The sequence below is a fragment of the Winogradskyella wichelsiae genome, from assembly GCF_013403925.1.
Taxonomy (GTDB): Bacteria; Bacteroidota; Bacteroidia; order Flavobacteriales; family Flavobacteriaceae; genus Winogradskyella; species Winogradskyella wichelsiae.
This window is the reverse complement of sequence record NZ_JABFDJ010000010.1, coordinates 1-57,671: the sequence shown is the minus strand read 5'-3', so window position 1 is coordinate 57,671 and position 57,671 is coordinate 1. Positions and strand designations below refer to the sequence as shown.

Below are 57,671 nucleotides of genomic sequence, written 5' to 3'. Positions count from 1 at the left end.
TCCCTATTCTTAGTGCTGTTCAATTTAATACGGTTCAAGGTTATACCGTAAATGCCAATGTATTCTATTCAAAAAATTACGATGATTATAATCGTTATTTTAGAGTTAATGGAGACATTCAATATGGATTTTCCGAAGATCGCATACGTGCACAAGGTTCATTGACCTATAAATTTAATAGTATTAGCAATTCATTTTTAATGCTATCTGGTGGTATTTCGGCAGAACAATTTAGCCCTTTTAAACCAATTAAACCGATCATTAACTCAGTTAGCACGTTATTTTTTGAGGACAATTACATAAAATTATACGATAAAAGTTTTGTTGCACTTAATTATTCTGAAGAGCTTTTTAATGGATTTAGATTGTATGCCGGTATGAGCTACGAAAGACGAAAAGCACTCTTTAACACTACAGATCAAACCTTTTTTAATGAAGAAAATGATGCTTACACAAGTAATAACCCACTAAATGAAACTGCTTTCGGTATTGCACCATTTCAAACCCATAATATTATTAAAGCAAATATTGATGCCCGCATTAATTTTGGACAAGAGTATTTAAGTTATCCTGATGCAAAATATAACGTAAGTAATGATGATTACCCAACGCTCTATTTAGGCTACGAAACAGGTTTTGGTGCTACCAATAACGATTATAATTTTGGTCAAATCAAAGCTAGTGTTACGCAATCTTTCAATATAAAAGACAAAGGCCGTTTGGTTTATAATTTAAAAGGAGGAACATTTTATAATGCGGAAAATATTGCATTTATGGATTATCAGCACTTTAACGGTAACCTTACTCATGTTAGTACAGAAGGTAACTACACCAATGTTTTTAATAATTTAGATTATTATTCTGCAAGTACAAACGACACTTATTTTGAAGGACATATAGAACATGATTTTAATGGCTTTTTACTTGGCAAATTACCATTACTTAACAAGTTGAATTTTAATTTAGTTCTAGGTGCTCACGTTTTGGCAAAACCAGATTTTAAACCTTATCAAGAATATTCTATTGGTTTAGATAATATTGGTTGGGGCAAATGGAAATTCTTAAGAGTTGATTATCTTCGTTCTTATCAAAACGGATTTCAAAGCGATGCCGTTGTATTTGGTTTAAAATTCTTTTAATTTTATAACATGAAAAAAACATTATTTATTTTATTCCTTTTTTCAATAGGATTAAATGCTCAAGAAGTAGACTACTCGCAAAAAGTAGCAACAATTGATAGTACCATTGCTACTTTATATTCTGTAATTTCAGGAGACAAGGGAAAAGAACGCAATTGGGATTTATTTAAGTATTTATTTAAAAAAGATGCCAAACTTATTGTTACTGGAAAAAATGAAAAAAAAGAAACCACTTTAAAATATATGTCTTCGGAAGAGTACATTGAATCTTCAGGAAGATGGATTGTTGAAAATGGTTTTTATGAACTAGAGCTGAAAAGAGAAACTCAAACTTTCGGAAATATTACTCATGTTCTTAGCACTTATGAAGGTTTTACAACAAAAAAAGACAAGAAATCTCTTTTAAGAGGAATTAACAGTATTCAGTTGTTTAATGATGGTAAACGTTGGTGGATTGTTAATCTACTTTGGAAACAAGAATCAAAGACAAATCCTATTCCTGAAGCTTATTTACCTGAAAAATAAGATTATCATTTTTTTAATTTTTAAATAACTAAATTTCATATTTATCTAGTGAAAATAACTTACCACATAAAACAAATAACCTCTGCCCTATCTGTTATAGGGTTAGTTGTTTTATTGGTGTTTTCACCTTGCAAGGTTAGAAATTCATTTCAAGATATTTTTGAATTCCCCACAACAGAAGTTTCCAATAAAAGTCTTTCATCTTTAAAAAATAGAGTTTGTGATGTTTCTGTAGATGCAGAAGCAATTATTTCAAAATCTTATAATAATCTTCAGGTTTCTCAGGCTGTATTATCAAAAATAACAATTTTTAATACTTCTACAATTGCAGTTTCACAAAAGCCAGTATTACAATCTTATAATGCAAGAGGCGAAATTCCGCCTTTAGCACCTTACTACATTCTCTATCAAAATAACAAAGCATATCTATAATTAATTTTCTTTCAGACTTAAATCTAGCCATTTCTGCTAGTAGAAAATTATTAATTACTTTTTTATAGATATACATAATGAATTTACATATTAAAAACGATTCGGGCTTTCTTGCCCTTGCACTTCGTATGGTTGTCGGTTGGACATACTTTTCAGCATTCTTTAGACGTACCATTTTAGCTGATAAACTAGACCCAGAAACTGCCGGCTATATTGGTGAAAAATTTAATCACTTTCTTCCAAATGCCTTAGGCATAAAACCAATTATTTTATATTTAGTTGAAAATCCTGATATCCTTTGGTACAATATGGTTGCTTTTACTATTATTGAAGGTATTGTTGGGCTCTTTATTATTTTCGGATTATTTACAAGATTAATGAGTATTGGCGTCTTTGGATTGGCAATGGGCATTCTTCTTGGTTCGGGATGGATTGGTACGACTTGTTTAGATGAATGGCAAATTGGAGTGCTTGGTATTGCCACAGGATTTGTCTTATTTTTAACAGGAAGTGGACGATTTTCATTAGATAATTATTTAATGACTAAAAATGTACCTATCACTAAAAAGAAAATATTTGCTTGGCTTGGTTCAGGATTACTGCCTATTAGAGATCGTATTTTTTCAAAAGTTGTTATTACTGGTTCGTTTTTCATATTAGGATTAACGCTGTATACCAATCAAGTATTTCATGGTGGTCTTTGGGGAACTTTACATAATAAATCTGTAAAACCTAAACTTGAAATTACTGAAGGAAAAATAGACAATAATACGCTATCATTTGATGTATTTAGAGTTGAAGGTGTAGATGTTTATGGCGCATGGATTATTGGTGTAGAACTTAAAGATTCAAACGGCAAAATTATTTTAAACTATACTCAAAATAAATTAGCAACCTTACCAAAACAGAACATTGCTAATTATTACATTGCGAAAATTAAACCTGGAAAACATAGTTTAATTGTTCCTTTAGGAGCAAAAGCCAAGATGAATTTTAATGATCCTGAAATTCAGAATTTACCAAGCGGTCAATACACCTTAAAAATGACTGATATTAGTGGTGTAAGTTGGGAGCATCAAATAACCAAAAACTAGCAAAAAAAAACTCCTAAAATTGTAATTATGAATTACATTTTTAGGAGTTTAATATAAAAATAAATTTAGTCTCTATCTCTTAATTTTTGTCTTCTAGCATAGGTACAAATCTAAAATCACCAAATTCGTGCTTTTCAAATTCTTTAGGCCCTTTTCTAATAAATAAAGTCATGACTTGTACTTTATCACCAACAGGAATAACTAAGCGTCCACCAATTGCTAGTTGACTTAATAATGGATTAGGTACATATGGCGCACCTGCTGTAACAATAATACTTTGAAACGGTGCTTCTTCTGGTAAACCTTTATAACCATCACCAAATATAAGTTGCTTAGCTCTATAACCAATTTTAGGTAGAAATGTAGACGTTTTTTTGTAAAGCTCTTTTTGGCGTTCTATACTATAAACTTTAGCTCCAAGTTCTAAAAGTACAGCAGTTTGATAACCGCTACCTGTTCCTATTTCTAAAACTTTATCTTCTGGTGTTATTTTTAATAATTCAGATTGAAATGCTACAGTATAAGGTTGAGAAATAGTTTGATCTGCTGCAATAGGAAACGCCTTATCTTGATATGCATGGTCTATAAACCCAGAGTCCATAAACAAATGTCTCGGAATTTTACCAATGGCTTTTAAAACGTTTTTATCTTTAATGTCTTTATTGATGAGAGTTTCAACAAGTTGTTGGCGCATACCCTGATGCTTAAATGTATCTTTCAAAGCGTAGTTTAGTTTCCGCTAAAATAAAGTAAAGAAAGGCAAAATACAACCTCTAAAAGTTCAAATTACAAAAACTAAACTCCTAAAATTGCTTCATAATTCCTATCAATATTAGGTATAACAACTTAGGCAGATGCTCTCCTATTGATGATTATCAATTTCACAGGAATTTATATTTTCTTATTTCAATTTCTGAGCGAAAACGCCTATTTTTGTTAAAAACAGAAAATATGCTCAAAGCTGGTGTTCTTGGTGCTGGTCACCTTGGTAAAATTCATTTGAGATTGCTCAACCAATCTAACAAATATGATCTTGTTGGTTTTTACGACGCAGATGCTGAAAATGCAAAACGTGTGGCTGAGGAATTTGGTTACAAATATTTCGATTCTATTGACAACTTAATAAATGCTGTTGATGTTGTAGATATTGTAACTCCTACTCTATCTCATTACGATTGTGCAAAACAAGCCATTAAACAAGGCAAACATATATTTATAGAAAAACCGATTACAAATACAGTTGAAGAAGCTGAAACCCTTAGAGCCTTAGTTGCAGAACATGGCGTTAAAGGACAAGTAGGACATGTAGAGCGTTTTAATCCGGCTTTTACGGGTGTAAAAGATCAGATTAAAAACCCGATGTTTATTGAATGCCATAGACTTGCCGAATTTAATCCTCGAGGTACTGATGTCCCAGTTGTTTTAGATTTAATGATTCATGATATAGATATTATACTTAGCGTGGTACAATCTACGGTTAAACATATTTCTGCAAGTGGAGTTTCTGTGGTAAGTGAAACGCCAGATATTGCTAATGCACGTATTGAGTTTAAAAATGGATGTGTTGCAAATTTAACAGCAAGCAGAATTTCATTAAAAAACATGCGTAAAACGCGTTTCTTTCAAAAAGATGCTTACATCTCTGTAGACTTTTTAGAAAAGAAATGCGAGGTTGTAAAAATGAAAGATGCACCAGATAATCCTGGTGATTTCGATATGATTCTTCAAAATGCTGAAGGTATTAAGAAGCAAATCTATTTTGACAATCCAGATATAGCAAACAACAACGCTATTTTAGACGAGTTAGAAACGTTTGCTGATGCCATTAATAATAACACAAAACCTATTGTTACACTTCACGATGGTACTGAAGCTTTACGTGTTGCAAACATGATTATTAATCAGTTTTAATTCAACTAATCTATACCAAACGAGATTCATTTTTAAATTTAAAAGCGAATCTCGTTTCAAACATAATTTCAACTAAATAAGCGCTCATCTTTATATAAATTGAGCATTAACGAAATTCTTATTTTGCCCATGTAAGAATTCCTTCACTCTAGGAAGGCTAATTTGGGCTTTTTTATTTATGAAAAATATAGCTGTAATAGGTGCAGGAACTATGGGTAATGGAATTGCTCATACATTTGCACAATCTGGATTTAAAGTTAACCTTATTGATATTAGCGATGCTTCATTAAAACGAGGTATGGATACCATTGCCCGCAATTTGGATCGTATGGTTGCTAAAGAAAAAATAAGTGAAGCTGAAAAGACTGAAACTTTAGGAAATATTTCAACATTTACAAGTACTGAAGAAGGTGTTAAAAATGCTGATTTAGTTGTTGAAGCCGCAACAGAAAATTTAGATTTAAAACTAAAAATATTTAAACAACTCGATGATATCTGTGGCGGTGATACCATTTTAGCTACTAATACCTCTTCAATCTCTATTACACAAATTGGAGCAGTCACTTCTAGACCAGAAAAAGTTATTGGAATGCATTTTATGAATCCTGTGCCAATTATGAAGTTAGTAGAAATCATTAGAGGCTACAGTACAAGCGATGCCGTTACAACAACGATTATGGAGTTATCTAAAACTCTAGGTAAAGTACCAACCGAAGTTAACGATTACCCTGGTTTTGTTGCCAATCGTATTTTAATGCCAATGATTAATGAATCTATTGAAACACTTTACAATGGTGTTGCTGGTGTTGAAGAAATTGACACGGTTATGAAATTAGGAATGGCACACCCAATGGGACCTTTGCAACTTGCAGATTTTATTGGTTTAGATGTTTGTTTGTCTATTTTAAATGTGATGTACGATGGTTTTAAAAACCCTAAATATGCACCATGTCCTTTATTAGTTAATATGGTTATGGCCGGAAAACTAGGTGTGAAATCTGGTGAAGGTTTTTATGATTATGCTGAAAGCAGAAAAGCTGAAGTGGTTTCTAAACAGTTTTCTAAATAAAAAATGGCAAAAATAATTCCATTTAAAGCTGTAAAACCAACAAGAGCTATTGTTGGCCTTGTTGCCGCACGCCCTTATCAGAGTTATACCTTAAACGAACGAAAAACGAGGATGGCGTATAACCCTTTTAGTTTTCTCCATATTGTAAATCCTGGTTATAAATACGACCAGGAAGTTACAGGGAAAGAGCGTTATCGTTTAGTGAAGAATCGCTATTCTGAATTTAAGGAAGATGGAATTTTTATTCAAGATGAAAAGCCTTCATTTTATATTTATAAAATAGTTAACAGACATGGCCATGAGTTTAACGGAATCATTGCAGCGACAAGTGCTGAGGATTACGAAAATGATGTCATAAAAAAACATGAAGATACGATCGCTAAACGCGAAGAAACTTTTAAAACTTATATCCAAACTGTTGGGTTTAATGCAGAACCTGTTTTGCTTACCTACCCTGATAATGCTGTTATTTCTGAAATTATAAAGGAAACACAAAAGGGTTATGCGGAGTTTGAATTTACAATGACCTACAGAGATACTCATTATTTATGGAAAGTAGATAATGAAAATACTATTGCTATTATTGAAGAGGAATTCAATAAAATGAAAACCATTTATATCGCCGATGGTCATCATAGATCTGCATCGTCTTACCTATTATATAAAGATGAAAAGGCAAAGAATCCCAATCATAATGGTAGTGAATCTTACAACTTCTTTATGTCGTATTTAATTCCGGAATCTGAATTGGTTATCCAAGAATTTAATCGATTAATTAAAGACTTGAACGGCTTAACCAAAGAAGCTTTTTTAATTCAGCTAGATGAAACATTTCGTATTGAAAACAGAGGCAATATTCCATATCACCCAAAAGATGCACATCAATTTAGTATGTATTTAGACGGTGAGTTTTATTCTTTATTTTTAAGAAAATCAGCTTATCAGTTTCATACCGCTTTAGATGAATTAGATGCTCAAATATTATTTAAAACCATTCTTCAGCCTATTTTAGGTATTGAAGATTTACGTAACGATAATAGAATTTCGTACGTTAATGGCCAACACGAAATGATCACCATTAAAAGTAGTGTAGATAGTGGTGAATTTAAAGTTGGTTTTGGGATGTGTCCTTCAAATGTAAACCAAATGAAGCAAATAGCAGACGAAGGTTTAACTATGCCACCTAAAAGCACCTATATTTTACCAAAATTGCGAAGTGGAATAACAATCTATGAATATTAAACAGTTTAATAATAAATTATTGAAATGAGTATAATAGACAACTTAAATCATATAAAATCTACCTTACCAGAACACGTTACTTTAGTGGCCGTTTCTAAAACAAAACCTGTAAGTGACTTAATGGAAGCTTATAATGCAGGACAGCGTATTTTTGGAGAAAATAAAATCCAAGAAATGGCTGAGAAACATGAAGAAATGCCAAAAGATATAGAGTGGCATATGATTGGTCATGTACAGCGAAATAAGGTAAAATACATGGCTGAATTTGTAGATTTAATTCATGGCGTAGATAGTTTTAAGCTACTCAATGAAATTAATAAACAAGCCGAAAAATACGACAGAACTATAAACTGTTTATTTCAAATTAAAATTGCTGAAGAGGATAGTAAATTTGGAATGTCTGCAAGTGATGCTTCTACCCTGCTACAATCTGAAGAATTTTTAAATTTAAAGAATATTCACATTGTTGGTCTCATGGGAATGGCTACATTTACAGATGATCTTAAGCAGGTTGAAAAAGAGTTTCAATTTTTAAAAAACACATTTACAGAACTTAGAGCTTCCCATCCCGATCTTAAAACAATAAGTATGGGAATGAGCGGAGATTATCAGTTAGCCATTAAAAATGGTAGTACTATGGTTCGTGTTGGAAGTAGTATCTTTGGAACTCGAAATTATAATAATTAACTCAATTAATAATACAACGTTATTTACGCAATAGTAGACATAGAAACCACAGGCGGAAAGTTTAATGAAGAGGGAATTACAGAAATTGCAATTTACCAATATGACGGTCACCAGGTTACGGATCAATTCATCTCTTTAGTTAATCCAGAGCGCGACATTCAACCTTTTGTAGTTAATTTAACAGGCATAAATTCGAAAATGCTTAAAAATGCTCCAAAATTTTATGAGATCGCTAAACGCATTGTTGAAATTACTGAAGATTGTATTATTGTAGCTCATAATTCTTCTTTTGATTATAGAATTTTAAAGACTGAATTTAAACGCTTAGGATTTCCTTTTAAGCGCAAAACGCTTTGTACTGTAGAGCTTTCTCAGCAGTTAATTCCTGATATGCCTTCGTACAGTTTAGGCAAATTAACACGTTCTTTAGGCATACCGATTAGTGACAGACACCGAGCAAACGGTGATGCTATGGCGACTGTAAAGTTATTTAAAATGTTACTTAATAAAGATTTAGACAAAGTTATTGTCAAGGATGCTATTAAAGTTGAACAGAAATCTAAAATAGCCCCCAATTTAAAAGATATCATTGATAAATTACCTGCGGATACTGGTGTATATTACATCTACAATGCAGATAGTGAGATTATTTATATTGGAAAAAGTAACAATATTAGAAAGCGAATTATTCAACATTTTACGGGTACAAATTCAAAATCTAAAAAAATTCAAAAGTTTGTACATACAGTTACTTATGAAAAAACAGGTAGTGAGTTAGCTGCCCTTTTAAAAGAAAGCGCAGAAATTAAAGCTAATAAGCCTATTTTTAATAGAGCTTTACGTAGAACAATTTTTACACACGCCTTATATCAATTCGTTGATAAAAATGGCTATATAAATCTACATATCGATAAATCTAACAGGGAAGAAACACCTATTACAACTTTTAGTACAAGAGGTAGTGCTAAAAGTTTTATGTTTAAAGCCGCTGATACTTATAACTTATGCCAGAAATTAACAGATTTGTATGCGACAAAAACAAGCTGTTTTAAATATGATGTAAAAGAATGTAAAGGTGCTTGTGTTAATGAAGAACCTGCTGATGTCTATAATCAACGTGTACATGAATTAATAGATAAATACAGTTATCAAAACAAGGATATGCTTATTATTGATAAAGGACGAACTATTGAAGAAAAAATTGTTTTTTTAATTGAAAATGGAATTTTTAAAGGCATGGGATTCTTTGATTTGAATCATCAAATTAATAATAGAGCCATTTTAGCATCGATTATAACTCCTATGGAAAACAATAGAGATACACAACATATTATTCAAAGTTATATGCGCCGTAATAAAAGACTAAAAATTGTTGAACTAAATAAATAATTTTAGTTATTGTATTTTAACATCTATGGAATCTCAGAAAAATAATAACTGGAAAAATAAAATTCACGAGGTAATCTACGAAGCAGATACTCCTTCCGGAAAACTTTTTGATATCTTACTTTTAGTATTCATTATTTTTAGTATCGTTTTAGTGATGCTTGAAAGTATTGTAAGTATTGATCGCGAATATCATGACCTTTTATATATAGGAGAATGGGTCGTTACAATTTTATTTTCAATAGAATATATTTTAAGAATTATTTCAGTCAAAAAACCATTAAAATATGTTACCAGTTTCTTTGGGATTATAGATTTACTGTCTACAATACCAATGTATTTATCCTTTGCTTTTGTAGGTTCTCAAGCATTGGTTACATTAAGAGCACTACGATTGCTTAGAGTTTTTAGAATTTTAAAATTAGCCCGTTATCTTGGGGCTTCAAACCACTTAAGAGCATCTTTAGTCGCTAGCCGTGTAAAAATTTTAGTTTTCTTGTTTGCTGTAGTGATTACATCTGTTATTTTCGGAACTATCATGTATTTAGTTGAAGGAGAAGCTAATGGTTTTGATAATATTCCTAAGAGTGTTTATTGGTGTATTGTTACATTAACTACCGTTGGCTTTGGAGACATAGCCCCACAAACAGCACTAGGTCAACTAATTACTTCTTTTATAATGATATTAGGATACGGTATTATTGCTGTACCTACAGGAATTGTATCTGCTGAGTATGTAAGAGCTGGTAAAAAATCTGATGAAGAAAATGAAGCTTTAATAGCTAATAACAATCAACAACAAAAAGCACCTACAAAGGATCTTATTGTACATTTAAATTCGCAACATTGTTCAAATTGTCATGTTTCTAATCACAGAGACAACGCTGATTTTTGTTATAATTGTGGAAATCAACTCCACCCTTAAATTGCAAATTTAAATATGGTTAAAACACCTTCAAACTTTACGATTGCTATTGTCGGTCCTACGGCAATCGGTAAAACAGCATTAAGTATTAAGCTTGCTCAACATTATAATGCAGAAATAATTTCAGCAGATTCACGTCAATTTTATAAAGAAATGACTATCGGGACTGCCGTGCCTTCAACTAAAGAATTAAGTGAAGCAAAGCATCATTTTATTCAAAATAAGTCAATTAAAGATACATTTACCGTTGGAGATTTTGAACGTGAAGCTATTTCTAAAATAAAAGAGTTGCATAAAGATCATACTTTTACTGTTATGGTTGGAGGTTCTGGATTGTATGTAAAAGCTGTTACTAATGGATTAGATTATTTCCCCGAAGTAGACCCAAATATTAGAACAGAACTTAATAACAGATTTGAAACAGAGGGTTTGCATTCCTTACAACAACAATTAGAATTATTGGATGTAGAAACTTATAATACTATAGCTATTGATAATCCTAAACGTGTTATTAGAGCTTTAGAAATTTGCATTGGCACAGATAAGACGTATTCTTCATTTTTAACCAGACCAGAAAAGCATCGTGATTTTAAAACAATAGCAATTGGTTTAAATGCTGAACGATCTATTATTTACGATAGAATTAATCAGCGTGTGGATATAATGGTCGCAAATGGTCTATTGGACGAAGCTAAACGTCTTTTGCCGTTTAAAGATCTTAATGCTTTAAATACTGTAGGTTATAAAGAGTTATTTCAATATTTAGAAGGCCACATAACTTTAGATTTTGCTATTTCAGAAATAAAAAAGAATACTAGACGTTTTGCTAAAAGACAACTTACATGGTTTAGAAAAGATGAATCTCTAAAGTGGTTTGATTATGAAACTGATTTATCTACTATTATAGCATATATTGATCAACAGATATAAAAAAAATCCAGCTCAATGAGCTGGATTTTAATTTATATAGGTAAAGTTTTAACTTACTTATTATTTATTACTAACCTAAACCCTTCTCCGTGAATGTTTAAAATTTCAACATTTGGATCTGGTTTTAAGTATTTACGCAATTTAGCGATATAAACATCCATACTACGAGATGTAAAGTAGTTATCATCTCTCCAAATTTTTGTTAATGCTAATTCTCTCGGCATTAAATCATTTTCATGCAAAGCTAATAAGCGTAACAATTCGTTTTCTTTTGGTGATAATTTAGAAGGCTCTTCACCATCTAATTTAAGGAAACGTAATTTAGAATTTAAATCGAACCGACCAATTTTAAATTCAAATTGTTTACTATCTGCAACCGTATCTTTAGCTTTACGTTGCATAATAGCTTTAATTTTCATCAATAAAACTTCACTATCAAAAGGCTTATTCAGATAATCATCTGCACCTACTTTATAACCTTTAAGAACATCTTCTTTCATGGCTTTTGCCGTTAAGAAAATAATTGGCACATCTTCGTTTTTCTCTCTAATTTCTTTAGCTAATGTAAACCCATCTTTATAAGGCATCATTACATCTAGAATACAAAGATCATAATCATCTTTTTTGAACTTTTCAAAGCCTTCCATTCCATTTTTGGCATGGACAACGTCGTAATCGTTCATCATTAAATAATCTTTTAAAACAGTTCCAAAATTTGGATCGTCTTCTACCAAAAGAATCTTTTTATTTTGCTCTTCCATAATTCATTTTTTATGATATTAACGGCATCTTTATAACAAAAGTACTGCCTTTTCCTTTTTCACTTTCTACTGATATATGACCTTGATGGTCCTCTATTATTTTCTTTACATAAGCTAAACCTAAGCCATGCCCTTTAACATTATGTACATTTCCAGTGTGTTCTCTATAAAACTTTTCAAATACACGTTTAGCAACAGCTTTAGACATTCCATTTCCTTGATCAACTACTTTTAAAATAACATTATTTCCTACATTTTCAGTGTAAACATCTATCTTAGGTGGATCATCAGAATATTTTATAGCATTATCTAATACATTGACGACCACATTCGTAAAGTGTGTATCATTTGCTAAAATTGATGCATGATCTGCATTTAAATGACTTTTAACATAACCTTGTCTATCTTCTACAATTAACTCTACGTGGGTAATAGCATCTTCAACTAAGTCGTGTAAGTCTATTCGTTCCTTACTTATATTAAGTTCATTTTTGTCTAACTTTGAAATACGTAATACATTCTCTACTTGAGCATGCATCCGTTTATTCTCTTCTTTTATCATTCCAAGATAACGTAAAACCTTTTCTTGGTCGCCTATAATTTTTGGGTTTTTAATGGAATCTAAAGCTAAATTAATTGTCGCAATCGGCGTTTTAAACTCATGCGTCATATTATTAATAAAATCTGTCTTAATCTGCGAAATTTGACGTTGTCTTATCAATTGATAAATAGCACTAGAATATGCCAATATTATAATACCAGTAAACACAATAGAAAGTACAATTAGCCATAATATAGAGGATAATAAATACTCTCGTTGTCCTGTAAAATCTACATAAAGTTTATAACTACTATCGTTGTTACTATCTAAAAACACTAAAACTCCGTAAGTGTTTCCTTCCATTAATTCGAAATTATCAGATTTTACTTTGGTCGCTAAATCATCATCGTAAATCGCAAATTCAAAATCAAGATCAATGCCTTCATCTCTAAATTCTCTTCTTAAAAAAGTTTCTACTTGCTGTGCTGTAATACGTTTATAAACAGGCTTATCTTTTAATAAGGTTTCAAAACTATCTTCATAAAACTGCTTATCTAAAGCACTTAAAGAAGAATACTCTCTTATTTTTGTTTCTGGATCTATTATTCTATTACCATCAATGGTTGTGTTATTATAAATTTCAGTAACACGCTCACTAGATAATTTACTAATATTAAAACTATCTGCATCAATTTCAAAGAACAATGAAGGGACTCTAAAACGTTCTTCTAAAACCGTATTTCTGTGAATAATAGTTTTATCATTAACATCATCTTCCGTAGCTATAAATAACTGTTTTATAATAGATGAATCAGCCTTATTATCCTGACTTAAATAAGGTTGAATTTTCATAAAAAAATCGCGATATTCATAATCCTCAATAGCCTGAGAAACTAAGCTCAACGATCGTTTTACACTAAACGTGAAGTTTTTATCTTCATTCTCTAAACTATTGTTTATAAAAAATGCTTGCACAAAAATAATTCCTATGAGAGATAAACTCATTAAAATTATCAATATCACGAATAGTTTTTTGTTCATTTCTCAAATTTAACATTTTAACATTTAGAGTAAATTAGGTTTAACCTAATGTTAACAAATGAAAACCTTTAATTAGGGATTTAACTTTTTCAGTAAAGAATTATGAATTTTAAGGGCTTGTTTTTTAGCTTCTTCTAAGTTATTATTAATAATTATAAAATCTGATGCTTTTATCTTATCGTCATCAGACCACTGATTATTTATAATTGTTTTAACCTTTTCTTTTGAAGATCCATCACGCTGCATTACACGCTCTATTCTAAGAGTCTCATCAGCAATAACTGTTATTATAAAATCGTATTGATCTTGATGATTATTTTCAAATATAATAGCAGCCTCCTTTATGACATAAATTGAGTCCTGATTTTTAAGCCACGCCTTAAAATGTGATGCTACTTTAGGGTGTACAATGGCATTCATTTTAGAGAGTAAACGTTTCTCATTAAATATTTTAGAAGATAAAAAAGCTCTGTTTAATATATCATCTTTATAAGCTTCCGTACCGAACAACGCTATAAGTTGACGTCTAATAACCTTAGAACGATTCATTAAAGCCTTAGCTTCATCATCAGCGATATAAACAGGAACACCTAATGATTGAAAATATTTTAAAATAGTCGTTTTACCACTACCGATACCACCTGTTAATCCTACCACCATATTATAATTCTATAAAATCTATTTGCTTTTGCTTAATCTTAACATGCTTAACAAATTCTGAAGATTTAACCACTTTGGGTATTAAGAATGTTTGATGGTCTTCAATTTCAGAATAATCACATTCTACTTTAAAATCTGAAGTCTTAATGGTGTTATACTGATCTAAATCTACATAATAAGATAATGTTACAGTTTTAGGAAAGTAATTTATACTAACATTATTTGGTTGATTTACTACCGTTATTGGCACTTCAATCACACCTTCTGTAAAGCGAGCCACACGCCCTGTAACATCAACTGATTTTGGAAATACTTCTACATCCTTAAAATTAGAAATATCTAAAACTACAGTATTCTCAATATTAGTTTTGACATCTTTTAAAACTAATTTTTCTGTTACAATTGCGTTTATTTCACTCACTTCTATCTGAGAACCAACAACTTTTACACTATCTGTAGCTAAGATAAACTTGCCTTTTAAATCATATCCTACTGAATAATTAATATCGTTTTGAAACTTAATAGGCACTATTTTAGAAGCTCTTTTGGCGTATGGAATTAAGAGTGTATCTGGTATTAATGAAATGACGTCAAATGAATTACCTAATTGACGCTCTATAAGATATTTGTGCTTAAAAACATCAAAAATAAAATATTTTGATGTTTGTGTTACATCGGTTCTTGCATTAATTGTTAACTCTACAGAATTATCGAACATAAAAGGCATTAATGAAAACCCTTTAGTTTCGACGTAAGCTTGAATATAATTTGTTGTATCTTTTTTAATTAAAATTTCATCATCTAGATCACTAAACCTTACATTTAACTTGATAGTTTGCTTGTAATCGTTAGATAATTTTGAAAAAATTAAAAAGACAAAAGCAACTATAAAAAAGAGACTAAACCTTTGAAAGCTTTTCTTTTTTATATAATCGAGTATGGTCGTTTTCTTTTTAGAACTCATTTTTAATTTAAAAAAAATAATTGAGGAAATGATTTTTTAGGATCTCTTTTTAAAATCAATATATAAAAAGTAGATTTTAAAAACCCAAAACCATAACCAAAAAATTGAATGCCTATTGCTAATAAAGACTGTATTGCCACACTAAAACTTCTATTTGAAATTAGGGCCAATATAAATGCAACTACAGAATAAAATCCATATAAATATAATGGTAAATTAAGTTGAAACAATGCTAAGATTGTAGCAATTATAAAACCAAGGCTAAATATTGTAGGAAACCAGTAAACAATACTTTTAGAACTTGGATGCCATTGATTAAGTATAGGTCTAACCATACCAAATTTATTTACTTGTTTATAAAATTTAGACCAAGATATACGTCTTTTATGATAAACAAATGCATTTTCTATCAATGTGGTTTTAAAGTTTAATTGATGTAAACGCAAAGATAAATCAGGATCTTCACCTGGGTGAATTTTACCGAATCCACCTGAAGCTAAAAATGCTTTTTTAGATAACCCCATATTAAAACTTCTTGGTTGAAAATCTTCAATTTTTTGTTTTCCTCCTCTTATACCACCTGTGGTTATAAAAGATGTCATCGAAAAATTAATGGCTTTCTGAAGGTTAGAAAACGAAGGGTGTGCAGCATCTGGTCCTCCAAAACAATCATAGTAAGAATTATCTAAAAAGGTTTTTACTTCAATTAAATAATTAGAAGGCAACAACACATCAGAATCTAAGATAATAAAATAGTTCCCTTTTGCCTTTTTCATACCATAATTTCTAGAATCTCCTGGGCCAGAATTTGACTTAAAATAATAAGAAATATTTAATTCATTTTTGAAACTTTTAACAACCCCTTCTGAAGATTCTGTAGAACCGTCTTCAATAATTACAATTTCATAATCATCTTCCGTTTCTAATTTTAAAAAACTATCTAAAAGCTCTTTAATTTCGTTAGGTCTATTATAAACCGGGATAATAAATGAAAAATTCATGCGCTCCATAGACTACAAAGGTAAATAAACCAATCACAAAAAGTAATGCATACTTTGCTTTAAATACAGACATTTCAATTTAATTTTATTCAAAATAAATCTCTTAGAATTTAAGCATAAAAAAGCCGCTATACAGCGGCTTTAATATTATTAATAAAGTGTTTTAAACAAATTACTGCTTCATCACTCTTATCGTTTCTGTAACATTACCTATTGTTACTTTAACAAAATAAGTACCTGTTTGTAAAGTAGACATATCTAAATTACTGTTTAAAGTATTAGGATTAGCCCTTAATACTTCTTGACCTAACATGTTATACATTGCTACCTGCTCTATTGTATTTTTAGCATTTAACGTTAATGTATTTTTAACTGGGTTAGGGTAATATGTAAATGCTGCCTCGTTTTCAAAATCTCCAACGCTTAAAGTAGCATTGAATGCTGAAACTGAAAAAGCTTCTACTTCATCACCTCCATATTCCCAAACTCTAAAGTAAACGATCTCTCCAGCTACTAAACCGGTTAAACTCAGTTCTGAAAAACTTGCTGTTGCTGCACCGTCATCATCACAATCAATAGACGTTAACGCACCACATGTACCTGTGAATGCTTCAATAACAGAATCAAATGTAGTTGTACCAGTATCTGAATCAGGACCAACTTCAAAAGTAATATCACCTGATGCCGGAACAATTACTGAATACCAAACACCTGAACCATCAGAACCACAAGAAGCAGCTTCCGCATCAGCCGTTGCTCCTGCAACAGTTCCATCAACAGGGTTGTCAGCAAAAACTCCTCCTGGTGTTAAAGCAATTGCATTTGCACAATTATCATTGTCAGGTAATGTGACAGTAGTAAAAGATTGCTCTGCGCAATCTGTCGGTGCACCTATAAAATTAGATGGTGTAATAGTCACATAATAAGTAGTACCATTTAATAAAGCTCCAATTTCTGTTGTTAAAACATTTCCTAAAGTTTCAAAATAAACATCTGATAAACCAGAAGCAGTACCTACTGTTACATCGTAATTATCTACTTGCCCAGTCGCTTCAGACCATGAAATATTACCACTTACTCCAGTATTTACAGTTTCTGTTAAAACGGCATCACATGCTGGTGCGCTAGAAACAGTAAAAGTAACGTCTAAATCAATATCGAAATACACAATGTCTGGAAAGTTATCAATATTATTCGAGGTAATAGTAATCGTGGTAAACCCAGTAACATCCATCCCATTAAAATCAACGTCACATCCTGCAGAAATACTCGTTCCATCCGAAATACCACCAACAACTGCTAGATCAAAATCATACCAAACTCCACAATACTCAGTAGATCCGCCTGATCCATTGTAATGCGATGTAAAATCACCTAATGAAATTGCTGTGATTGGATCACTACCGTTCACAGTAATATCAGTGCTTTCAATAGTTAATACCGTTGGATCAGAGTCAGCTCCATCAGCTGCAAAATTTTGTGAAACTTGAGCATAACCGAATGACAAAAGCCCAAAAACAAATAAAAATAATAAAGTAATTTTTTTCATAAAATCATATTTTAAGTTAGTTATTCTCTAAAAATATGTTAAAACTTTATAATATTATTAAATCCTATCAAGCAATCGACTAAGCACACATATTAACGACAAATAGCGGTTTTTAACCTTGAGTTTACTTTCGATTCATATAATATGCTACTAAAATTAAATTATACCCACAAAAAAAGCCTTTACATTAAATTAATGTAAAGGCTTATCTTAAAAAATTGATTTATTTATTGCTTATCTACAAAGGCTTCCATAACAGCATCGCTTACTCCCATATTACTAAAACCTCCATCATTATAAAGGTTTTGCAGTGTTACACGTTTTGTTAAATCGCTAAATAATGTTATCGTATAATTAGCACAGTCCATTGCTGTAGCATTTCCTAACGGCGACATTTTATCTGCATAAGAAATAAAACCATCAAACCCTTTAACACCACTCCCGGCTGTTGTTGGTGTTGGTGATTGAGAAATAGTATTAACACGTACTTTTTTATCTTTTCCGAAGAAATAACCAAAACTACGCGCTACACTTTCCAAAAATGCTTTGTTATCTGCCATATCATTATAATCTGGAAAAACACGTTGAGCAGCCATATAGGTTAAAGCGACTATACTCCCCCACTCGTTCATAGCATCTGCTTTATAAAGCGTTTGCATTACTTTATGGAAAGACATTGCAGAAACATCTGTTCCCTTTTGCGTCCATGCATAGTTTTGATCAGTGTAGTGTTTACCTTTTCTTACATTGATAGACATACCTATAGAATGTAAGACAAAATCAATTTTACCTCCTAAGATTTCCATAGATTGCTCTACTAAGTTTTTAAGATCTTCTTCAGAAGTTGCATCTGCAGGAATGACTTGAGATCCTGTTTTTTCAGCCAGCTCATTAATTTGCCCCATACGCATTGCTACTGGTGCATTTGTTAATACAAACGTTCCACCTTCTTCGTGCACACGTTCTGCTGTTTTCCAAGCGATAGAATTTTCATCTAATGCTCCGAATATGATACCTCTTTTTCCTTTTAGTAAATTATATGACATCTTCTTTTAGTTAAGTTGTTTTTTAATTGAGTATAAGTTGTTGTGTTGAATAATTTTCAAAGATAATGTTTATAATTAAAATGCAATTATAATCCGTTTTTCAAACTATAATTAATCGTTTTAATTACAGCAATCAATTTAATAATTGTTTTGCATGTGCCATGGCAGAATCTGTAATAGACAATCCTCCTAACATTTGAGCAATCTCTACGACTCTTTCTTCTTCATTTAGTTTTTTAAGATTGGTATGTGTAATGTCTTCAATATCCATTTTATAAACTTTAAAGTGCGAACTCCCTTTTGCCGCAATTTGTGGTAAATGTGTAATTGCAAAGACTTGCATTGTTCCACTCATTTGTTTCATAATGTCTCCCATCTTATTAGATATTTCACCAGAAACTCCGGTATCAATTTCGTCAAACATTATCGATGGTAGTTGAATATATTCTGCTAAAATAGATTTAATAGCTAACATAATACGAGATAACTCACCTCCTGATGCTGATTTTTTAAGTTCATTAAACGTAGAACCTTTATTTGCCATAAACAGAAATTGTAAATTATCTTTTCCATTTTTAACAAAATGGTTTAGTGGTTTTAACTCTACTTTAAACTTTGCGTTTGGCATACCTAACTCTGTAAGAATAGCTTCTAATTTAGAAACAAACACAGGGATTATTTTTTTTCTATTCTTATGAATTTTTAAAGCTAATTGATCTAATTTCTCATTTGCTTTTAAAATTTCTTGCTCCTTCTCTTTAATTGATTGATCTAAACTTTCTGTATTATTAATCTTTAATTGTAAATCGTTACGAATTTCAATTAATTCGTTAATCTCTAAAACAGAATGTTTTTGAAATAAATTATTTATAATTTGAAGCTTACTATTGATACGCTCTAACTCTTGTGGGTCTGAAGATAATTTGTCTTCTAGATTGTCTATTTCTAATAAGACATCATCTAATTCAATACTGACACTGGCTATACGTTCTTTTAAATTTTCGTAAGAAATACCAAAAGTTGCAATTTTAGACAATTCTTGTTTTACAGAATTAAGTTGGTCTGTAATTCCTAAATCTTCAGTACTTAAAATTGATTTTACGCTTGTTAATTTCTCTCCAATTATCTCTACGTTATTTAATTCTTCGTATTGAGCTTCTAAATCTTCAAGATTAATTTTCTCTAAATTAACTTCATTTAATTCTTTAGATAGAAAGAGATTATAATCGTATTCTTTTATTAATTCTGCTTTAGATAACTTTAATTCTTCTAAAGACTTTTCTAACTTTTTATAAATTCTTAATTGCTTTAAAAATTCTTCTAAATTTAATTTATTTGCTGCTAAAGCATCAATGACCTTAAATTGATAATCGTCTTGAGTTAACTGCTGGGTTTGGTGTTGCGAATGAATATCTATAAGATTGGTACTCAAAACACCTAGAGTTTCTAGAGTTACAGGACTGTCGTTGATAAACGCCCTGGATTTTCCTGATGGTAAAATTTCTCTTCTAATTATAGTTTGTACATCATAATCTAAATCTAGAGATTTAAACAGTAAACTTAAATCGTAATTAGCTATATTAAATACAGCTTCTATAATACATTTTTCATTGGCATCTTTAACCTGACTTAAATCTGCTCGTTTGCCTAAAACTAAAGATAAACCACCTAATAGAATAGACTTACCCGCACCTGTTTCTCCTGTAATAATGGTTAAACCGTTATTAAATGAAACATTTAACTCATCTATGAGCGCGTAGTTTTTTATGTAAAGAGATGTCAGCAATCTTATATAATTTTATTAGTGTAAAATTAAGATTTTACGAGTTAGTAAAATGAAAAAAAACTTTAAATTTTGAAAGTTTTAATACGTTAGATAAAACTTTTTTTGCCTTCGGGATTTCAAGAAAAGATAGCTGAATTCGAGAAAGATTATAAATTAGTATTTAATATTTCTCCATTTCTGAGAATGCATTGGTGCTACTTTACCTAATAGATCTATAGCATCTCTGACATTAACGCTTGGCCCACCAGATAATATATCTGTAATTTCATCTGCCTTTGCATCAAAAAACACGCGCATTAAATAAGAGTTTGGTCTTACATTGTGCGTTTTTTGCAAATCATTTAATGCAGTAATAATTTGCATTTTACTATCCTTTGGATCCTCACTCATAAGGTCTAACCCTTCTATATGATATTTATACATTGTAGATCGGATTGCTTTATAAGTTGGAGACATTAGATTTGTAATTAACGAAAATTTAGATTGTAAACCGTCTTCTAATTTCCATCCTTGTCCTGTTAGTTGTTGAGAATAATTTGCTATTGTTTGTGCCTGACTAAAGTATTCATCTCCTCCGTTAAGTTCAAAAGTATCACCATCCATACCTAAAATCATGTACACATGAAATGACAATGCAGATATTAAATTAGATTCGAATTGACTCTCATTATAAACTAAATTTTGAAATGCTACATATTCAAAATTAAAACTTTTGTCATTATAATTATATACAGGTGTACTATAACTAGAGTTAAAAACAGGTCTAGAAGAAGATACCTGAAGCGTCGCTGAAAATAAATTATTATTTTGTTCGGTAACGTTAATTACCATACTACAATTAATACGTTCTTGCTGACCAAATGATTTTTTTGTCCACTTTGTATTATTCACAAATTCAGTTAGCTGAGTTCCTAATGTCTTATAGATTACGTTATTCTCATTACCTGTTTGTTGTGCTATAACACTTACTGTACAATTAAGTTCTTGAGCAGATATTACAGCAGTAAATAAAAAAGCTACTAAAAAATAGAGGTTACGCATGTGTTTGTTTTAATATAAGGTCCATTAAATCTTTAGCAACATCTGTTTTTGATTTTAATTCATTTTCAATAACAACGTTAGCTGAAGTTATAAATGTAACTTTATTTGTTGATACTCCAAAACCAGCACCTTTATCTTGTAAAGAGTTAAGAACAATGAGATCTAAATTTTTAGATTTCAATTTTCCTTTAGCGTGTTCTAATTCATTATTGGTCTCAAGTGCAAAACCGACTAAAAATTGGTCTTCCTTAATCTCACCAAGAGACTTTAAAATATCCTTCGTTTTTTCTAACTCAATAGTAAACGTTGGATCCTTCTTTTTTATTTTCTGATTGGCAACATTCTTAGGCCTATAATCTGCAACTGCAGCAGATAGAATAGCAATATCTGAAGTATTAAAATGTTTATGTACTTCTTTATACATATCGTCTGCACTTATAACATTTTGTACAGAAACGAAATTACTTAATATAGTTTCGTGAGTTGGTCCTGAAACTAAAATAACTTCTGCTCCTAAATTTGCTGCTGCTCTAGCAATTTCAAAACCCATTTTACCACTAGAGTGATTACCAATAAATCTAACGGGGTCAATAGCCTCATAAGTTGGTCCTGCTGTGATTAAAATGCGTTTCCCTCTTAATGGTAATTGATCTAAAATATCTTTTTCAATAAAACTAAAAATAGCTTCTGGCTCTGCCATACGCCCTTCACCTACTAAACCACTCGCTAATTCGCCCGTGCCTGCAGGAATCATTTTATTTCCGTAAGAGCTTAATTTTTCGAATGACTTTTTGGTAGATTCATGTTTATACATGTCTAAATCCATTGCTGGAGCAAAATAAACGGGGCATTTAGCAGAAAGGTAAGTTGCTAAAAGTATATTATCGCAAACACCATTTGCCATTTTAGCCATAGTGTTAGCTGTAGCTGGTGCTATAATAAAAATATCGGCCCAAAGACCTAGATCTACGTGATTGTTCCAAACCTCATTATCTTTTTCTTCATCAGATTCTCCTACAAAAGTAGAATATACTGGATTTTTAGATAATGTAGAAAGGGTAAGTGGAGTTACGAATTCTTTAGAAGCAGGCGTCATAACGACTTTAACGTTAGCGCCCGCTTTAATGAATAATCTGACTAAGTTAGCAGATTTATATGCGGCAATACCGGCGGTAATGCCTAATAAAATATTCTTGTCCTTTAGAATAGACATCTAAGGTTGGTATTTTATGGCTGAGGATCCTCAGTATTTCTATGATAAATTTTATTATCAAGCCACTCTTTAACCGCTAATGCGTGTGGTTTTGGTAATTTTTCGTAAAACTTAGAAACTTCAATTTGTTCTTTGTTTTCAAAAATTTCTTCAAGACTATCATTATAAGTAGCAAACTCTTCAAGTTTGTCAATTAACTCACGTCTAATGTCTGTATTAATCTGTTCTGCACGTCTAGCAATTACAGAAATAGCTTCATAGATGTTATCTGTTGGAGCATCAATTTCGTTTCTGTCGTAAGTAATTGTACTTACTGGTGCATCGGTCTTTTTTAAATCCATCATTTATAATGTCTAACTTTTAGTAGTAAACGTATTTAATTGTTGTTGTAACTCTTCATTCATTAAAGAAGCTGCTTCCATATGTTCTGAATTAGGAAACGTTTTCTTTAAGGAATTATAATATCCCATAGCGTCTTTAAGACGTTGTTCTTTCAAATAGTCAACGCTTAAAACAGCTAAATTGTATGCAGAATCAAATCTATAATAGTAAGCCTCGCTACTTAATGAAGCACCAGGAAATTCTAGTAAAAAATTATTAAATGATTTAATTGAAGCATTATAATCTCCTGTGTAACCACCTATTTTGTTATACTGTTTTCCTATTTCAAATGCTTTTTTCTCTAGCTTAAAATCTAATTCTTTAACTAATTCGTTAGCCTCACTAAGATATTCAGAATTTGGATGTCCATTGACAAACAATTGTAACTTTTCTATAGCTTCAATAGTTTCTTTCTGATCTTTTGAATAAACTGGGGAGTTAAAATAATAGCCTTTAGCTGCTAAAAAAGCGGCTTGCCCTTCTTTTTCACTCTGAGGATATATATCTGTAAACTTATCAAAATGAAAACTAGCAATGTAATAGTCCTTTAACTGATAAGAGCACATAGCATGCATAAATGTCAATTTTTCAGCTTGTGGTTTTCCTCTATATTGTTGAAGAATTTGATCTAACAGTTTGTAAGATTTATTCCACTTTCCAGCATCGTATAGCTCATTAGCCATTTCAAATTTTGCAGCTGTATCTTCAGATTTCAATGTTTTCTGAAAATCACTACAAGAAATAAATAAAATGCTAACTAATAATATGTAAATTCCTCTTTTCATAAATATTAAACAGTGTGCAAAAGTAAACATTATTAACGGATTTAAAAAAAAATTATTATTCGCTAAAGTAAGTTTTGCAAATAGGCTTAAAATCAATTTATATAAAGTTTAACTTTTTCCTAGAGTTTTTAGTGCTGATTCTATATTTAATTTTAGTGTATCAGTTGCTTCAACAAGTGGTAAACGCACATTTGGCTTCGATATTTTTAACGCACTTAAGACTCCTTTAATTCCTGCTGGATTATTTTCAGAAAAAATAAGAGCTGTTATTGGCATTAGCTTAAAATGAATATCATAAGCCTCTTTAGCTTTTCGTGCAATACCTAATCTAATCATTTCAGAAAACTCTTTAGGCAGAGCTTGCCCTATTACTGAAATGACACCAGATCCACCAGCGAGCGCTACACCCAAGGCTAAATCATCATCACCAGATAAGATTAAAAAATCTTTAGGCTTAGATCTTAATAATTCTAAATATTGATGCACGTTATTACCCGCTTCTTTTACTGCTACAATATTCTCAAAGTCTTTTGCTAATCTTAGAGTTGTTTCTGGAGACATATTTGAAGCTGTTCTACCCGGAACGTTATATAAAATAATAGGCTTAGGTGATACTTCTGAAATGGCTTTAAAATGCTGGTAAATTCCTTCTTGCGTTGGTTTGCTATAATAAGGTGTAACAGACAAGATTCCATCTATTACTGTAAAATCTGTGGCTTTAATTTCTTCTATTACACTTAATGTGTTATTTCCCCCTATACCTAAAACTAGAGGCAATCTTCCGTTATTTATTTTAGAAATAAAAGTTATTAGCTCTTTCTTCTCGTCAGGAGTTACTGTCACACTTTCGCCTGTTGTACCACTTATTACAAAGTAATCTGTTCCATTGGCAATATTATACTCTAATAGACGCTCTAATGCATCAAAATCTATGCTTAAATCTGCATTAAAAGGTGTAATTAGTGCTACACCTGTTCCTATAAATTTGGTCATTATAATTTATTTAAAATATTTAAGTACTTTTTTAATTCTTGCTTAAAAATATTAATATCCTTTAAGTCAACGTCTATTATTAAATCGTATAAACGTTCATCTTCTCGAGATATTCCTACTTTAAAATTTGCTTTCGATGCCGCTGTTACTACATTGAGCTGTAAGACAGGATTTTTAAAAAAGCAAATTAACAAATCAAAGGGTTCATTAATAAAATCCTTTAATTCCACACTTTTAATAGATCCCTTCCATCCAAAATCTTTGGGGCTAAAATGTGTGTTCCATTTGTTATGTTCTAATTTATCGTCTAAAGTAAAAGCTGCAATTTCATGCTTTGGCGAGGTTAATCCTAGTTCCTTAAAATAAACTCTAAAAACCTCAAATTCATGAAATTCACTTGTATTTAGTAGTACGGCTACAGTTTTAATTTTATCATCATTAACATTAGATTGACGCGTAGCCAATAAATTGTTAACATATTTTCGATTAGATTTTTCTTTAAATGCTTTTAAAATCATTTACCTTTAGCCTTTGTGCAAATTTAATAAAAGCACTCATAATTTTATTATAAACTTTTATAAGTTATTCAATGACTATTAAACATATTTTAAAACTCTGTTTATTGTTGCTCATTTTTTCTTGTGCATCATCTGAAATCTCTAAAATTGAGGGGAAACGAATCGTTATTAATGATTCTCTAGAAACCAATCAGGCTATTGATGACTTTATAAAACCTTACAGGTTGCATCTCAATAAAGATATGGACAGTATTATATCTTATGCGCCAGAAACTTATTCGAAATCTGATGGACAATTAAATACAGCTATAGGTAATTTAATGGCTGATGCTGTATATAGTGAAGGTAATAGTATTTTTAATAAACGAACTCAAAAAAATATTGATTTTGTATTGCTTAACCATGGTGGTATTCGCTCTATAATTTCGAAAGGAAACATTACTACGAGAACAGCGTTTCAAGTTATGCCGTTTGAAAACTCTATTGTTGTAGCGACACTAAAAGGTACACAGGTTAATTTAATGATGGAGTATCTTTCTAAAGCAAAACGTGCCCATCCTTTATCTCATCAAGTACAATTAATTTTAGATAAAGATTCAGCAATTAGTTCTGCAACAATTAATGGAGAACCTATAGATGTTGATAAAACCTATTATGTTGCAACTAACGACTATTTGTATGATGGTGGTGATGGAATGACGTTCTTTCAACCAAATGAAGGATTGTATGTCTTGGATTATAAAATAAGGAATATTCTTATAGATAATTTTAAAAAAAGAGACACCATAAATCCTAAAAAAGATGAACGTTTTATAAAATTAGAAGATTAAATTATGAAAAGAAGAGATTTTATACAAAAATCAAGTGCTGCAACAGTTTTAGCAAGTGTTGGAGGTCTAAGCTTACAATCTTTTAGTCCTTCTAAAACTAAGAAAATTACCATTCTACATACTAATGATGTGCATAGCCATATTGACCCTTTTGGGCCAGAAGATGGAAGAAATGCAAATAAAGGAGGTGTAGCAAGACGTGCTACTTTAGTTGAATCCATAAGAAAAGAAAACCCCAATACGCTTTTATTAGATGCTGGTGATATTTTTCAAGGAACACCTTATTTTAATTATTATGGTGGCGAATTAGAATTTAAATTAATGAGCATGTTGAAATATGACGTTGCCACAATTGGAAATCATGATTTTGATAATGGTATAGATGGTTTATATGCTCAAATTCCTCATGCTGATTTCGAATTTGTATCTGCAAATTATGATTTTTCGAACACTGTAATGGATACACATGTTAAACCTTATAAAATTATCATTAAAGATGGTATTAAAATAGGGATCTTTGGCTTAGGAATTAAGCTAGAAGGATTGGTAGGAAAAGACATGTATAAAGAAACTGTTTACCACGACCCTATTGGAAAAGCACAAGATATGTCTCGTGTTTTAAAAGAAGAAGAGTCTTGTGATTTAGTGATCTGCTTATCTCACTTAGGTTATGAATACAAAAACAACTCAGATAAAGTTAGTGATATTACATTAGCAAGAGCCACAAAAGACATTGATCTTATTATAGGTGGACACACACATACTTTTTTACCTAAACCTACAATAGAAACAAATAGTATTGGAAAAAATGTCCTTGTTAATCAGGTTGGTTGCTTTGGATTATACCTAGGTAAAGTAGATTTTTATTTTGAACCGGGTAAAAAAGTATCAGCGGACGGAGCTTCTATAATAGTATAATCGCAACTCTATTTAATACACAAAACTAAGAATCTATACGCTTAAAAGCATTATCAGTATATTCATCTAAAGGATCGCTTAGTTTGTGTTGAGATTGAATATAGAAAAATATAAAAGCAACAACAAAAAACAAGGAGTATACAAATCCTAAGTTTTCATCTTTTAAAATGTAGTAATAAACTAATTGTATAATTTCAGAAAACACTATAAAAATAGAGCCAATCAAAAAGAGCATTGACTTGCTGGTATTGCGATACATATAATTGATTAAAGCAAAAGATAATAAAGCCATCACGATTCCATTATATGTAAACTCTAGTGTATATTCATAAACATTAAATACATATTCAGTCGTATTAGATATTAATGTTACACAAAAAATATCTAATATAACTAATATTATTATTGGAAAAGTTAGCTTACTAAAAACCTTTCTTAAATTCATGTTACTTATTATTTTTATAATAAGAAACAGATAAGCGATTATATAAAGAACATTTATACCAAAATAAACACCATCAACTTTATCGAGTCCAACTTCTGGGATATACCAAGAAACGACACTAACTACTTGCCCTATTGTGAAGAAAACTAGAAATAACAAAAACAACTTAGACACGTGCTCTGTCCAGCCAACATACAAAAATGTAAGCAATACTAATAATATTGCCCCCAACAGAGCCCCTTCTATTTCAAAAGATAAAGTTTGAAATAAAATAAAGAACAACGCTAATAGCAATAGCATTACCTTTAAAATTTTTTTCACTAACATTAATTAATCCCTTATTAATGAAGCAAATATAATAAAAAAAACATCTTAGCGATATAAAAATACATCTTAACGAATAAACTAATAATTTATTGTAAGAATTTACTTCAGACTATTCAAAAACTCGTCCTCAGTTACAATAGTAATATTTAAACTTTCTGCTTTTGTACGTTTACTCGGTCCCATTTTATCTCCTGCAATTAAAAAGCTTGTTTTAGATGAAATAGACGAAGACACTTTGCCTCCATTATCTTCTATTAGCTTTTTAAGCTCATTTCTAGAAATTGTTTCAAATACTCCTGATACTACAAATGTTTGTCCTTTTAGTTTTTCTGTTTGGTTGGCTAATTTATCTGCTGATATTTCTAATTGCACACCAAAACTTCTTAATCGTTCAATAATCTGTTTGTTTTCTTCTGAACTAAAAAACGCAACAACACTTTGCGCAATACGTTCTCCTATTTCATCTACTGTCACTAAATCTAATATAGAAGCAAACATTAGAGCATCAATAGACTTATAATGCTTAGCTAGTTTTTTAGCCACTGTTTCTCCTACATAACGAATCCCTAAAGCAAAAAGCACACGCTCAAACGGAATTTGCTTCGAAGCCTCAATACCGTTTATTAAATTAATGGCACTTTTCTGTGCCATACGCTCTAATGGAATCACTTTCTCTACCGTTAACTCGTATAAATCAGAATAGTTATTTATAAGACCTTCTTTACCTAATAAAGTAACAGTCTCACCTCCTAACCCATCAATATCCATCGCTTTTCTAGAGATATAATGCTGAATTCTTCCTGCAACTTGAGTTGGACAGCCATTATAATTAGGACAATAATGTTTTGCTTCTCCTGCTAATCTTACGAGTTCAGTATCACATTCAGGGCAATGCTTAATGTATTCTGTAGGCAAAGAGTTTTCTGGACGCTGCGTTAAATCTACCGCAATAATTTTTGGAATAATTTCACCTCCTTTTTCTACAAATACAGTATCTCCTATCCTTATATCTAATTTCTCTATTTGGTCTGCATTATGAAGCGAAGCTCGTTTTACAATAGTACCTGCCAATTGCACAGGTTCTAAATTTGCCACAGGTGTAATTGCTCCTGTACGCCCCACTTGGTAAGTAATCTCATTTAATAAGGTAGAAACTTGTTCGGCTTTAAACTTATAAGCCATAGCCCAACGTGGCGCTTTAGAGGTAAAACCTAATTCATCTTGTTGGTGCAAATTATTCACTTTTACCACAACGCCATCAATCTCAAATGGTAAATTGAATCGATGCTCGTCCCAATAATTAATGTATTCTAAAACTTCATCTATTGAATGTACTAATTTAGCTTCTTGTGGCACTTTAAATCCCCAAGATCTCGCCTTTTCTAAGCCATCAAATTGCGATTCTAAATTCAGGTTATTACCAATAATACTGTATAATAAACATTCTAAAGGGCGTTTAGCAACTTCTGCACTATCTTGTAGTTTTAAACTTCCTGAAGCTGTATTTCTAGGATTCTTATAAGGTTCTTCTTCATTTTCAACACGTTCTTCATTCATTTTTAAGAAGCCTTCAATAGGTAAAACAATTTCACCTCTAATATCAAAACGCTCCGGAAATTCGCCTTTTAATTGCAAAGGCACCGTATTTATCGTTTTAATGTTCGCTGTAACTTCATCGCCTTGCACACCATCACCACGTGTTACCGCTCTCAATAATTTTCCGTTTTCATAAGTTAAACTTATGGAAGCTCCATCGTATTTTAATTCACAAGTATAACCAACATCACCATCAACCATTTTTTTAACGCGGGCTTCCCAGTCTAATAAATCTTCTTTAGAATATGAATTATCTAAAGAATACATTCTAGAATCGTGAACCGTTGTTTTAAAATTCTTGGTCACAGAACCACCTACACGTTGACTTGGTGAATTAGCATCAAAAAACTCTGGATGCGCTTCTTCTAAAGCCTGAAGTTCTTTTAATTTAATATCAAAATCGTAATCACTGATCGTTGCATCATCTAAAATGTAATAATTATAGTTATGCTGACGTAATTCTTCGCGAAGTGTATTTATTTTCTCTTGTGTATTCATTCTTTAGGGATGTGTGCTATTAATATTAAAAAGGTTAATTTCTGCTTACGCCAGAATTTAAAGCCCTTCCTTATTTAACCATTTTGGTGCTGGCAATGGTTTGTAATTATTCATTTTTTCTAATAAACCTTCAATAGTGCTATCTACAACAACGGCTTCTAAATTTTCTTGAGATAAGAAACCACGCTTTACCATCATTTTACTTTGCTCAATTAAAGCGTCGTAATAACCATTGGTATTTAAAATACCGATAGGTTTGGTGTGTAACCCGAGTTGTCCCCAAGTGGTGATTTCAAAAAACTCTTCCATGGTTCCAAAACCTCCAGGAATTATAATAAAACCTTCACTCTTTTCATACATAATCACTTTACGGTCGTGCATATTATCCGTAACAATTAATTCAGAGAGTTTTGTATGTACAATTTCTTTTGTTTTTAGGAAGTTTGGAATAATTCCGATAACATTTCCATTATGCTTTAAAACGCCATCTGCTACTTTTCCCATAAGGCCAATTTTAGCAGCACCATAAACTAAAGTAATATTTTTATGCGCTAAAGTTTCTCCTAATTGGTAGGCTTCATTTAAGATTTCAGGATCGTTACCTTCACTACTTCCACAAAAAACGGCTATACTTTTCATATTATAATTTTCTTCCTTTAAGCATTCTATCATTTCCATTTAAATCTTTCAATAACGCTACATCTTCAAAATGCTTTTCTTCTAACAAAGCTTTCGTCTCTTCTCCGAGATATTGATTAATTTCAAAATAAAGAACACCCTTTGGTTTTAATTTTTGAATTGCGAAGTTAGTAATGGCTTTGTAAAATAACAAAGGATTATGGTCTTCTACAAACAAAGCTAAATGAGGTTCGTTTTCTAAAACGTTAGGTAAAATTTCTTCTTTTTCTAATTCTCTAACATAAGGCGGATTAGACACAATAACATCGAAATAAGATTCGCCTTCAAATTGAGATATAGCATTATAATCTAAAATACTAGCTTCAATAAAAGTGATATCTACCTTATTGAGTTCTGCATTTTGCTTTGCCATTTTTAAAGCCTCAGGACTCACATCTAAAGCATAAACTTGAGCATTGGGTAAATTTTTAGCCAAAGAAATTGCAATACAACCAGAACCGGTTCCGATATCTAAAATCTTAAGCTTAGCTGTTTTACTTTCCTTTGCGTGAGATGTTATAATTAAATCGACTAATTCTTCGGTTTCTGGTCGTGGAATAAGAACATTTTTATTCACTTTAAAAGTCAAACCAAAAAACTCTGTTTCTCCTAATAAATATTGAATCGGTTTTTGGGCTTTTAAATGCGTTATTGCATTAATAAAAAGTTCTGTTTTATAGTTTTCAATCTTAAGTTCAGGTTCTAAAGTCAATTGCATTCTAAGAACATTTAAATAATGTTCAGTACACAAATAGAAAAAGCTTCCTACTTCGTTCTTTCCGTAAATAGCATCTAATTCTAAATGAAATTTATTTTTAAGGTCTAATAATCTCACAACTATAAATCTTTTAGCATCCAAACGGTGCATGAATAATGTCCGGTATTCCCCATTGGTTTTTCAATAGATTTAAAACCTGCTTTTTTATAAAGTTTTCTAGCATCATCCATGTAAGGCATCGTTTCTAAATAACAGTGATCAAAACCTGATTGCTTTGCGAAATTGAGACATTTTGCCATCATTTCACTTCCTAAACCTTTTCCTCTAGCTTCTGGCATAAAATACATTTTTTGTAATTCGCACACATTACCATCGTAATTATCTAAAGGCGAAATTCCGGCGCCTCCAATAATTTTATCTTCATCTTCTACTACAAAATAAGCTTTCTTAGGTGCCTCATAAGTTTCTGTCATACAATCTAATGCTGAATCTTCATAAGCTGTGCCCACTTTAGGAACACCCATTTCTATTAAAACACTCCTAACTGCTTTTGCAATCTTAGGATTATCCTTGGCTTCAATTTCTCGAATAACAATAGTATCTTTACGCACTAAATTTTGATTTTTAAGGCTGAATTATTTTCGGCATGAAGATACATATAAAAAGAATTTTATGTTGAAAAGACTCTTAATGTTTTCCTTAATTTTAACACTACTATTTAACTGCTCTTTTACCAAAAAGCCCGAATTTGTTAGGTTAGAGAATATTGAAGTTATAGATTCTAATTCTAAAACCATTACAATTAGAGCTGATGCATTATTTCTAAATAAAAATGATGTTGGCGGTACTTTAAAAACCGATGACCTTAAAGTTTATTTAAATGACTTAGAGCTTGCTTCTGTAATTTCGGATGAATTTGATGTTCCTAGAAGGAAAAATTTCACCATTCCGCTAACGGTTAAAGTAGCAACTGCAAGCCTTACTAGTGATAAAAATCTAGGAAGTCTTTTAGGTAGTTTACTAACACAAAGTTTAAAATTACATTACAAAGGCGCTATAAAATATAAGATTATGGGATATTCTTCAACCTATACCGTTGATGAAATCCAGGATGTAAAAATAAAATTCTAAAATTGACTACTCACGAAACATACATAAATCGTTGTTTACAAATTGCAAAAAACGGATTAGGAAGCACAAGACCCAACCCAATGGTTGGCGCTGTCATTGTTTATAATAACACTATAATTAGCGAAGGTTTTACCAGTGAATACGGTGGAAACCACGCTGAAGTTAACGCAATTAACGCCGTAAAAGACAAGTCGCTTTTAGCAAAAAGCACCATTTATGTCACTTTAGAACCTTGTAGTCATTTTGGAAAAACACCTCCTTGCAGTGATTTAATTGTATCTCATAAAATTCCGAATGTGGTTATTGGCTGTATCGATGATAATCCGGAAGTTGCAGGAAAGGGAATTGCAAAATTAAAAGCATCGGGTTGTAATGTTACCGTTGGCGTTTTAGAAACAGAATGCAAGGAACATCACAAACGCTTTTTTACTTTTCATAATAAAAAGCGTCCTTATATTATATTAAAGTGGGCGGAAACCAAAGATGGTTTTATTGCACCAAAAACTAGAGACGAGCAAAAACCTGTTTGGATTACTAATCCTTATTCGCGTCAGCTTGTGCACAAATGGCGAGCCGAAGAACAAGCCATTTTAGTTGGAACGAATACGGTTTTAGAAGATAATCCGAGTTTAACCGTTAGAGATTGGACAGGCAAAAATCCGATTAGAGTGGTTTTAGATAAAGATTTAAAATTGAATACAGACGCTAGTGTTTTTAATGATGAAGCCGAAAATATAATTTTTCACGGTGTAAATGATTTATTTCCTAAAATTGATGACAATCAAAAAGGTTGGGTTATTTCCCCTCCTTTACAAAGAGGCCGTAATGCTGCCTATGCAGAAATTAATTGGAATTTAAAAACTTCAATCGCAAAACAAATATGCGATACTTTATATAAATTTAAAATTAATTCAATAATCATAGAAGGCGGCGCAAAAACATTACAAACCTTTATTGATGAAGAGCTTTGGGACGAAGCACGAATTTTTGTTGGTCATTCTCAATTTAATGAAGGCACAAAAGCACCTAAACTAAAAGGACAATTAATTTCTGAAACTGATATTTTAGAAGATAAGCTGAATATTTACAAACCTAGATAGTAAAACCTAGCAGGTTCATTAAAAAATACAAGTAGAATTAACAGATTATAATAACAAAAAAAGCATTTAGACTCTACTAAATGCAACCAAGAATAAATGAGTAAAATTAAAACACTAATTTTCGATTTTGGCGATGTATTTATCAACTTAGATAAACAAGGCGCTATGCAAAATGCTTTAGATTTATTTCAAATTGAAGCATTAGATGCAGAAATGAACACAACCAATGAACTTTATGAAGTTGGAAAAATTTCGACTTCAGAATTTGTTGATTTTTATAAAAGTAAATTTTCAAACATAGAAGAAAAACAACTCATTGACGTTTGGAATTCTATCCTAAAAGATTTCCCAATGTCTAGATTAGAATTCATTCAAAATATAGCAAAACAAAAAAAATACAAGCTCATACTGTTAAGCAACACCAATGATTTACATATTGATGCTGTAAAATCTACAACACCATTCTTTGAAGAATTTAAAGCTTGCTTTGATGCCTTTTATTTATCGCAAGAAATTCACTTTAGAAAACCAAATACTGATATTTTCGAATTTGTGTTAAAAGAAAATAATCTTATTGCTAACGAATGTCTTTTTATTGATGACACTAAAGACAATACAGATACTGCTGCTACCATGGGTTTTCATACTTGGAATATAGACGAAACGAAAGAAGACATTATTACACTTTTTGAAACTAAAAAAGACCTTTTTTGATATACTTACTCATTAGTATTTTATCTTCTACTGCAATTTTTGTGGTATTTAAACTATTGAAGAAATTTAACATTGACACCTTACAAGTTATTGTTATCAATTATTTTGTTGCCTTCTTTTGTGGATTCTTTTTATACGAAGGCAACATTAACCCTACCGAAATAGTTCAATCTAATTGGTTTGTAGCCGCTATAATGTTAGGATTTCTATTTATAGCGATATTTAACGTTATGGCACTAACGGCTCAGAAAAATGGCCTTTCAGTAGCCTCCGTTTCTAGTAAAATGAGTGTCATTATCCCTATTCTATTTGGTATTTTAGTTTTTAAGGAAAGTATAGGTATTCAAAAAATCACAGGAATTGTACTAGCTTTAATTGCCGTATATCTCACTTCTGTAAAACAAAAAGGAAACGGTAACCTAAAACAATCCATCTACTTGCCTATCATTTTATTTTTAGGCTCTGGTACAATAGATACTTCTATCAATTATTTTGCACCAGATGATAATATTCCTTTATTCTCAGCAACAATATTTGCAATGGCAGCTGTAATTGGTGTATCGCTTTTAATTTTTAAAGCTTTAAAAAACAAAAGTGTTTTTAAATTAAAATGTATTCCTTTTGGTTTCGCTTTAGGTATCGTTAATTATGGATCTATACATTTTTTACTAATGGCCTTACGTGTTGAAAACACAGAAAGCTCTACATTATTTACAATAAATCATATTGCAATTTTAGCACTCTCTACATTAATCGGTTTAATATTCTTTAAAGAAAACATTTCTAAGAAAAATTGGATTGGTATTATTTTAGCCTTAATTGCAATCTTATTAGTCACTTTAGCATAATGGAAGACGATATTTATAAAACAATTACAAAGCCTACTCAAGGCGAACTATTTAAAGACAAAAACAGTAAATTCTATGGTTTTGCTTTTCCTGTTACTAATGAAGAGCAAATAAAACAACATTTAGAAGCCATAAAAAAAGAACATTATGCTGCCAGACATTGGTGTTACGCCTATCAGATAGGAACAGAAACCCTACAATATAGAGCCAATGATGACGGAGAACCTAACAACTCTGCAGGAATGCCTATTTATGGACAAATTCAATCTTTTGAAGTCACTAACATCTTAATCATAGTCGTTCGTTATTACGGCGGCGTAAAACTTGGTGTTGGCGGATTAATTAACGCATACAGAACAGGTGCACAATTAGCGCTTGTAGCTTCAAAAATTATAGAGCGAACAATAAACAAAGAATTCCAACTTCAATTTGAATATAAAAACATGAGTAAGGTGATGCGCATTTTGAAAGAAAATGACGTTGCAATCACAAATCAAAAATTGGAACTCGATTGCTTATTAGAAATATCTGTCAGAAAAAACCACAGTTCAAAAGTATTCGATCTTTTTTCACAATTTTTTGGTGTTGACATCAAAGAATTATAACGAGTAATTTTGTAGTTGGTCTAAAATATATTTTGGACATCTCGTAGGCCGGTTACTCTTCATGTTAATAAAAGCTAAAACCGTATTTCCTGTTGCTAATAAAACATCAGATTCGTTTCTTAATTCGTAATCAAACTCAATAGAGGCTGTAGGCATTTTTTTTAGAATTGTTTTCACTTTAAGAAGATCATCATAACGTGCTGAATTTTTGTATTTTATGGATAACGAAATTACAGGTAACATAACACCATCTGCCTCCATCCCGCTGTAACTCAGTCCAAACTCTCGTAACCACTCGGTTCTACCTACTTCGAAGTACGCTGCATAATTGGCATGGTAAACAACGCCCATTTGATCAGTTTCACCATAGCGAACTCTTAATTCAGTTTCATTATAATTCATATATATATCTTATATTAAGTAATAATTTCGTAATTTTAAATTGTTTTAAACATGGGGAAAAAATTCTAAAGAATCATTGAAATTAGATTTTTTTTTTCAGAATTTTGTTCACATATTTGTGCTGTTAAAAACTACAAGAGAATTCACTTCTCTTTTTTTTTACTAATCTAAATTATCAATAAAAACTTAAGTTAACGAATGGATAACACAGCGCAATCTGTATGGAGTAATTGTCTCGCTTTTATAAAGGATAATATTCAACCGCAAGCCTATAAAACTTGGTTTGAACCTATAGATGCTGTTAAACTTTCAGGTAACGCATTAAGTATTCAGGTACCTAGTAAATTTTTTTACGAGTGGTTAGAAGAGCACTATGTAAAAATCTTAAAAGTATCACTTAACAAAGAATTAGGTGAAGATGCTAAATTGGTGTATGTTATTAGAATGGAGAATACCTATGGTAACAAACAACCTTTTACAGAAAAGATACCAAGTTCGAATAGATCTGCATTAAAATCTCAAGATGTTGATGTTCCTTTTAACAATAAAAGTCCAGAGCTTAAAAATCCTTTTATAATTCCTGGAATTAGAAACGTAAAGATTGAATCTCAACTAAACCCAAGTTATAGTTTTGAAAATTTCTTAGAAGGCGACTCTAATAGATTGGCTAGAAACGCAGGTATTGCTGTTGCTAACAAACCAGGAGGTACATCTTTTAATCCGCTTTTAATATTTGGTGGAGTCGGTTTAGGAAAAACGCACCTAGCACATGCTATTGGTGTGGATATTAAAGATAAATATCCTGAAAAAACAGTTTTATATATTTCCGCTGAAAAATTCACTCAACAATATATAGATTCTGTAAAGAAAAATAACAGAAACGATTTTATTCACTTCTATCAAATTATAGATGTACTTATAATAGATGATGTTCAGTTTTTATCTGGTAAGACAGGTACACAAGATGTGTTCTTTCATATATTTAATCACTTACATCAAAACGGAAAGCAAGTTATCTTAACGAGTGACAAAGCCCCTGTTGATATGCAAGACATTGAACAACGTTTATTATCGCGTTTTAAATGGGGACTTTCTGCTGAATTACAAACTCCTGATTTTGAAACGAGAGTTTCTATCTTAAAGAACAAGCTTTACAGAGATGGTGTTGAAATGCCAGACGATATTATTGAGTATGTTGCAAAGCATATTAAAAGTAATGTTAGAGAGCTAGAAGGTGCTATTATTTCATTAATTGCACAATCATCATTTAACAAAAAAGAAATTACAATAAGCTTAGCAAAAGATATTGTAGAGAAATTTGTTAAAAACACTAAACGTGAAGTTTCTATAGATTACATTCAGAAAGTAGTTTCTGACTATTTTCAAATGGATGTAAATACACTTCAATCTAAAACAAGAAAACGTCATATTGTTCAAGCACGTCAATTAGCTATGTTTTTTGCAAAAAAATATACTAAAGCGTCTTTAGCTAGTATTGGTTCTCAAATTGGACAACGTGATCATGCTACTGTATTGCATGCTTGTAAGACCGTTGATAATTTATCTTCAACAGATAAACAATTTAGAAAATACGTTGAAGACCTATCTAAAAAATTAGCACTATAATTATGACTCGTATTTTAATGGTGTGCTTAGGTAACATTTGCCGTTCACCATTAGCTCATGGCATAATGGAATCTAAACTTACTAAAGATCATTTTTATGTAGATTCAGCTGGTACTGCAGCTTATCATATTGGTAATTTACCAGACAAACGCTCTATAGCCGTTGCTAAAAGTAACGGCTTAGATATTAGTGGTCAAAGTGCACGAAAATTTATAGTTTCAGATTTTGATACTTTTAATTATATCTATGCAATGGATCAATCTAATTATTCTGATATTATCAGTTTAGCTAGAAATACAGCTGATATTGAAAAAGTGAAATTATTTCTTGATGCTAATTCTTCAATTGAAGATAAAAATTTGCCTGATCCGTATTATGGAGATTTAATTGATTTTGAATACGTCTTTGATCTTATTAACGAAACTTGTGAGATATTAGCCGCTCAAATCAAATAGATATATTAACCATCTTTTTTGTAAATTAGTCTCTTATTAATTTATTGAGCTTCATATTTAATAATTGTAATAGCTTATTACTGAATATTGCAATATACTATGATCTCTATATAAGTCAACAACCTAAACACTTATTAATCTTAACTAGTTTCCCAATTAAATGAACAGTACTAAAGGAAAATTATACCTCATACCAACAAGATTAGGTGACAATCCACCTCTTGAAGTGTTACCAATATCAATCAAAAAAATTATTGAAGAGCTAGATTATTACATTGTTGAAAATGAAAAAACGGCTCGTCGATTTATTAAACGCATATCACCTAATAAATCACAATCTGCGTTAAAACTTCAAGTTTTAAATAAATACACTACAGAGGTAGAACGTAATACATTTTTAAACCCATCCTTAGAAGGTATTTCTATAGGTTTACTCTCTGAAGCCGGTTGTCCCGCAATTGCAGATCCGGGAGCTGATATTGCTGGATTGGCACATCAAATGGATATTAATGTTGTTCCTTTAGTAGGTCCTTCGTCTATTCTATTAGCTTTAATGGGGTCTGGTATGAATGGACAAAGCTTTACTTTTAATGGTTACTTACCCATCGATAAAAGTGAACGTAAGTCCAAATTAAAAACATTAGAACGTATATCTTCTGAGCATAACCAATCTCAAATTTTTATTGAGACGCCTTATAGAAATATGAAAATGTTAGAAGACCTAATTAATGTTCTTCATCCTAATACACGACTATGCATAGCATGTGACATTACTTTATCGACCGAGTTTATAAAGACAAAACCTATAAAAGATTGGAAACATAATAAAGAAGATCTACATAAGAGACCCTCTATATTTATTATTCAGAAGGATTAAAAAAAACGCTCTAATATTTTAAAAATATTAGAGCGTTTTTCATTAATAAGATAAAAGAGAAACTATAAGGTAACTCTTGCTTTTTTATCTGGTGTAATCATTGAAGTATCATAACCCGAAAACTTTTTCATATAATATCTTACAGACGATCCGTAAGCATCAGAAAAATTTTGAACACCATAACTCCGTAAAAATTTCTTTACACTTCCTGGACCAGCTAAATGTGCTGCTGCTAAAATACCAGATTCAGTAACTTTAATACCTCCTATTTTTTTACCTTCAAACCTTGTAATATCTTTTCGAAGCACCCATTTATTACGTTCTGCATTTGCTATAAATGCTTTTTCTTGTAATTCGGGATTATACAAAAATTGATTTGGATCGTATATCCCAATCACTTTTAAAGTTTCTGCACCAAATTGATATTTCCCCAAATACCCTAAAGTATTTACTGTAAAATAATCACCTCTAGATTCTTTAAACGCTAAAGCTTCTTTAAAGCCTTCAAATGATTTCCCTAAATACGGAGTAAATACATTTGGTTTTACAGCGTGTTCTTTGGTTGCTACAGCTAAATCTTCAGAAACAGTAAAATCTAAATCTAATCCTTCTGTTGAATACGTATCAGGATTAAGTGCCGAATCTGGATACAAGGCTAGAGCCATAAGTAAACAAATTGAAAACGGTAATACTATACTCTTAATGTTATTTTTATTCATAACAGCTAAATTTTTATAGCAAGATTGTTTTAAAAAACAGTCTCGCAAAATTCGCGTGCAAATATACAACATTTTTTCAATTACTGAAAATCAACCGTTTAAGTGTTAAAATTTTAACTTAAAAGTAGATATAGTGCCACTTAACTCGACCATCGTCATTCATTTCTATAGTAGGAAAAGGGATCTTAATGACATTGAAAACATCAAATAAAGTTTTTAGGACGTGAGAATTTGTTTTAATTCGACTTAAATCGATATCTAAACTCAGGTAATATTGCCGTTTTCTATTCTGATTTAAGAACAAAGGATCATAAGCTTCACCTGTTAACATGCCATCGGCTCCATAACCAAAAGCTAAGTTTAACCAATTAGGAATTGTCTCTGTTTTTAAGAATGAATTAATATTTGCACTTAACCAATAAGTTTGCCCATTGTAATCTTTAAGAAATTCTTCAGTAATACCACTACCCAATTTATTCGGTCGCTGTTTGGCAAATTTTGTACGATGGAATGAATACTTTAAAACAAAACGTTGTTCTTCCCAAAGCAATTCTTGCCCAATATGTAAACTTGTACCTACTGCATTGGCTGCCATGTCTGACCAAGAGAATCCCCATTCTTTAGAAAAACCATCCATAACTTCAACAGCGGAAAGAAAACCCAACCCCAATGTAGAGCCATAAATTAGTTGAGATTTTTTACTGACTCCTGCCCATTTTAAAGTGCTAGCTCCTAGTCTACCTAATTGATAAGATGAAAACATATGCCCCATTTTATCCATCTGTAACCACTCTTTGCTATCATCTAATGTTTTAAAATTAGACCGTGGGTAATCAGCGTACCATAATTGATTTAAACTAATTAGTGTTGTTGTCGCTAGTGCAGTTTCTGTAATAAGAACTGTATTTCTTCGCGACGTGTTTAGGGTGTCACTCGGTTTTAAAAACTGATTAAATTTTGATTGCGAATAAAGCGCATTACTAATTAATAATAAAAGTACTGTACAGCCAAAAAAGCGATTCACTTTATTTATTAATCCCTTGAGAAGACAAATACCTATGATATTCTCTTGCATTATTATTATGTTGTCCTAATGTTTTTGCAAACTTATGATATCCTAAACGTTTTGCATCTGCTGCAAAATAAAGGTAACTATGAGATTCCGGATTTAAAACAGCTTTTATAGCAGACAAATCTGGCATAGCTATAAGTCCAGGAGGTAAACCTAAATTTCTATAGGTGTTATAAGGAGAGTCAATATCTTTATGAATATTCAGAACACGTCTAATAATAATATCTTGATATTGTGGTAATTGATAAGCTGCAAATTTTAAAGTAGGATCTGCTTGTAATGGCATACCAATACGAAGTCTGTTTAAATATACACCTGCAACTCTAGGTTGCTCATCGGCTTGCTTAGACTCTTCATGAACTATTGAAGCTAAAGTAATCACTTCATTTGGTGTTAAATTCAATTTTTTAGCTTTTGCTTTCCTTGCCTCTGTCCAAAATCGTTTGTATTCTATTAACATTCTATCTCTAAACGTTTCAGCAGATACATTCCAATAAAACTTGTAGCTATTTGGTAGATACATACCTAATACTGTAGCATTGTTGAAACCATTTTTAGTTAAAAATGCTTCGTCTGTCATTGCGGTTAATAAAGACAAACTATCTGCTTCAATTTGTGCACTAATTCTTCCTGCTAAATCTGCCAAATTATGCTGATTATTAAATGATACATTTACTTCTAATCCATTCCCAATTCTGATAGTATTAATAATATCATTATTATTCATCCCTTTTGATATCGCGAATTTTCCAGACTTTATTTTTTCTACATATTTTTTTTGTTTGGCTAAAGCATCAAAGGCATCAATATCGTCTAACAATGGTTCTAATTGCGATCGTACTTCAGCGTAAGTCGCATTAGTTGGCACATAAATGTATGCTTCGTTATTATTAAAATTAGTGTTTGGTGAAAACATAGCATTATAAATATAATAAGCAAATCCGCCACAAATCACTAAACCAATAAGAGCTACTGCCCACAGAATTTTTTTAATATACATAGTTAATTATTAATCTGTTGTAAAATATATTCGTTGGTATAATTTTCACCATCGAAACTCCAATCTTTTTTTAATCCTATAATGTTAAAGCCGTTACCTTCAAACAATTTTAAACTTGCCAAATTGCTTTCTGAGATATTAGCATATACCTGGTGCAAATGTAAAGTTTGAAAACAGTAATCCACTAATATTTTTAGAGCTTCTTTACCATAACCTTGATTTCTATTTTCTTTATCTTGAATCAAGATTCCGATACCTGCCCGTTTATTTTTTATATCAAAATCAAACACATCTATTAACCCGATAGTATGATTATTATAATCACAAATTGCTAATCTAAGCTGTTTGGCTTCAAAAATATCTTGTTGTGCATTTTCTAAATATTGCTTTATTAAAAATCTAGAATACGGTGTTTGTGTATCACTTAACGACCAAAGCAATGTATTGTTTTCAATAGCATATACAAAATCGAGATCTTCGGGTTCTAATGCTCTTAAATAAATATGAATTCCTTTGAGACTTACCATACTAATTCACCTTTAAAAACTTGTTGAGCAGGACCAACTAACCAAATATTATTATAGCCATCTTCATTACTACTAAAAGTTACTTTTAGCTCACCGCCTTCAGTTTCTAACTTTATAATGTCTGCTTTTGTTTTTCCACTTTTATGCATCGCTAATGCTACAGCTGTAACACCTGTACCACAAGATAAAGTTTCATCTTCTACCCCACGCTCGTATGTTCTAACAGCAAAACAATCAGACTCTAATTGTGTTACAAAATTCACATTAGTTCCTGCTTCGTTATATGGTTTACCATATCTAATTTTAGCACCATTAGATTTTACTTCAAAAGCTTTTAAATCTGAAACAATTTCTACGTGATGTGGGGAACCTGTATTTAAAAATAAATGATTATCGTAAGAGTCAATAGTAGAAACACCTTGCATTTGAAGATGTACCCAATCATCTTCTACTCTAGCTTTATGAAGTCCGTCGATGGCTATAAATTCCGTTTCATTTTCAATGATACCAAGAAATTTCGCAAAAGCCACAATACAGCGTCCACCATTGCCGCACATACTACTTTCGTTACCATCTGCATTATAATAGACCATTTTAAAGTCCACATTATCATCATTTTCTAGAAGTATAAAACCATCGGCACCAACACCAAAACGTCTATCACAAATGGTTGCTATGCGCTTGGTATCCTTTTTGTCTATTAGTTGCAGACGGTTATCTACAATCACAAAATCGTTGCCTGTTCCTTGATATTTATAAAATGTCATACTTAAAAAATAAGCCACAAATATAAGCATATTAGTCTTTATTATATGGTGTTAATAGGGCGTTAAATTTGGCGTTAAATAGTCGTTAAAATCAAAATCTAAATCAATAAATTTCTAATTTTAATCGTTCTAAGGAACATAAATAATTAAAATAGTTAAACTTAAATCTGAAAAATTATGAAGAAGATTATAACATTGGTGTTTGTTTCTGCATTAGGTGGTCTATTAACTTTAGGTGGTTATAAACTTTTTGTAGAGAATGATGCGCAACTTTTAGCCGTTGAGCAATCATCTGATTACCCCGTATTTGTGCCTACAAATAATTCAAATTCTATTAATGTAAATAAAGTTTCTACACCTGATTTTGTAGATGCTGCTGAAAAATCTTTAGACGCTGTTGTTCACGTAAAAAACACATCTGTTGTGTCTTCAACCATGCAAGATTTGTTTTACGGTAGACAATCGCAACGTGCACAAGTAGGAACAGGAAGTGGAGTTGTTATTTCTCCTACAGGTTATATTGTAACAAATAATCACGTTATTAAAAATGCGAATGAAATTAGCATTACCTTAAATAACAATAAATCTTATATCGCTGAAGTCATCGGATCTGATGAAGCAACAGACATTGCCTTATTAAAAATTGATACTGAAGACGATTTGCCATTTATGGCATTTGGTGATTCTGATAATGCTAAGGTTGGAGAATGGGTATTAGCGGTTGGAAATCCTTTTAACTTAACATCTACTGTAACTGCAGGTATTATAAGTGCAAAAGCAAGAGATTTATCTGGTCAGCATATGCAGTCTTTTATTCAAACTGATGCAGCAGTTAATCCTGGGAATTCTGGTGGAGCATTAGTGAATACAAACGGTGATTTAATAGGAATTAACACCGCCATTTCATCTCAAACAGGATCTTATATTGGTTATTCTTTTGCCGTACCTAGCAATATTGCACGCAAGATTGTGAATGATATTATGGAATATGGCAATGTGCAAAATGGTATTTTAGGAGTGGTTGGTGGTGCTTTAAATAGTGCCGCGGCTAAAGAGTTAGGAACGGATATTACCGAAGGTTTTTATGTTAGCGATGTACAAGAAGATACCGGCGCAGATAAAGCAGGAATTAAAACTGGCGACATCATTAAAAGAATTGATAAAGTAGAAATTCATAAATTCTCTGACTTAACCGGTTATTTAAAAACTAAAAGCCCTGACGACGTGGTGAATGTAACTTTACTTAGAGATGGAAATGAAGAAATGCTGCCTGTAACTTTATTAAAACCATCGAGCTATACTTTGCCAACTATTGGCTTAATTAAAAACCCTTCGGAAAAAGATTTAAAGCGTTATAATACAGAATATGGTGTTAAAATTTCTGAATTAGATGCAAATTATAAATCTAACTGGCTTAAGAGTGGTGTTGAAGAAGGTAGTATAATTACTCGAATAAATGGTAAAAAATTATATACTGTTGAAGATGCTCAGAATGCCATAAAAACGCGTCTTTATAATGAGCCGCTTCAAATTGAAGTGATTAATAAAAATGGAGAAAAAATAGTTTATAACTTCAGATAAATCATTATTATTTAAGCATTGAAAACCCTTTCAAAATATTGAATTTTGAAAGGGTTTTATTTTTCATAAAAGGATTTACGAAAACGTTTGAAATAGGTTACTTTTGCGCAAAATCTAAATCACTTAAACCAAGAAAACATGGGATTTAATGCCTCTTATGAGAAAGAATTAGCGTTTCAAGCCGATCGTCGCAGAGCAACAGTAGAATTTATTAAAATTGTTAGCGATTTATGGTACGATAAATCAATTGAACTGGTCTTATTCAGAAATCAATTAATAGACAGAAATGTAAGCGAAATATTAAACTTACATGAGTATGCAGGAAAATTTGTTCAGAAACCTATTTCCATTTTCGATTCTGTTGAAATTGCACAAGCTATTAGCGCCTTAAGTTTACCACCTGCTAAATTAGATATCGGTAAATTAACTTATGAATATCATTTAGAAGATCAAAAATACGGTAATGCTACAGCTTTTGTAACTTCTAAACTAAAAGATGCAAAAGACAATAAAGGTATCAAACCTAAAGATGTTGTTCTTTATGGGTTTGGTAGAATTGGTCGTTTGGTTGCAAGAGAATTAATGACACGAACCGGAAAAGGAAACCAATTGCGCTTAAGAGCTATTGTAACCAGAGGGGCCGTTAATGAGACTGTTTTAGAAAAACGAGCTTCTTTATTAAGAAATGACTCTGTACACGGTGATTTTCATGGAGTTGTAAATATTGATGTAAAGAATTCAGCTTTAATTATAAACGGAACTACTGTAAAAATTATTTCTGCAAATGCGCCAGAAGCTATTGATTATACAGCATACGGAATTAATAATGCCTTAATTATTGATAATACAGGTGCATTTAGAGATCATGAAGCATTAAGCAGACACCTTAAATCTAAAGGTGCAGACAAAGTATTAATCACTGCTCCTGCAAAAGGAATTCCAAATATTGTACATGGTATTAATCATTTAGAACACAATCCTGATAAGGTTCAGATTTTCTCAGCAGCTTCTTGTACTACAAATGCAATTACCCCTGTTTTAAAGGCTATGGAAGACTCTTTCGGTATTAAAACTGGACATTTAGAAACCATTCACGCTTATACCAACGATCAAAATCTAGTAGATAATTTTCACGAAAAATACAGACGTGGTCGTGCTGCAGCATTAAATATGGTAATAACAGAAACCGGAGCTGGTAAAGCTGTTAGCAAAGCGCTTCCTGCCTTAGAAGGAAAATTAACCTCTAATGCTATTAGAGTTCCCGTGCCAAATGGGTCTTTGGCTATTCTTAATTTAGAATTAGAAAATGAAACAACTGTAGAAAGCATTAATACAATAATGAAAAAATATGCTTTAGAAGGTGATTTAGTTGAGCAAATTAAATATGAAATGAGCGATGAATTAGTTTCTAGCGATATTGTAGGCTGCTCTGCACCTTCTATATATGATAGCAAAGCAACGATAGTTAGAAAAGACGGAAAAAATGCCATTCTCTATATATGGTATGATAACGAATATGGCTATAGTCATCAAGTTATTCGTTTAGCAAAATATATTGCTAAGGTTAGACGTTACTCTTATTATTAGATCCTTTTTAAGATCTGAGAATAATTTAATAAGTCCTTTCATTTTTTGAAATAAACGATTTAAAAAATTTAAGATCTAAATTAAATTATGCATCGTATATAATTAGCCTTACCTAGTATGTAAGGCTATTTGTTTGATAATTGTTATATGAAGTCTTCATAAAATTATTATCTTGGCATACTTTTTAAACTAACACAATCATAAATTAAACCTAAGATGAAATTCTTAACCAAACTTACTGTTATTCTTCTAGTTACACTTAATTCACCATCAATATCTGCACAAACAGATGATGATCAAGAAGAGAAATTATCTCTAAATGAAGGTACTATAGATAATCAATTCGAATTTGTAATAAGACGCTCTAACAGTTGGCAAGAATATAAGACTGTGAAGAAAACATGGCTTTACACGTTAAAAGCACATACGTTAGATTCTCTTAAAGCTGTACATAAGGATTTAACAGACACGCAAGCCGTTGTTTCTAAGCAAGCTGGTGAAATAGAAAGCCTAAAATCTAATTTATCTAATACAGAATCTACATTAAATGCTACCAACGATGAAAAAGATAATATTTCGTTATTTGGTATACAAACTGACAAAGCGAGTTACAAAGTTTTAATGTGGGCTATTATTGGTGGACTTTTAGCTTTATTATTATTCTTTATTTATAAATTTAAAGGCAGTAATTCTGCTACGCGGGAAGCTAAATTTAAACTTACTGAAGTAGAAACTGAGTTTGAAGAACATAGACGTAATGCTTTAGAGAGAGAACAAAAAGTAAGACGTCAATTACAAGATGAATTAAATAAGCATAAGTCTTAAACAAGATTGATATATTACATTTAAATCCGCAATTGCATTGCGGATTTTTTTGTGCCCAAAAATTAATTCTGTAGTTAATTATACTTCGTTTTTTAAGCTTTATCAATTCAAAAAATCATTACTTTTAATCGTTATAATATTTGTAGGTATTCTTTAAAATTATATTGCTTGCCTTATATCAAAAAAAACTGAGTATCTATTGAATAAATGAGTATCATGGCACAAAAAATTGGAATAATTTATTCTTCAGTAGATGGTCAAACTAAAAAGATTTGCGAAAAATTAAAAACGATTTTTGAAGATAAAAAAATTGAAACAAACTTATATTCTATCGATACCTTCAATGATGATTTATTAGATTTTAACACTTTAATTATTGGAGCAAGTATTCGTTATGGAAAACATCATCATAAAGTTTCTAAGTTTATAGAAAAAAATATTTCTAAATTTCATAAAATACAAACCGCTTTTTTCTCTGTAAATCTTGTGGCTAGAAATGAAGATAAAAACGCACCTAACACAAATCCTTATCTCATTAAATTTTTAAAAAATAGCAACTTTAAACCTGATATTTTAGAAGTATTTGCAGGTAAATTAGATTATAAATCTTATTCAATAATTGATAAATTAATGATTAAATTAATTATGAGACTAACTCATGGTCCTACTTCATCTAATACGCCTATAGAATATACAGATTGGACGAGGGTTAATAATTTTGGATTGAGAATTAGTAAAACAATTAAACTAGAATAAAATTCCCTTTCATTTTTTACCAACACTTCTATAAATGGCGCTTTAAATAATCTCTATAAAATACTTAGATATAAATCGTACCAATTCTATATCTTCGCAATCTTATATAAATGAATCATGCGTATAGATATTATTACTGTATTACCAGAACTTTTAAAAAGTCCGTTTGAAGCCTCAATCTTAAAACGTGCTATTGAAGCTGGTTTAGTGGAAGTTCACTTTCATAATTTAAGAGATTATGCAACAGGTGGCTATAAATCTGTTGATGACACTCAATTTGGTGGAGGTGCAGGTATGGTAATGACTATAGAACCTATTGATAAGTGTATTTCAAAACTACAAAAAGAGCGTCATTACGACGAGCTTATATATATGACACCAGATGGAGAGCAATTAAACCAAAGTATCGCCAATCAAACGTCTTTAAAAGAAAACATTATTATTTTATGTGGCCATTACAAAGGTGTAGACCAACGCGTGCGCGATAAGTTTATAACTCGAGAAATATCTATTGGTGATTATGTGCTATCTGGAGGTGAATTAGGCGCTGCTGTTTTATGTGATGCAGTAATTAGATTAATACCTGGTGTTTTAGGGAATGAGACGTCTGCTTTAACAGATTCATTTCAAGATAATTTATTAGCACCACCGATTTATACAAAGCCTAGAGAGTATGATGGAATGAAAGTTCCTGAAGTATTATTCAGTGGTAACTTCCCTAAAATTGAAAAATGGCGAGAGGAACAAGCTTATAAAAGAACTCAAGAAAGACGACCAGATCTTTTAGAAGATTAATTACTAAATTGATATAGAATGCTTAGTTCTACTGAAATGCTTTTTACAATAGGTTCTATTATTAGTGTTTTTTCAACGCTTATTATATTAATGGCGTCAATTATTCTTTTTATAAAGAAGAAGACTCTAGCAACATGGATCATTTTAATAGGTACTATTTTAGTATTTATTACTTACATCGGAAATATTATTCTTAACGTTTTTGCAGGCAGAGGAAGTATGGATACTTTATTACTGTTACAAGGTGTTTCTAACATCGTTCAGAGTTTATCTTATTTAATATTTACTATAGGATTAACAATCCTTGCTATAACAGAATTTTCAAAAAAGAAATCATAGAATTAGAATAAGCTGACCCTTATAAAAATAATGCGTTAAAGCATTGTGTATATTATAAATATCATTACTTTTGCAAACCAATTTGGACCAACCTCTGGCGAGAATCGCGAATGTTGCTTTAAATCAAACTATTATAAATAAAATAAAATGAGTTCTTTAATAAAATTTGTACAAGACGAATTTGTAACACGTAAAGACTTTCCTGAATTCAGTGCTGGTGATACTATCACAGTATTTTATGAAATTAGAGAAGGTGAAAAAGTTCGTACGCAGTTTTTTAGAGGTGTTGTATTACAACGTAAAGGAAGTGGATCTTCTGAAACGTTTACAATCCGTAAAATGTCTGGAACAATTGGTGTTGAGCGTATCTTCCCAGTTAACTTACCTGCTTTACAAAAAGTAGAAGTTAACAAACGTGGTAAAGTACGTAGAGCTAGAATTTTCTACTTTAGAGGTCTTACTGGTAAAAAAGCAAGAATCAAAGAGGTTAGAAGATAATTCCAACTTATATATTACAATAAAAAAGCCTTCTGAAAAGAAGGCTTTTTTGGGTTATTAACTTTTGTTAATAAGTATAGTTTATAAACTGTTGATATCTAAAATGTTAAAAAACATAGTTAATCTCAAATAATTACGTAAATTAGTTAAACAATTAATAACAAGCGTTGCTTGGTTTTGAATTGAATTGAATTTCAAATTAATATTAAATTGTTACTAAAGATTCGTTCTTTAGGAATTAGGGTTGTTTTTTTAGGTTTTATTACAGTTTGTGTAAACAACTAATTTGTACTAGACCACTAAACTTAATAATGTGCTTTTAATAGATCACTTTATTAAAGAGAAAAGCTCATTAAAATGAGTAATATTCCATTCTATTGAATTCATTAATTTGAAAAACATAGAATTTAGTACCAAAAAATAAACCTAAGAAACAAAGTCATACCAAGTCAATACATTTTGAATGGTATAAAATGTTTCGAATTTGAAGCAGAGACTACGTAATCAAACAAGTTAATGATTTTAGTCATTGAACTTATTTAGTGAATTCTAAATAGATTAAGATAGTTTTGTTTCTAAGAAAGCCATATCACTGCAGATTATTCTGAATGATATGGCTTTTTATTTTTAAATCAATAACCTAATACATACTAATTACTTATTTATTTCTTTTGTATTCTTGCATAATGAACTTACCACTTATATACGAACAAGATTTTAATACCAGAGACTATACAACCCTACCCTTTGCAAAAGCAGAATATACAGACTGTACATTTACAGATTGTAATTTTGAAAGTACAGATCTTTCAAATGTTATATTTTTAGAATGCTACTTCATAGGCTGTAATTTTAGCAATGCTAATGTAATGCATACGACGTTTAATGCCGCTCAATTTAAAGATTGTAAAATTCTAGGTGTACTATTTCAAAATTGTAACACATTCCTGCTATCCTTCAATTTTACTAATTGCACATTAAATTTAAGTAGCTTTTACCAATTAAAAATTAATCATACAAAATTCAATTCATGTATAATGCATCAGGTAGATTTTACTGAGTGCAAAGCAAAACAAGTGGTTTTTAACAATTGCGATCTTAAACAGTCTATTTTTGAAAGTACAAATATTGAACAAGCAGACTTCTCAACAGCTTATAATTTCACCCTTAATCCTGCCGCAAATCAAGTAAAACAAGCTACTTTTTCTAAAGAAAACCTTTCAGGGTTATTATACAGCTATAATATTAAGATAAAAGGTTAAATTAAATATTTTAAGAGTTTATTTATCAATTTCATAAAATTAAACTCACTTAACTAACAATCTTATACGTGTAAAAATCAAACGTTTTCGTATATTTGCTCAGCTCAATTTCGAGCACAATTTTATTCATTTTATTATCAAGACTTATGACGAAAACAGCAAAGATTGTTTATACAAAAACGGATGAAGCACCAGCTTTAGCAACACGTTCATTTTTACCGATTGTGGAAGCATTTACAAAGTCTTCAGGTATTGTTATAGAAACAAAAGATATATCCTTAGCAGCTAGAATCTTGGCTACTTTTCCTGATTTTTTAACAGACGATCAAAAAGTAACAGATGCATTAGCTGAGCTAGGAGAATTAGCTAAAAAACCAGAGGCAAACATTATAAAATTACCAAATATCAGTGCATCAGTTCCTCAACTTATTGCGGCAATTGAAGAATTGCAGACTAAAGGATTTAAAATCCCTAGTTATCCAGACGAACCAAAAGATGATACTGAAAAAGAAATTAAATCGCGTTATAATAAAATAAAAGGAAGTGCTGTAAACCCAGTACTTAGAGAAGGTAACTCTGACAGACGTGCACCAAAAGCCGTTAAAAATTACGCAAAGAAAAACCCACATAGTATGGGTGCTTGGTCTTCAACATCTAAGACGCATGTATCAACGATGTCTAAAGGAGATTTTGCTCATAATGAAAAATCTGTAACTTTAGATAATGCTACTTCTGTTAATATTGTACATACAGACGCTAAAGGAAACAAGACAAACTTAAAGAGTGATTTAGGTTTATTACAAGGTGAAATTATCGATGCAACGATAATGAGCAAAAAAGCTTTACTTGAATTTTTAGAAGAACAAGTAGAAGATGCTTTAGATAAGAGTGTATTATTTTCTTTACACATGAAAGCAACCATGATGAAGGTGTCAGATCCTATTATTTTTGGTCATGCCGTTCGTGTATTCTTTGATGACTTGTTTAAAAAACATGGAAAAACTTTTGAAAAAATTGGTGTTGATGTTAATAATGGTTTCGGTAACTTATTAGAAAAATTAAGTGAACTTCCAGAAGCTAAAAGAGACATTATAAGAGAAGATATTCGTTTTGCATTAAATCACGGAGCTGATTTAGCTATGGTAAATTCAGATAGAGGAATTACAAATCTTCATGTACCTAGTGATGTTATTATTGATGCTTCAATGCCTGCAATGATTAGAACTTCTGGTCAAATGTGGAATGCAGAAGGGAAACAACAAGATACTAAAGCGGTAATACCAGACAGTAGTTATGCTGGTGTTTACAGCGCAACTATAGATTTCTGTAAAAAGAATGGTGCTTTTGACCCAACAACAATGGGAACTGTACCAAACGTAGGACTCATGGCTCAAAAAGCTGAAGAATATGGTTCTCACGATAAAACTTTCGAGATTACTTCTAAAGGTAAAGTAGAAGTTATTGATGCAGATGGTAAAGTGCTTTTAACTCATAAAGTAGAAGAAGGTGATATCTGGAGAATGTGCCAAGCTAAAGATGCACCAATCCAAGACTGGGTAAAACTTGCCGTTACAAGAGCAAGAGCTTCAGAAACACCTGCTGTTTTCTGGTTAGATAAGAAAAGAGCACATGATGCTGAATTAATCAAAAAAGTAAACTTATATCTTAAAGATCATGATACTGAAGGTTTAGATATTAGAATTCTTTCTTTAATTGATGCTACAAACTTTACTTTAAAAAGAATTAAAGAAGGAAAAGATACTATTTCTGTAACAGGAAACGTACTTAGAGATTACTTAACAGATTTATTTCCAATTTTAGAAGTTGGTACAAGTGCAAAAATGCTATCTATTGTGCCATTAATGAATGGTGGTGGATTATTTGAAACAGGAGCTGGTGGATCTGCACCTAAGCATGTTCAACAATTCATTTCTGAAGATCATTTACGTTGGGATTCTTTAGGTGAATTTTTAGCATTAGCTGTTTCTTTAGAGCATTTTTCTCAAGTAAACTCTAATGATAAAGCAAGTATTTTAGGTAAAACCTTAGATGATGCTTCTGATAAATTATTAGAAAACAGAAAAGGACCTTCAAGAAAAGTGAATGAATTAGACAACAGAGGAAGTCACTTTTATTTATCACTTTATTGGGCAGAAGCTTTAGCAAACCAAGATAAAGATGCTGATTTAAAAGCTGAATTTACAAGTATCTTCAATGCTTTATCTTCTAAAGAAGAAGAGATTGTTAAAGAACTTATTGATTGTCAAGGTGAGTCTGTTGATATAGAAGGATATTATCTTCCAAATGAAGATTTGATTTCTAATGCTATGCGTCCAAGTAAAGCTTTTAATACTATTATAAACGCGTAACTAATATTATATTATTGTTATACTAAAAAGCTTCCTTCGGGAAGCTTTTTTTATTTATTTTTAATATTATGTAACAAAAAGTTACGCTAATCGTCAAACGTAAAATACCCCATCAATCAATTAGATCATTCATAAGTTATGATATTAGTTCTCAAAAGAATCCTTTATCTCTTTTTACTCTGCCCTATTCTACTTCAAGCTCAAGAAAATTTTACGCTTAGCGGCACAATAGCAGATAACCAAAGTAATGAAACACTTATTGGTGTTAACGTCATTATTTCCGAGCAACAAACAGGGACTGTTACCAACGAATATGGCTTTTACTCTATTACTTTACCTGCTGGTACGCATAACATACAAATAAGTTACCTAGGCTTTAAAACAATTTCTGAAACCTTAATTCTTAATGGTAATCTTACAAAAAACTATAAACTTAACGAAAACACTGAAAGTTTAGATGAAGTTGTTATTACTGATAACATTGAAAGATTAAACATTAAAAAACCACAAATGAGCGTTAATTCTTTATCCATAAAAACGATAAAGAACATGCCTGTTGTTTTAGGAGAAGTCGATGTTATAAAATCTATCACCCTCTTACCTGGTGTTACCAATGCTGGCGAAGGCTCTTCAGGCTTTAATGTTAGAGGTGGTGCTGCTGATCAAAATCTTATTCTTTTAGATGAGGCTACAATTTTTAATTCGTCTCACCTTTTTGGGTTCTTTTCGGTTTTTAACCCTGATGCCATAAAAGATATTAAATTATATAAAGGCGGAATACCTTCTAAATACGGAGGCCGTATATCTTCTGTCTTAGATATCTATCAGAAAGAAGGGAATAGCAAGTCTTTTCATATGAATGGTGGAATTGGACTTATATCTAGCCGTCTATTAGCTGAAGGTCCAATTAAAAAAGACAAAGGTTCCTTTTTAATAGGTGGCCGTAGCAGTTATGCACATCTTTTCCTACCCCTTTTTGACTTAGATAATATTGCTTATTTCTATGATATTAACACAAAATTAAGTTACAACATAAACGATAATAATAACATTTATCTTTCCGGTTATTTTGGACGTGATGTTTTTAAGTTTTCTGACACTTTCGAGAATACATTCGGGAATTCTGTAGTTAACTTTAGGTGGAATCATCTTTATTCAGACAAAATATTTTCAAATTTATCACTTATTTATTCCGACTATTACTACGGATTAAAATTAGATTTCGTTGGCTTTGACTGGGTTTCAGGTATAAAAAACGTCAACCTTAAATACGACTTCAAACATTACATCAGTAATGATTTTAAACTAGAATATGGTTTAAATAGTATGTATTACAAATTTAACCCAGGAGATATTCAACCTATTAATGACGATTCGGGTATTAACCCATATAAACTTATTGATAAATATGCATTCGAAAATGCCATTTACATAGATGCAGAACATAAAATAAGTGATAAATTATCGGTTAGTTACGGTGCCAGATTAAGTATGTTTCACCGATTAGGGCAAGATGAATTAAATGTATATGAAAACTATAGTCCATTAATATTTAATGAAACTTTTGGCATCTACGAAAAAGCCGATCCTATAGGCACAGAAACTTTTAGTAAAAGTGATGTTATAGAATCTTTTGCAAACCTCGAACCTCGTTTAGCAATTGCTTATCAATTAAATGATAAATCTTCTGTAAAAGCAAGTTATAATCGTATGAGCCAATATTTGCATTTACTGTCTAACACAAGCTCACCAACACCTTTAGATGTTTGGTCGCCAAGTGGAAAATACATCAAACCTCAATTATTAGATCAGGTTGCTATCGGGTATTTTAGAACATTCAATAACAATGCTTATTCCTTAGAAGTCGAAAGTTTTTATAAAACCATTAAAAATCGTATTGATTATATTGATGGTGCCGATTTAATTGCAAACGACGCTATAGAACAAGTGATTCTTAATGGTGAAGGGCGCGCTTATGGTTTAGAGGTTCTTTTCAAAAAAAATGAAGGCAAGTTTACAGGCTGGGTTGCTTACACATTATCAAAATCAGAACAAAGAACACCTGGAAGAACAGCCATTGAAACTGGAATTAACAACGGACAATGGTACAACACACCTTACGATAAAACACACGATATTTCCATTACAGGAAGTTACGAATTAAATAAAAAATGGTCTTTCAGTTCTAACTTTGTTTTTCAAACAGGTCAGCCAACGACCTATCCAAACGGACAATATCAATATAATAATATCACCATTCCTAATTACGAAGCCCGAAATTCTAGCAGGCTTACCTCCTATCACCGTTTAGATTTAGCTGTTAATTACAACCCAAATCCAGAAAGCACAAAGAACTTTAAAGGCGAATGGGTATTCGGATTATACAACGTCTATAACAGAAAAAATGCCGCAAGTATTTCCTTTAGCGAAAACAGAAACTCAGGCACTAATGAAGCTACACGCTTATCTATTTTTGGTGTCGTGCCATCATTTTCTTATAATTTCAAATTTTAAATCATGAAAAGATTACTATATATAAGTCTCATTTTAATCCTTTTTACTAATTGCGAAGATGTCATTGACGTCGATTTAAATACTGCAGAACCTAGATTGGTTATAGAAGCATCTATCAACTATTTTAAAGGCACCACAGGTAACGAACAAAGTATAAAGCTAACTTTGTCAGCACCTTTTTTCGACGAAACAGTTCCTCCTGCAAACGGTGCAACCATACAGGTTTCAAATACCTCTGGCAACACGTTCAATTTTATAGAAACAGACAATACAGGCATTTATAATAATAGTACTTTCATCCCAACAATAGATGAAGTTTACACCTTAACCATAGATTACGAAGGCGAAACTTATACCGCAACCGAGACCTTAACAGCCGTTGTTCCTATAGATTATATAGAGCAAAATAATGAAGGTGGATTTTCGGGTGACGATATAGAGCTCAAAGCTTATTACACCGATCCTGCTGAAATTGACAACTATTATTTATTCGAATTTATTAGTGATATTCCAGTCGTTCCAGACTTAAATGTTAATGATGATACTTTTACAGATGGTAATCAAATTTTCGGCTTTTACACAGAAGAAGATTTAGAATCCGGAGATATTGTAACCATAAGAAATTATGGCATCTCTAATCAATTTTACAATTTTATGTACATTCTATTACAACAAGGAGGAGATTCTGGCGGAGGACCTTTTCAAACGCAGCCCGCAACAGTACGCGGAAATTGTGTTAATACAACCAATCCTGATAATTACCCTTATGGTTATTTCAGATTATCAGAAGTAGATGAAGTTATTTATACTGTAGAATAAATTATTTTTTTGGGCATTCCCCACCTTAGGGTGGGTCGCGTTATCCACTATATCTTTTTACAAATTACTTAGCCGCTATTAAAAATAGTTCGCCTATTTATAGATTGTATAGCAATACTAATTACTTCATGAATTTTGTAAAAAGGATGCCGTTACTACCACTAATGCAGCCTATACGCCAAAATTATTTCTTACCTTTAAGGCATGAATTTTATAAAGACAACAGAGCAAGACTCAAATTATACTAATCTCGAAAATATGTCTATTAACGAGATTATACATTCTATAAATAAAGAAGACCAAAGTGTTCCATTAGCTGTAGAAAAAGCATTACCACAAGTAGAAGCTTTTATTTTTCAAATCGTTAATAAATTAAAAGATGGAGGTCGTCTTTTCTATATGGGAGCTGGTACAAGTGGTCGTTTAGGAATTTTAGATGCCTCAGAATGCCCTCCTACTTTCGGAGTTTCACATGATTTAGTTGTAGGAATTATAGCAGGTGGAGACAAAGCCATAAGAAAAGCAGTAGAAAATGCAGAAGATTCAACCACTCAAGGTTGGAAAGATTTAGAAGCATATCAAATTTCAGAAAAAGATGTTGTTATCGGTATTGCTGCTTCAGGAACCACCCCTTATGTTATTAGTGCTTTAGAAAGATGTAACGCACAAAATATTATAACAGGCTGTATTACATGTAACCAAAATAGTCCTTTATCTTTAACAGCTCAATTTCCTATCGAAGTTATAGTAGGCCCAGAATTCTTAACAGGAAGTTCAAGAATGAAAGCTGGTACGGCTCAAAAATTAGTTCTTAATATGATTACTACAACAGTAATGATTCAATTAGGAAAGG

General features: G+C 31.2%; 59 protein-coding genes (1 of these 59 running past the window's edge). 33 read left to right on the top strand and 26 right to left on the bottom strand.

Annotated elements, in window-relative coordinates; genetic code table 11:
• The 4 genes from HM985_RS16415 to HM985_RS16400 all read left to right on the top strand — a co-directional run.
• Nucleotides 1-1,139 carry the 3' end of a DUF5686 and carboxypeptidase regulatory-like domain-containing protein gene (locus HM985_RS16415; RefSeq protein WP_179377300.1) on the top strand. 1,330 nt of this gene lie to the left of the window's left edge, so only the last 1,139 of its 2,469 coding nucleotides appear in the window; the start codon falls outside the window, past its left edge; the stop codon is at nt 1,137-1,139.
• Nucleotides 1,140-1,148: 9 nt separating this feature from the next.
• On the top strand, nt 1,149-1,664 hold the full coding sequence (locus HM985_RS16410) for a hypothetical protein (RefSeq protein ID WP_179377299.1): 516 nt from the start codon (nt 1,149-1,151) through the stop codon (nt 1,662-1,664).
• A 48-nt stretch (nt 1,665-1,712) separates the two neighbouring features.
• Nucleotides 1,713-2,096 carry a hypothetical protein gene (locus HM985_RS16405; protein WP_179377298.1) on the top strand — a complete coding sequence of 128 codons (384 nt, stop codon included), beginning with the start codon at nt 1,713-1,715 and terminating at the stop codon, nt 2,094-2,096.
• Nucleotides 2,097-2,173: 77 nt separating this feature from the next.
• Complete coding sequence (locus HM985_RS16400; protein WP_218843433.1) at nt 2,174-3,190, top strand: TQO small subunit DoxD; 1,017 nt, start codon at nt 2,174-2,176, stop codon at nt 3,188-3,190.
• Nucleotides 3,191-3,269: 79 nt separating this feature from the next.
• On the opposite strand, the gene HM985_RS16395 is transcribed toward HM985_RS16400, so the two are convergent.
• Nucleotides 3,270-3,911 (bottom strand): protein-L-isoaspartate(D-aspartate) O-methyltransferase, encoded by a 642-nt coding sequence (locus tag HM985_RS16395; protein WP_179313207.1) that lies wholly within the window; start codon nt 3,909-3,911, stop codon nt 3,270-3,272.
• Between the two features lie 230 nt (nt 3,912-4,141).
• On the opposite strand from HM985_RS16395, the gene HM985_RS16390 reads away from it, so the two are divergent.
• From HM985_RS16390 to miaA, 7 genes are all read left to right on the top strand, one after another.
• Nucleotides 4,142-5,101: a Gfo/Idh/MocA family protein gene (locus HM985_RS16390; RefSeq protein ID WP_179377297.1), complete on the top strand. Its 960-nt coding sequence runs from the start codon at nt 4,142-4,144 to the stop codon at nt 5,099-5,101.
• 178 nt (nt 5,102-5,279) lie between these two features.
• The gene (locus tag HM985_RS16385; RefSeq protein ID WP_179377296.1) at nt 5,280-6,170 is read left to right on the top strand and encodes a 3-hydroxyacyl-CoA dehydrogenase family protein; all 891 of its coding nucleotides are present in this window, start codon (nt 5,280-5,282) and stop codon (nt 6,168-6,170) included.
• A 3-nt stretch (nt 6,171-6,173) separates the two neighbouring features.
• The gene (locus HM985_RS16380) at nt 6,174-7,412 is read left to right on the top strand and encodes a DUF1015 domain-containing protein (protein ID WP_179377295.1); all 1,239 of its coding nucleotides are present in this window, start codon (nt 6,174-6,176) and stop codon (nt 7,410-7,412) included.
• A gap of 24 nt (nt 7,413-7,436) precedes the next feature.
• On the top strand, nt 7,437-8,099 hold the full coding sequence (locus HM985_RS16375) for a YggS family pyridoxal phosphate-dependent enzyme (RefSeq protein WP_179377294.1): 663 nt from the start codon (nt 7,437-7,439) through the stop codon (nt 8,097-8,099).
• A gap of 21 nt (nt 8,100-8,120) precedes the next feature.
• A complete protein-coding gene (locus tag HM985_RS16370; RefSeq protein ID WP_179377335.1) occupies nt 8,121-9,488 on the top strand; it encodes an exonuclease domain-containing protein in 1,368 nt (455 codons plus the stop codon).
• Nucleotides 9,489-9,513: 25 nt separating this feature from the next.
• Complete coding sequence (locus HM985_RS16365; RefSeq protein ID WP_179377293.1) at nt 9,514-10,410, top strand: ion transporter; 897 nt, start codon at nt 9,514-9,516, stop codon at nt 10,408-10,410.
• A gap of 15 nt (nt 10,411-10,425) precedes the next feature.
• On the top strand, nt 10,426-11,340 hold the full coding sequence (gene miaA / locus HM985_RS16360; protein ID WP_179377292.1) for a tRNA (adenosine(37)-N6)-dimethylallyltransferase MiaA: 915 nt from the start codon (nt 10,426-10,428) through the stop codon (nt 11,338-11,340).
• 53 nt (nt 11,341-11,393) lie between these two features.
• Here miaA and HM985_RS16355 read toward each other — a convergent pair whose 3' ends face one another.
• From HM985_RS16355 to HM985_RS16290, 14 genes are all read right to left on the bottom strand, one after another.
• The gene (locus tag HM985_RS16355; RefSeq protein WP_179377291.1) at nt 11,394-12,101 is read right to left on the bottom strand and encodes a response regulator transcription factor; all 708 of its coding nucleotides are present in this window, start codon (nt 12,099-12,101) and stop codon (nt 11,394-11,396) included.
• A gap of 10 nt (nt 12,102-12,111) precedes the next feature.
• Complete coding sequence (locus tag HM985_RS16350; protein WP_179377290.1) at nt 12,112-13,647, bottom strand: sensor histidine kinase; 1,536 nt, start codon at nt 13,645-13,647, stop codon at nt 12,112-12,114.
• Nucleotides 13,648-13,755: 108 nt separating this feature from the next.
• A complete protein-coding gene (coaE, locus tag HM985_RS16345) occupies nt 13,756-14,343 on the bottom strand; it encodes a dephospho-CoA kinase (RefSeq protein ID WP_179377289.1) in 588 nt (195 codons plus the stop codon).
• A 1-nt stretch (nt 14,344) separates the two neighbouring features.
• Nucleotides 14,345-15,307 carry a YbbR-like domain-containing protein gene (locus HM985_RS16340; RefSeq protein WP_179377288.1) on the bottom strand — a complete coding sequence of 321 codons (963 nt, stop codon included), beginning with the start codon at nt 15,305-15,307 and terminating at the stop codon, nt 14,345-14,347.
• 2 nt (nt 15,308-15,309) lie between these two features.
• Complete coding sequence (locus tag HM985_RS16335; protein ID WP_179377287.1) at nt 15,310-16,317, bottom strand: glycosyltransferase; 1,008 nt, start codon at nt 16,315-16,317, stop codon at nt 15,310-15,312.
• A gap of 163 nt (nt 16,318-16,480) precedes the next feature.
• Nucleotides 16,481-17,857 carry a T9SS type A sorting domain-containing protein gene (locus HM985_RS16330; RefSeq protein WP_179377286.1) on the bottom strand — a complete coding sequence of 459 codons (1,377 nt, stop codon included), beginning with the start codon at nt 17,855-17,857 and terminating at the stop codon, nt 16,481-16,483.
• Nucleotides 17,858-18,084: 227 nt separating this feature from the next.
• On the bottom strand, nt 18,085-18,903 hold the full coding sequence (locus tag HM985_RS16325) for an enoyl-ACP reductase FabI (RefSeq protein WP_179377285.1): 819 nt from the start codon (nt 18,901-18,903) through the stop codon (nt 18,085-18,087).
• 133 nt (nt 18,904-19,036) lie between these two features.
• Nucleotides 19,037-20,689 (bottom strand): DNA repair protein RecN, encoded by a 1,653-nt coding sequence (gene recN / locus HM985_RS16320; RefSeq protein WP_179377284.1) that lies wholly within the window; start codon nt 20,687-20,689, stop codon nt 19,037-19,039.
• A gap of 153 nt (nt 20,690-20,842) precedes the next feature.
• On the bottom strand, nt 20,843-21,730 hold the full coding sequence (gene porD / locus HM985_RS16315; RefSeq protein ID WP_179377283.1) for a type IX secretion system protein PorD: 888 nt from the start codon (nt 21,728-21,730) through the stop codon (nt 20,843-20,845).
• Complete coding sequence (coaBC, locus tag HM985_RS16310) at nt 21,723-22,943, bottom strand: bifunctional phosphopantothenoylcysteine decarboxylase/phosphopantothenate--cysteine ligase CoaBC (protein ID WP_179377282.1); 1,221 nt, start codon at nt 22,941-22,943, stop codon at nt 21,723-21,725. Before coaBC ends, porD begins: the two co-directional genes overlap by 8 nt.
• 14 nt (nt 22,944-22,957) lie before the next feature.
• Entirely contained in the window at nt 22,958-23,284 is a 327-nt protein-coding gene (locus tag HM985_RS16305) for a DNA-directed RNA polymerase subunit omega (protein WP_179377334.1), read from the bottom strand.
• Nucleotides 23,285-23,296: 12 nt separating this feature from the next.
• A complete protein-coding gene (locus HM985_RS16300; RefSeq protein WP_179377281.1) occupies nt 23,297-24,109 on the bottom strand; it encodes an outer membrane protein assembly factor BamD in 813 nt (270 codons plus the stop codon).
• 108 nt (nt 24,110-24,217) lie between these two features.
• Nucleotides 24,218-25,102, bottom strand: coding sequence for a 4-hydroxy-tetrahydrodipicolinate synthase (gene dapA, locus HM985_RS16295; protein WP_179377280.1), 885 nt, complete (start codon nt 25,100-25,102; stop codon nt 24,218-24,220).
• Nucleotides 25,102-25,620 (bottom strand): DUF6913 domain-containing protein, encoded by a 519-nt coding sequence (locus tag HM985_RS16290; RefSeq protein WP_179377279.1) that lies wholly within the window; start codon nt 25,618-25,620, stop codon nt 25,102-25,104. The genes dapA and HM985_RS16290 overlap by 1 nt, the downstream gene beginning before the upstream one ends.
• 71 nt (nt 25,621-25,691) lie before the next feature.
• On the opposite strand from HM985_RS16290, the gene HM985_RS16285 reads away from it, so the two are divergent.
• The gene (locus HM985_RS16285) at nt 25,692-26,450 is read left to right on the top strand and encodes a 5'-nucleotidase C-terminal domain-containing protein (RefSeq protein WP_179377278.1); all 759 of its coding nucleotides are present in this window, start codon (nt 25,692-25,694) and stop codon (nt 26,448-26,450) included.
• Nucleotides 26,451-26,453: 3 nt separating this feature from the next.
• The gene (locus HM985_RS16280) at nt 26,454-27,368 is read left to right on the top strand and encodes a bifunctional metallophosphatase/5'-nucleotidase (RefSeq protein ID WP_179377277.1); all 915 of its coding nucleotides are present in this window, start codon (nt 26,454-26,456) and stop codon (nt 27,366-27,368) included.
• 25 nt (nt 27,369-27,393) lie between these two features.
• Here HM985_RS16280 and HM985_RS16275 read toward each other — a convergent pair whose 3' ends face one another.
• The 5 genes from HM985_RS16275 to HM985_RS16255 all read right to left on the bottom strand — a co-directional run bounded on the left by HM985_RS16275 (nt 27,394) and on the right by HM985_RS16255 (nt 32,241).
• Nucleotides 27,394-28,134 carry a hypothetical protein gene (locus tag HM985_RS16275; RefSeq protein ID WP_179377276.1) on the bottom strand — a complete coding sequence of 247 codons (741 nt, stop codon included), beginning with the start codon at nt 28,132-28,134 and terminating at the stop codon, nt 27,394-27,396.
• A gap of 105 nt (nt 28,135-28,239) precedes the next feature.
• A complete protein-coding gene (gene ligA / locus HM985_RS16270) occupies nt 28,240-30,234 on the bottom strand; it encodes an NAD-dependent DNA ligase LigA (protein ID WP_179377275.1) in 1,995 nt (664 codons plus the stop codon).
• 57 nt (nt 30,235-30,291) lie between these two features.
• Nucleotides 30,292-30,873, bottom strand: coding sequence for an LOG family protein (locus tag HM985_RS16265; RefSeq protein WP_179377274.1), 582 nt, complete (start codon nt 30,871-30,873; stop codon nt 30,292-30,294).
• Nucleotide 30,874: 1 nt separating this feature from the next.
• Nucleotides 30,875-31,747, bottom strand: coding sequence for a peptide chain release factor N(5)-glutamine methyltransferase (gene prmC / locus HM985_RS16260; protein WP_317167144.1), 873 nt, complete (start codon nt 31,745-31,747; stop codon nt 30,875-30,877).
• Nucleotides 31,748-31,749: 2 nt separating this feature from the next.
• Nucleotides 31,750-32,241, bottom strand: a complete 492-nt coding sequence (locus HM985_RS16255; protein ID WP_179377272.1) for a GNAT family N-acetyltransferase — start codon at nt 32,239-32,241, stop codon at nt 31,750-31,752.
• Between the two features lie 79 nt (nt 32,242-32,320).
• Between HM985_RS16255 and HM985_RS16250 the strand changes: the two genes are divergently transcribed.
• From HM985_RS16250 to HM985_RS16230, 5 genes are all read left to right on the top strand, one after another.
• Complete coding sequence (locus HM985_RS16250) at nt 32,321-32,761, top strand: NDR1/HIN1-like protein (protein WP_246285058.1); 441 nt, start codon at nt 32,321-32,323, stop codon at nt 32,759-32,761.
• Nucleotides 32,762-32,763: 2 nt separating this feature from the next.
• The gene (gene ribD, locus HM985_RS16245) at nt 32,764-33,861 is read left to right on the top strand and encodes a bifunctional diaminohydroxyphosphoribosylaminopyrimidine deaminase/5-amino-6-(5-phosphoribosylamino)uracil reductase RibD (protein ID WP_179377270.1); all 1,098 of its coding nucleotides are present in this window, start codon (nt 32,764-32,766) and stop codon (nt 33,859-33,861) included.
• A gap of 96 nt (nt 33,862-33,957) precedes the next feature.
• Nucleotides 33,958-34,575: an HAD family hydrolase gene (locus HM985_RS16240; protein WP_179377269.1), complete on the top strand. Its 618-nt coding sequence runs from the start codon at nt 33,958-33,960 to the stop codon at nt 34,573-34,575.
• Nucleotides 34,572-35,423, top strand: coding sequence for an EamA family transporter (locus tag HM985_RS16235; RefSeq protein WP_179377268.1), 852 nt, complete (start codon nt 34,572-34,574; stop codon nt 35,421-35,423). Before HM985_RS16240 ends, HM985_RS16235 begins: the two co-directional genes overlap by 4 nt.
• Complete coding sequence (locus HM985_RS16230) at nt 35,420-36,028, top strand: IMPACT family protein (RefSeq protein WP_394351852.1); 609 nt, start codon at nt 35,420-35,422, stop codon at nt 36,026-36,028. Before HM985_RS16235 ends, HM985_RS16230 begins: the two co-directional genes overlap by 4 nt.
• Here the strand turns inward: HM985_RS16230 and HM985_RS16225 are convergent.
• Nucleotides 36,023-36,430, bottom strand: a complete 408-nt coding sequence (locus tag HM985_RS16225; protein WP_179377266.1) for an acyl-CoA thioesterase — start codon at nt 36,428-36,430, stop codon at nt 36,023-36,025. The genes HM985_RS16230 and HM985_RS16225 overlap by 6 nt on opposite strands.
• A 198-nt stretch (nt 36,431-36,628) precedes the next feature.
• Between HM985_RS16225 and dnaA the strand changes: the two genes are divergently transcribed.
• The 3 genes from dnaA to HM985_RS16210 all read left to right on the top strand — a co-directional run bounded on the left by dnaA (nt 36,629) and on the right by HM985_RS16210 (nt 39,388).
• Nucleotides 36,629-38,056 (top strand): chromosomal replication initiator protein DnaA, encoded by a 1,428-nt coding sequence (gene dnaA, locus HM985_RS16220; RefSeq protein ID WP_179377265.1) that lies wholly within the window; start codon nt 36,629-36,631, stop codon nt 38,054-38,056.
• A gap of 2 nt (nt 38,057-38,058) precedes the next feature.
• Entirely contained in the window at nt 38,059-38,511 is a 453-nt protein-coding gene (locus HM985_RS16215; protein WP_179377264.1) for a low molecular weight protein-tyrosine-phosphatase, read from the top strand.
• 160 nt (nt 38,512-38,671) lie between these two features.
• Entirely contained in the window at nt 38,672-39,388 is a 717-nt protein-coding gene (locus HM985_RS16210; protein WP_179377263.1) for an SAM-dependent methyltransferase, read from the top strand.
• A 62-nt stretch (nt 39,389-39,450) separates the two neighbouring features.
• Here the strand turns inward: HM985_RS16210 and HM985_RS16205 are convergent, their stop codons facing one another.
• From HM985_RS16205 to dapF, 5 genes are all read right to left on the bottom strand, one after another.
• Nucleotides 39,451-40,107: a peptidoglycan-binding protein LysM gene (locus tag HM985_RS16205; protein WP_179377262.1), complete on the bottom strand. Its 657-nt coding sequence runs from the start codon at nt 40,105-40,107 to the stop codon at nt 39,451-39,453.
• Nucleotides 40,108-40,225: 118 nt separating this feature from the next.
• Nucleotides 40,226-41,131: a DUF2279 domain-containing protein gene (locus HM985_RS16200; RefSeq protein WP_317167143.1), complete on the bottom strand. Its 906-nt coding sequence runs from the start codon at nt 41,129-41,131 to the stop codon at nt 40,226-40,228.
• A gap of 1 nt (nt 41,132) precedes the next feature.
• A complete protein-coding gene (gene mltG, locus HM985_RS16195; RefSeq protein ID WP_179377260.1) occupies nt 41,133-42,179 on the bottom strand; it encodes an endolytic transglycosylase MltG in 1,047 nt (348 codons plus the stop codon).
• Between the two features lie 2 nt (nt 42,180-42,181).
• Nucleotides 42,182-42,706: a GNAT family N-acetyltransferase gene (locus HM985_RS16190; RefSeq protein ID WP_179377259.1), complete on the bottom strand. Its 525-nt coding sequence runs from the start codon at nt 42,704-42,706 to the stop codon at nt 42,182-42,184.
• Nucleotides 42,700-43,473 carry a diaminopimelate epimerase gene (dapF, locus tag HM985_RS16185; RefSeq protein ID WP_179377258.1) on the bottom strand — a complete coding sequence of 258 codons (774 nt, stop codon included), beginning with the start codon at nt 43,471-43,473 and terminating at the stop codon, nt 42,700-42,702. Before dapF ends, HM985_RS16190 begins: the two co-directional genes overlap by 7 nt.
• Before the next feature lie 177 nt (nt 43,474-43,650).
• Here dapF and HM985_RS16180 point away from each other — a divergent pair, with 177 nt between their 5' ends.
• The 12 genes from HM985_RS16180 to HM985_RS16125 form a co-directional block, all read left to right on the top strand.
• On the top strand, nt 43,651-45,054 hold the full coding sequence (locus HM985_RS16180; protein WP_179377257.1) for a trypsin-like peptidase domain-containing protein: 1,404 nt from the start codon (nt 43,651-43,653) through the stop codon (nt 45,052-45,054).
• Nucleotides 45,055-45,192: 138 nt separating this feature from the next.
• A complete protein-coding gene (locus HM985_RS16175) occupies nt 45,193-46,641 on the top strand; it encodes a glyceraldehyde-3-phosphate dehydrogenase (protein ID WP_179377256.1) in 1,449 nt (482 codons plus the stop codon).
• A 216-nt stretch (nt 46,642-46,857) separates the two neighbouring features.
• Nucleotides 46,858-47,466 carry a tRNA (guanine-N1)-methyltransferase gene (locus HM985_RS16170; protein WP_179377255.1) on the top strand — a complete coding sequence of 203 codons (609 nt, stop codon included), beginning with the start codon at nt 46,858-46,860 and terminating at the stop codon, nt 47,464-47,466.
• Nucleotides 47,467-47,682: 216 nt separating this feature from the next.
• Nucleotides 47,683-48,222 (top strand): menaquinone-dependent protoporphyrinogen IX dehydrogenase, encoded by a 540-nt coding sequence (gene hemG / locus HM985_RS16165; protein ID WP_179377254.1) that lies wholly within the window; start codon nt 47,683-47,685, stop codon nt 48,220-48,222.
• Nucleotides 48,223-48,339: 117 nt separating this feature from the next.
• Nucleotides 48,340-49,017, top strand: a complete 678-nt coding sequence (trmD, locus tag HM985_RS16160) for a tRNA (guanosine(37)-N1)-methyltransferase TrmD (RefSeq protein ID WP_179377253.1) — start codon at nt 48,340-48,342, stop codon at nt 49,015-49,017.
• A gap of 18 nt (nt 49,018-49,035) precedes the next feature.
• Nucleotides 49,036-49,356 (top strand): hypothetical protein, encoded by a 321-nt coding sequence (locus tag HM985_RS16155; protein ID WP_179377252.1) that lies wholly within the window; start codon nt 49,036-49,038, stop codon nt 49,354-49,356.
• A gap of 147 nt (nt 49,357-49,503) precedes the next feature.
• Nucleotides 49,504-49,854, top strand: coding sequence for a 50S ribosomal protein L19 (rplS, locus tag HM985_RS16150; protein ID WP_179377251.1), 351 nt, complete (start codon nt 49,504-49,506; stop codon nt 49,852-49,854).
• A gap of 686 nt (nt 49,855-50,540) precedes the next feature.
• A complete protein-coding gene (locus HM985_RS16145) occupies nt 50,541-51,116 on the top strand; it encodes a pentapeptide repeat-containing protein (RefSeq protein ID WP_179377250.1) in 576 nt (191 codons plus the stop codon).
• A 146-nt stretch (nt 51,117-51,262) separates the two neighbouring features.
• Nucleotides 51,263-53,485, top strand: coding sequence for an NADP-dependent isocitrate dehydrogenase (locus HM985_RS16140; RefSeq protein WP_179377249.1), 2,223 nt, complete (start codon nt 51,263-51,265; stop codon nt 53,483-53,485).
• A gap of 138 nt (nt 53,486-53,623) precedes the next feature.
• Nucleotides 53,624-55,999, top strand: a complete 2,376-nt coding sequence (locus HM985_RS16135; protein ID WP_179377248.1) for a TonB-dependent receptor — start codon at nt 53,624-53,626, stop codon at nt 55,997-55,999.
• 3 nt (nt 56,000-56,002) lie between these two features.
• On the top strand, nt 56,003-56,818 hold the full coding sequence (locus tag HM985_RS16130) for a DUF4249 domain-containing protein (protein WP_179377247.1): 816 nt from the start codon (nt 56,003-56,005) through the stop codon (nt 56,816-56,818).
• Between the two features lie 204 nt (nt 56,819-57,022).
• A partial coding sequence (locus tag HM985_RS16125; protein WP_179377246.1) for an N-acetylmuramic acid 6-phosphate etherase occupies nt 57,023-57,671 on the top strand: 649 nt, incomplete at its 3' end.

Bases quoted from the DNA above. Each gene is read 5' to 3' on its own strand.
- HM985_RS16155 (WP_179377252.1), top strand. From the start codon at position 49,036: ATGCTTAGTTCTACTGAAATGCTTTTTACAATAGGTTCTATTATTAGT.
- HM985_RS16340 (WP_179377288.1), bottom strand. From the start codon at position 15,307: ATGAGTTCTAAAAAGAAAACGACCATACTCGATTATATAAAAAAGAAA.
- miaA (WP_179377292.1), top strand. From the start codon at position 10,426: ATGGTTAAAACACCTTCAAACTTTACGATTGCTATTGTCGGTCCTACG.
- HM985_RS16250 (WP_246285058.1), top strand. From the start codon at position 32,321: ATGTTTTCCTTAATTTTAACACTACTATTTAACTGCTCTTTTACCAAA.
- HM985_RS16205 (WP_179377262.1), bottom strand. From the start codon at position 40,107: ATGAATAAAAATAACATTAAGAGTATAGTATTACCGTTTTCAATTTGT.
- ligA (WP_179377275.1), bottom strand. From the start codon at position 30,234: ATGAATACACAAGAGAAAATAAATACACTTCGCGAAGAATTACGTCAG.
- coaBC (WP_179377282.1), bottom strand. From the start codon at position 22,943: ATGTCTATTCTAAAGGACAAGAATATTTTATTAGGCATTACCGCCGGT.
- HM985_RS16280 (WP_179377277.1), top strand. From the start codon at position 26,454: ATGAAAAGAAGAGATTTTATACAAAAATCAAGTGCTGCAACAGTTTTA.
- HM985_RS16325 (WP_179377285.1), bottom strand. From the start codon at position 18,903: ATGTCATATAATTTACTAAAAGGAAAAAGAGGTATCATATTCGGAGCA.
- HM985_RS16145 (WP_179377250.1), top strand. From the start codon at position 50,541: ATGAACTTACCACTTATATACGAACAAGATTTTAATACCAGAGACTAT.
- trmD (WP_179377253.1), top strand. From the start codon at position 48,340: ATGCGTATAGATATTATTACTGTATTACCAGAACTTTTAAAAAGTCCG.
- mltG (WP_179377260.1), bottom strand. From the start codon at position 42,179: ATGTATATTAAAAAAATTCTGTGGGCAGTAGCTCTTATTGGTTTAGTG.
- HM985_RS16240 (WP_179377269.1), top strand. From the start codon at position 33,958: ATGAGTAAAATTAAAACACTAATTTTCGATTTTGGCGATGTATTTATC.
- HM985_RS16290 (WP_179377279.1), bottom strand. From the start codon at position 25,620: ATGATTTTAAAAGCATTTAAAGAAAAATCTAATCGAAAATATGTTAAC.
- HM985_RS16305 (WP_179377334.1), bottom strand. From the start codon at position 23,284: ATGGATTTAAAAAAGACCGATGCACCAGTAAGTACAATTACTTACGAC.
- HM985_RS16350 (WP_179377290.1), bottom strand. From the start codon at position 13,647: ATGAGTTTATCTCTCATAGGAATTATTTTTGTGCAAGCATTTTTTATA.
- HM985_RS16285 (WP_179377278.1), top strand. From the start codon at position 25,692: ATGACTATTAAACATATTTTAAAACTCTGTTTATTGTTGCTCATTTTT.
- HM985_RS16365 (WP_179377293.1), top strand. From the start codon at position 9,514: ATGGAATCTCAGAAAAATAATAACTGGAAAAATAAAATTCACGAGGTA.
- HM985_RS16300 (WP_179377281.1), bottom strand. From the start codon at position 24,109: ATGAAAAGAGGAATTTACATATTATTAGTTAGCATTTTATTTATTTCT.
- rplS (WP_179377251.1), top strand. From the start codon at position 49,504: ATGAGTTCTTTAATAAAATTTGTACAAGACGAATTTGTAACACGTAAA.
- HM985_RS16380 (WP_179377295.1), top strand. From the start codon at position 6,174: ATGGCAAAAATAATTCCATTTAAAGCTGTAAAACCAACAAGAGCTATT.
- HM985_RS16140 (WP_179377249.1), top strand. From the start codon at position 51,263: ATGACGAAAACAGCAAAGATTGTTTATACAAAAACGGATGAAGCACCA.
- HM985_RS16400 (WP_218843433.1), top strand. From the start codon at position 2,174: ATGAATTTACATATTAAAAACGATTCGGGCTTTCTTGCCCTTGCACTT.
- HM985_RS16385 (WP_179377296.1), top strand. From the start codon at position 5,280: ATGAAAAATATAGCTGTAATAGGTGCAGGAACTATGGGTAATGGAATT.
- HM985_RS16375 (WP_179377294.1), top strand. From the start codon at position 7,437: ATGAGTATAATAGACAACTTAAATCATATAAAATCTACCTTACCAGAA.
- coaE (WP_179377289.1), bottom strand. From the start codon at position 14,343: ATGGTGGTAGGATTAACAGGTGGTATCGGTAGTGGTAAAACGACTATT.
- HM985_RS16135 (WP_179377248.1), top strand. From the start codon at position 53,624: ATGATATTAGTTCTCAAAAGAATCCTTTATCTCTTTTTACTCTGCCCT.
- HM985_RS16170 (WP_179377255.1), top strand. From the start codon at position 46,858: ATGAAATTCTTAACCAAACTTACTGTTATTCTTCTAGTTACACTTAAT.
- HM985_RS16130 (WP_179377247.1), top strand. From the start codon at position 56,003: ATGAAAAGATTACTATATATAAGTCTCATTTTAATCCTTTTTACTAAT.
- HM985_RS16265 (WP_179377274.1), bottom strand. From the start codon at position 30,873: ATGAAAAGTATAGCCGTTTTTTGTGGAAGTAGTGAAGGTAACGATCCT.
- HM985_RS16175 (WP_179377256.1), top strand. From the start codon at position 45,193: ATGGGATTTAATGCCTCTTATGAGAAAGAATTAGCGTTTCAAGCCGAT.
- HM985_RS16225 (WP_179377266.1), bottom strand. From the start codon at position 36,430: ATGAATTATAATGAAACTGAATTAAGAGTTCGCTATGGTGAAACTGAT.
- hemG (WP_179377254.1), top strand. From the start codon at position 47,683: ATGGCACAAAAAATTGGAATAATTTATTCTTCAGTAGATGGTCAAACT.
- dapA (WP_179377280.1), bottom strand. From the start codon at position 25,102: ATGACCAAATTTATAGGAACAGGTGTAGCACTAATTACACCTTTTAAT.
- HM985_RS16190 (WP_179377259.1), bottom strand. From the start codon at position 42,706: ATGGTAAGTCTCAAAGGAATTCATATTTATTTAAGAGCATTAGAACCC.
- HM985_RS16330 (WP_179377286.1), bottom strand. From the start codon at position 17,857: ATGAAAAAAATTACTTTATTATTTTTATTTGTTTTTGGGCTTTTGTCA.
- HM985_RS16215 (WP_179377264.1), top strand. From the start codon at position 38,059: ATGACTCGTATTTTAATGGTGTGCTTAGGTAACATTTGCCGTTCACCA.
- HM985_RS16390 (WP_179377297.1), top strand. From the start codon at position 4,142: ATGCTCAAAGCTGGTGTTCTTGGTGCTGGTCACCTTGGTAAAATTCAT.
- porD (WP_179377283.1), bottom strand. From the start codon at position 21,730: ATGCGTAACCTCTATTTTTTAGTAGCTTTTTTATTTACTGCTGTAATA.
- HM985_RS16410 (WP_179377299.1), top strand. From the start codon at position 1,149: ATGAAAAAAACATTATTTATTTTATTCCTTTTTTCAATAGGATTAAAT.
- dapF (WP_179377258.1), bottom strand. From the start codon at position 43,473: ATGACATTTTATAAATATCAAGGAACAGGCAACGATTTTGTGATTGTA.
- HM985_RS16180 (WP_179377257.1), top strand. From the start codon at position 43,651: ATGAAGAAGATTATAACATTGGTGTTTGTTTCTGCATTAGGTGGTCTA.
- HM985_RS16355 (WP_179377291.1), bottom strand. From the start codon at position 12,101: ATGGAAGAGCAAAATAAAAAGATTCTTTTGGTAGAAGACGATCCAAAT.
- HM985_RS16210 (WP_179377263.1), top strand. From the start codon at position 38,672: ATGAACAGTACTAAAGGAAAATTATACCTCATACCAACAAGATTAGGT.
- dnaA (WP_179377265.1), top strand. From the start codon at position 36,629: ATGGATAACACAGCGCAATCTGTATGGAGTAATTGTCTCGCTTTTATA.
- HM985_RS16335 (WP_179377287.1), bottom strand. From the start codon at position 16,317: ATGGAGCGCATGAATTTTTCATTTATTATCCCGGTTTATAATAGACCT.